This is a genomic window from Bacillus sp. UNC437CL72CviS29 (genome assembly GCF_000482345.1).
Lineage (GTDB): Bacteria > Bacillota > Bacilli > Bacillales > Bacillaceae_G > Bacillus_A > Bacillus_A arachidis.
In genome coordinates this window covers 546,793-604,463 of record NZ_KI535303.1, presented here as the reverse complement: position 1 = coordinate 604,463, position 57,671 = coordinate 546,793, and the positions used below count along the sequence as shown (strand labels likewise).

The following is a 57,671-nucleotide window of genomic DNA, read 5'->3' as shown; positions in this document are numbered from 1 at the left end:
GTTTTGAAGAGCCTGATATTGAAAAAAGAACAAATCCACAGTTATTATTATCAGGAGCAAAATCAATTATTGCAATTGCATTAGCATATCCATCAAAGTTGAAAAATGCACCGTTAAGTAAACGAGGAGAACGACGTGGTATTTTTTGCCGTGCTTCTTGGGGACAAGATTATCATCTTGTTTTACGAGATCGCCTGCAAAAATTAGAGGCGTATTTAATCGAGAGGCTCCCAGATATAGAAGTGAAATCAATGGTTGATACAGGAGAATTGAGCGATCGTGCGGTTTCAGAGCGTGCTGGTATTGGGTGGAGTGGTAAAAACTGTTCCATTATTACGCCAGAATTTGGCTCCTATGTGTATTTAGGTGAAATGATTACGAATGTACCGTTTCCACCGGATAAACCAATAGAAGATCAGTGCGGAAGCTGTACAAAGTGTATTGATATTTGTCCAACTGGTGCACTTGTACAAGGTGGACAATTAGATTCTAAAAAATGTATTGCCTTTTTAACGCAAACAAAAGGGTTTCTTCCAGAAGAATATCGGGATAAAATTGGAAATCGTATTTACGGTTGTGATACATGCCAAACGGTTTGCCCAAAGAACAAAGGGATGGATTTTCATAACCATCCAGAGATGGAGCCGGATCCAGAGCTTGTTAAACCACTGTTAATGCCATTATTAACGATAAGTAATCGAGATTTCAAAGAAAAATATGGCATTATGTCTGGATCATGGCGCGGAAAAAAACCATTGCAACGAAATGCGATTTTAGCTCTTGCTCATTTTAAAGAAACCACAGCAATTCCTGATTTAATTGGTGTTATGAAAGATGATCCAAGACCTGTAATTCGAGGGACAGCAGCATGGGCTTTAGGGAAAATTGGTGGTGAAGATACAAAAGAAGCAATTGAAAATGCGATGGGACGTGAGAAGGATGAAGAAGTTCTTCATGAGATGAATCGTGGTCTTGAAATGTTAGCTGAGAAAAAACAGTAGATAATACCTCTTTTTTTCATATTGTGTAATATGGGAGGGAGAGGCCTATGTTGGTAAAGAAACAGATTGAACAACAGATGCAACAATTTTTAGCGTATATTACAAATAAACGTGCAAGTGTTGATAAGATTCCGGCTGATTTACTACAGGTACTACAGCGAAAAAGAAATTTGTTTCAAAACCGTGATGCTGAAATTGTAAAAGCAACAGCAGATGTATCTTTTATAAGACAATTGAATAGTGAGCAATATCAAGAAGTAGATTATCAAGTTCATTTGAAATATTTAGTTCATCACCATGAATTATTTTATATGGAAGAAGAACAATTAGAACGGCGTATTTATCTGAAAGATGGGCGTATTGTAGAAGATAAAGATATAGAGGCAAAAGAAGTGAAAGTTCAAGGCGAAACATTAGAGCGTGAGATAACGAAAGGAAATTATGCTTCTAATCAATATAATCGATTAGAAGCTGTCAAATATGCAGAGCGTTGGTGGGATGATCGGAATCCATTGTATCGTAACTTTCCTGATAATTGTACGAATTTTATTTCACAGTGTTTACATGCTGGTGAAACACCAATGACTGGGTATCCTAACATTCGTAAAGGATGGTGGCAAAGGGAGAATCAATGGAGCTGGAGCTGGGCTGTTGCTCATTCATTTTATTGGTATTTATCGGGGGCTACAACAGGACTTCGGGCTAAAGCGGTAGAAAAACCAGAAGAACTTTTACTTGGTGATATAATTGTCTATGATTTTGAAGATGATGGCAGATGGAATCACACAACAATAGTTGTAGCCAAAGATGCAGACGGCATGCCGCTTGTAAATGCCCACTCTGCTAATAGTCGCAGGCGGTATTGGAATTATGAAGATTCCAGTAAATATACGCCACAAATGAAATATAAATTTTTTCATATTATTAATGGGTAGAGATTTTTCAGTCAAGTGGTATAATACGTAGTAGACAAAAGATTGAGGTGAATATCACGTGGGAGTACATGTTGTTTTATATCAACCAGAGATTCCAGCAAATACAGGGAATATTGCACGTACTTGTGCAGCTACTGGGACAGAATTACATTTAATTAGGCCATTAGGATTTTCAACGGATGATAAAATGTTAAAACGTGCGGGCCTAGATTATTGGCAGCACGTAAAAATTACGTATTATGATTCGATTGAAGAATTTTATGAAAAAAATAGTGACGGTGAATTCTTTTATTTAACAAAGTATGGCGAAAAAGCACATACAGCGTTTGATTATAGTAAGCCTGAGAAGGATTATTATTTTGTATTTGGAAGAGAAACAAACGGATTACCAGCAAACGTAATCGAAGAAAACTTTGATCATTGTTTACGCATTCCAATGACTGACAAAGTGCGTTCTTTAAATTTATCCAATACAGCAGCAATTTTAATTTATGAAGCATTTCGTCAACAAAATTTTCCAGGTTTAGATTTGGAAATTGTATATTAAAAGTTGTATGTGATAGAGAACAAAAAGTGATGAGCCTAGGCTCATCACTTTTTGTTTGTACCAGGTTTATCATTATAACCTGAAGTGAAAATTGCAGTAAGAAATGTAAGTGATACACCTAAAATTAATAATAATTTCATATGAATCCTCCTTCTTCGTATTTTAGCTAATTTGGTCAGGAGTTTATGTAGATTCTGTGGAAGTAAAGAAGAGATATTTGTGAAAATGAGGGAGAAGTTCCCTGATAAATTCATTATACCGAATTTTCTTTTAACTTTGGAATGAAATTTATAATGTTTGTAGAAGATTTCATTTTGATTTAAAGAATGTTTAAGGACATCCTCGCATACCTTTTATAATAATCCGATTGAACAAGGAGATGGGGGAGGAGCTATAATGGATATTCTAAAGAAAATTGAACAACATCGAGAAGCAGAAGAACGTTTACAATGGGAAGGTACGTTTGCGGAGTATTTGGAGCTTGTTAAAGAAAGACCATGGGTGGCTCAAACTGCACACTCTCGCATTTACAATATGATTAAAGATGCTGGTATTGAGGAAGTAGAAGGTAGAAGAAAATATAACTTTTTTAGCAATCAGCTATTTGGATTAGAAGATGCATTAGAGCGTCTTGTAGAAGAATATTTTCATCCGTCTGCGAAACGTTTAGATGTTAGAAAACGGATTTTATTATTAATGGGGCCAGTTAGTGGTGGTAAATCAACGTTAGTTACTATGTTAAAACGAGGATTAGAGACATACTCGCGTACAGATCGCGGAGCCGTTTTTGCGATAAAAGGTTGCCCGATGCATGAAGATCCTCTTCACCTAATACCACATCATTTACGTGACGATTTTTACGATGAGTATGGTGTAAGAATTGAAGGGAACTTGTCACCATTAAATGTAATGCGTTTAGAAAAAGAATATGGTGGAAGAATTGAAGATGTAGTTGTAGAAAGGATTTTCTTCTCTGAAGATCGCCGGACAGGAATTGGTACATTCAGTCCTTCAGACCCAAAATCACAGGATATTGCGGATTTAACAGGAAGTATTGACTTTTCAACAATTGCAGAATATGGTTCAGAGTCAGATCCGCGTGCATATCGCTTTGACGGAGAGCTGAATAAAGCAAACCGTGGCATGATGGAATTTCAAGAGATGTTAAAATGTGATGAGAAATTTTTATGGCATTTATTATCACTTACACAAGAGGGGAATTTCAAAGCGGGGAGATTTGCACTTATTTCAGCGGATGAATTAATTGTAGCCCATACGAATGAAACAGAGTATCGCTCTTTTATTGCCAATAAGAAAAATGAGGCCTTACATTCAAGAATTATTGTGATGCCGGTTCCGTATAATTTACGAGCTAGTGAAGAAGAACATATTTATGAAAAGATGATTTATGAAAGTGATGTTTCAAATGTGCACATTGCACCGCATACACTTCGCGTCGCAGCAATGTTTACGATTTTAACACGTTTGAAGGATCCGAAGCGCCCAGATATTGATTTAATTAAAAAGATGCGTTTATATGATGGAGAAATGGTCGAAGGTTATAATGCAATTGATGTAGAAGAGTTACAACGTGAATATCAGGATGAAGGTATGAGTGGTATTGATCCACGTTATGTTATTAACCGTATTTCCTCTACTATTATTAGAAAAGAAGTACCATCGATTAATGCACTGGATGTATTGCGCTCTTTAAAAGACGGGTTAGATCAGCATCCATCTATTAGCAACGAAGACCGTGAACGCTATATGAATTTTATTTCATTAGCACGGAAAGAGTACGATGAGATTGCTAAGAAAGAAGTCCAAAAGGCATTCGTGTATTCGTATGAAGAATCAGCTAAGACGCTTATGGATAATTACTTAGATAACGTTGAAGCATATTGCAATAAATCAAAATTACGGGATCCATTAACAGGCGAAGAAATGAGTCCAGATGAAAAGCTTATGCGTTCTATTGAAGAACAAATTGGCATTTCAGAAAATGCGAAGAAAGCATTCCGAGAAGAAATTTTAATCCGCATTTCTGCGTATGCACGTAAAGGGAAACGTTTTGATTACAACTCACATGAGCGTCTTCGCGAAGCAATCCAGAAAAAATTATTTGCTGATCTGAAAGATGTTGTGAAAATTACAACATCGACTAAAACACCAGACGAAAATCAGCTGAAGAAAATTAATGATGTTGTAGCACGCCTAATCGATGAACATGGCTATAATTCTTCATCAGCGAATGAATTGCTTCGCTATGTAGGTAGCTTGTTGAATCGATAGTTTGATAATAAAACGCTGTCTCTTATGAAACCAGAGGCAGCGTTTTTGTATCTATCTGATTGAAGTGATAAACCCCCACTATATAAATCCATTTTGATTTTCCAATATCTAAATTGCGGCTATGTAAACAAAAGAAAGTCAACACTCATTTCGTTCCTTTGTTTTTATATGGAATGGGGCAAATAAGGAACCGACCGCTACTACGCTCGGCAGGATGCTCTCTTCCTACTACAAATTAGGTTTTGGGTCGGTATTTCAATCTGTATTTATATCGTGAATGTTTCCTATAGGCTTGTCCAAACATAATAAATTAAGGCGCAATTTTATGAATTTATTGTCAATTATTTTTGCAATATGCATATGATAGAGTAACCAACCATTCATACAGAAAAAGCCAACACAATACAATATGTTGCAGAGTGAAGAAGTGTGCAACAATGAATTGTGTTTCTTTCTTATCAGCTAAAGAAATTTCAATTTAAAATGGATGTTAAAGTCTTGTTAAGGAAGTTCGGGGGAATATGTAAACAAACTATGGTGCCTTATGATTCTGGAAAAAGTAAATTCTAATGAACAGATCTTTTGTAACTACTTTTGTTGCTACATCATAACCTCAAATCCGTATATTACTGTTTATTAGAGAAAATAAGGGAAATTACAGTAAGGAGGGAAAAGGATGGGCGAAGAAAATCAACCAAATTATACAATTTCACAGGAAAACTGGTCCCTCCATCGCAAAGGACATGACGATCAACAACGCCATCAAGAAAAGGTGCAAGAGGCAATTAAGAATAACTTACCAGACCTTGTGACAGAAGAAAGTATCGTTATGTCTAATGGTAGGGACGTTGTTAAAATACCAATTCGGTCTTTAGATGAATATAAAATTAGATATAACTATGATAAGAATAAACATGTTGGGCAAGGAACTGGTGATAGTAAAGTTGGCGATGTGGTTGCAAAAGATGGATCAAGTGGCCAAAAGCAAAAGGGACCAGGAAAAGGGCAAGGTGCAGGAGATGCAGCTGGGGAAGATTATTATGAGGCAGAAGTATCTATTTTAGAATTAGAGCAAGCATTTTTTAAAGAGCTGGAGCTACCTAACTTAAAGCGGAAAGAAATGGATGAAAATCGTATTGAACATATTGAATTTAATGACATTAGAAAAACAGGATTATGGGGAAATATTGATAAAAAACGGACGATGATATCAGCTTATAAACGAAATGCCATGAATGGCAAGCCTGCTTTTCATCCGATTCGTCAAGAAGATTTGAAGTTTCGGACGTGGAATGAAGTGTTGAAGCCAGATTCAAAAGCGGTTGTATTAGCAATGATGGATACAAGTGGATCTATGGGGATTTGGGAGAAGTATATGGCACGTAGCTTTTTCTTTTGGATGACAAGATTTTTACGTACAAAGTATGAAACAGTAGATATAGAATTTATTGCTCACCATACAGAAGCGAAGGTCGTGACAGAAGAAGAGTTTTTTTCAAAAGGAGAAAGTGGTGGAACAATCTGTTCCTCTGTTTATAAAAAAGCACTTGAGCTTATAGATGGAAAGTATTCACCGGATCGCTATAATATTTATCCATTTCATTTTTCAGATGGAGATAACTTAACATCAGATAATGCTCGTTGTGTGAAGCTTGTGCAAGAATTGATGAAGGTATGTAATATGTTTGGGTATGGGGAAGTAAATCAGTATAATCGTCACAGTACACTTATGTCAGCTTATAAAAATATTAAAGATGAGAATTTCAGGTACTACATTTTAAAACAGAAAGCTGATGTATTCCATGCAATGAAGAGCTTTTTTAGAGAAGAATCAGGTGAGAAAATGGCGTAGCCCCTTTTTTAAGGGGTTTTTATTGTAAATAAGATTTGGGTTAAATAGAAATATATATATAACTTTACTTTTTATGTAAAATAGTATATTATATAGATATATAATATAACGGTTATTTTCTAGGAGGAGCCTGTCACCATAGGCTCCTCCTGTTCTTTTTTAAGCAGCCTGTCGTACAGGTTTTTCTTTTAAGAGGAAATAACTGAAAATTACGAAATATAATTTTTGAAAGAGGTGAGGCATACATATAAGAAAGAGAGAAGCAATGGTGAAAGGAGGATAAGGCATGACATTGTTTGGTTATCCACTTGAAATAATTTATTTATATGGATTTATTATTACTACTATACTTACTGTTATTTATATCTTTTTTGGAGATATATTTGAATCCATATTTAGCTTCGGAGGGGGATCTATATCCATTGTAACGTTGCTACTCAGTTTCCTTGCAATGCTTTGTGGGTTTAGTTATATAGGTGAGTACTTATTTTCTTTGAATAGTATTGTTATTTTTAGTCTCTCTTTTGGTATATCCTTTATTGGTGTTTTTCTAATGAAGATATTGATTTTAAAACCAATTGCAGAAGCTGAACAAAATACAGTGCAACGTATGGATGAATTTGTTGGTTGCAAGGGAGAAGTGATTATTACAATACCAAAGGAAGGATTTGGAGAAGTATTAGTCTCTTCGCAATTTGGAAGCAATGCGATACCAGCTAAGTCAATTGGAAAGAAAGATATTTTACAAGGAACAGAGGTCATGGTTGAGGAAGTTCAAGATGGTGTTTTGCTTGTAAAAAACATCGCTTATTCTTTAAAAAAACCAAAGCTATAAGGGGGAATATGAATGATTCCATTAATTATCGGTGGTGTACTACTCGCAATTTTACTTTTACTTATTTTGGTGTTTATTACAAAATACCGTACAGTTGGTCCAGATGAAGCATTGATTGTCACCGGGAACTGGCTTGGAGGCGGAAAGAACGTTGTTACAACAGATGATGGAAAGAAAATTAAAATTATTCGTGGTGGAGGTACTTTTGTCGTACCGATTATGCAACGAGCAGAACCTCTTAGTTTATTAAACTACAAATTAGAGGTTGGAACACGTGATACGTATACAAAACAAGGGGTACCAGTTACAGTAAATGGTGTTTCTATTATTAAAGTAGGCTCAACAATTGAAGAAGTATCGACAGCGGCTGAGCAGTATTTAGGAAAAGAAACAGAAGAGTTAAAGATTGAAGCGAAAGAAGTGTTAGAAGGTCATTTACGTGCTATTTTATCTTCAATGACAGTGGAGGATGCTTATAGCAATAGAGAGCAATTTGCACAAAAAGTACATGAAGTTGCTTCGACAGATTTAAAGAAAATGGGACTTCGTATTGTCTCCTTTACGATCAAAGAAATTATGGATAAAAATGGTTATTTAGATGCTTTAGGTCAACCGCAAATCGCAACAGTGAAACGTGATGCAACAATTGCGAATGCGGAGCGTGAAAAAGAAGCACGTATTGAAAAAGCTCGTGCAGAAAAAGAAGCCAAAGAAGCTGAATATCAACGTGATGCACAAATTGCTGAGGCTGAAAAGCATAAAGAATTAAAAGTACAATCGTATAAGAGAGAGCAAGAGCAAGCTCGTGCTGATGCGGACCTTTCGTATGAATTACAGCAGGCGAAAGCACAACAAGGCGTTACAGAAGAACAAATGCGAGTTAAAATTATTGAGCGTGAAAAACAAATTGAATTAGAAGAAAAAGAAATTGCGCGTCGTGAAAAACAATATGATGCGGAAGTAAAGAAAAAAGCAGATGCAGATCGTTATGCAGTTGAACAATCAGCGGAAGCCGAAAAAGTAAAACAAATGAAAAAAGCAGATGCAGATCAATATAAGATTGAGGCAGAAGCAAAGGCACGTGCGGAAGAAGTACGTGTAGAAGGTTTAGCAAAAGCCGAAATTGAAAAGGCACAAGGGCAAGCAAAGGCAGAAGTTCAAAAAGCGCAAGGTACAGCGGAAGCGGATGTTATTAGGTTAAAAGGTTTAGCAGAAGCAGAAGCAAAACAAAAAATTGCGGAAGCATTTGAATTATATGGGCAAGCAGCAATTATGGATATGGTTCTTAAAATGCTTCCAAGCTATGCGAAAGAAGTTGCAAGCCCACTTAGCAATATTGATAAAATTACTGTTGTTGATACAGGCGGCGGTGGAAAAAACAGCGGCGCTGGAAAAGTGGCAGGATACGCAACGGATCTAATGGCAACGATGCAAGAAACATTAAAAGCTTCTTCTGGTATTGACTTAAAAGAACTATTAGAAAGCTTTGCTGGAAAAGGTACTGTGCAGCAAGCGGTAAGTGAGAAGCCTGTTGTGCAAGTAGTGGAAGAAAACGAGAAAACTGAAAAATAAAAGCGGAAGGCCCCTAGCATTAGGGGCCTTTTTAGGATCTAATGCAAAGAGAATATACTACATATATTTCTAGCGGAATTATATTCGATGATATCAGTGAAAACAATTGATGAATGAATTCCTTCAATTAGTTAAATTTAATTTGAATAAAGTAAATACAGATTAATGGAGAAATGATTATGTGTTAAACTACATTAAAATATATTTAATTATAATTCGTTACATAACTTGCTACAAGAACATTAGGAGGATTAGAAAGATGAGGAAATTGAAAGCAGAGATATACAAGTATGGAAAGATTACTACCTTTTACTAAACAAGCTTATTTCAAGTGAGATTACAAATAGGATGAACTGTTGTGTATAGAGTAATTCAAACATTTTTATGGTCATATAAAAAATATTTTGTACCCATTTTTATTTTTAACATTCTTTAAAGTTGATAAGAAGCAAGAAATAACTTAGGAAGGCTAATTATATCAGCACTATTTTGTAAAAGTATAATTTTATTTAGTGTGTTGTTATCGCAGTTTTTATAAGGAACTAAGGAGATTTAATGTATGAAAAAGAGAATTGTAATCATAGAAGATGAAGATAATATCCGAGACATATGTAAACGGTACTTGGAAAGAGAAGGATACGAAGTATACACCGCTGTAAATGGAACGGAAGGTTGGGATGTATTTCAGCAATATCAACCAGATTTAATTATTTTAGATTTGATGATGCCGAAAAAAGATGGTTGGGAATTATGTGAGGAAATTCGTCAATACTCTAATATCCCTATTATTATGTTAACAGCTAGGGGAGAGGAAAGAGATCGAATTTTAGGATTAACAATGGGTGCGGATGATTATGTGACAAAGCCGTTTTCACCTCGTGAATTAGTATTAAGGGTACAAATTATATTAAGAAGAGGAAATTATGTAACACCACAAACACAAGAACCGGTATCGGAAATGATAGAGTTTTTAGATTTGAAGATTTGTCCAACAAAAAGGCGTGTATTTGTTTGTGAACATGAAATCGAGCTAACTGTGAAAGAATTTGAGGTACTTTATCTAATGGCAAAACATCCAAAACAAGTATTTTCCCGTTCTCAACTTCTTGAACAAATTTGGGGTTTTGAGTATGAAGGATGTACAAATGCAGTTACTGTGTTAATGAGTCGCTTACGTGAAAAATTAGAGAAGCATACAACAAAGAGCCGTTGGATTCATACAGTTTGGGGCATTGGTTATCGCTTTGAGCCAGAGGAAGGAAGTCAAGCATGAAATTACGTAATCAATTGTTATTGATGAATCTATTAAGTACAAGTATCATGTTAATTTTTATTTGGTACAGTGAAAGGCGAATGTTACTTAGACCGGAACAAACAAAATTATTAATAGGAATTGTGATTGTAGCAATGATTGTTTCAACGATTATTTACTGGTTAATGACACGTCCTATTATGAGATCTATTCAAAATTTGATTGCATTAACCCAACAGTTTAGTGATAGGCAATTTGGAACGATGTACATAATAGGAAAAGAACCAGAAGAATTTAAGGAATTAGCGACAGCTTTTCAACAAATGGCTAAAAAATTAGAAGAAAGCTTTACTAAGTTAGAAAAAGGGGAGAAAGCACGTACAGAGTTAATTGCGAATATTTCCCATGACTTACGAACTCCTATAGCTAGTATACAATTGATGATAGAAGCGTTACAGGATGGTTTAATTGAGGAACCTAACATGAAAATGCAGTACTTAACGACAATTCTAAACGAAATACAAAGATTAAGTGGATTAATTAATAATTTGTTCGATCTTTCTAAGTTAGAACTTGGACAAGAAGCATTTCAGCCAAATTTAACACATGTAGATAGCATTCTATTAAAAGTACTAGATTCACATTCAATTTTACTAGAGGAAAAAGATATTCAGTTGCAATTGCAAGTTGCGGATACATTGCCACGACTTTGGATTATGCCATGTAAAATAGCACGAGTTATAGGGAATTTGTTACAAAATGCGATTCGGCATTCTCCTACGTTTGGAACAATTGAGTTAATTGTAGAGGAAAATAAACAGAAACAACAAGTCAAATTCACTCTGCGTGATGAAGGAGAAGGGATTTCTTCCGATGACCAATTACGTATATTCGATCGTTTTTTCAGAACAGACCCATCAAGAAGTTCACAATCTGGAGGATCTGGACTTGGGCTCGCCATTGCAAAATCGCTAGTTGAAATGCACAATGGGGAAATTGGTGTTCAGGATCGTCCAGATGGAAGACAGGGATGTGAATTTTGGTTTACTCTCCCTGTTATATCAGAAAAGAAATAAGGCGGTTGAAAGACTTTTGTAACATTTATGAGAGAGAAATGAAAGCTTTGTTGGCTATGATGAAGTTAATCTTACTAGTAGATGTTCGAACTCATCTAGAAAACAAGGAGAAAAATGACGATGAAGAAATTAAAACCAACACTTGGGGTATTAAGTGGTGTAACGATGGCGCTGACTTTAGCATCCCCTACTTTAGCTGAAACAACACCTGAACAAGGCGGAAAAGTGGAAACTTTTAAAGAAGATAAAAATATGAAGGAAGGACAAAATATTATCTATGATGGTTCTGAAAAAAAAGGAATCATAATTATGGAAGAGCCTCAGGAAAATAATGACTGGGATAATGATGGCATTCCTAATGATGTAGAAGAAAAAGGATTTAAAATTGTATTTAATAAAAAAACAGGAAAAAATGAAGCCCAACTATGGGATCAACAGCAAGACTTTGGTGAAAAGAGATTTATAACAAATCCTAGGAGTGCAAACTCAGATGGAGACCCTTTTACAGATAGCTATGAAGTGGAGCATTATGGCAGTGATTCTGATGTAGATTTCAATCCTATGATTGCGAATGTACCAAATCTACAAATTGCTGTAAAACGCATCGATATTACTCCAGTTGCTAGTATTACAGATTCAAATGGTGAATCACGTACTAAGACTTGGGAAAAAAGTTTATCGGTACAACATTCTTTTAATATAGGTTTAGCTGGTGAAGCTGGTGCTGAGGGATCAGCAGCGGGTCCTGTACCTTCAGGAAAAGGATCGTTAAATGTGGGGTATGGTTATTCTAATACAAAAACGGAAACAGAAAGTATCTCTAATAGTTTTGATTGGTCAACAGCAACCACTGTTGATTCAGCTAAAGCAGCAAATGTGCGCTTTCATCTAGAATATAAAAATACGGGTACAGCATCTGCTGGAGATGTTTCACCTCACTTTAACATTCGATTAGGAAATAAAATTATCAATACTGTAAAGGCAACACAAGACCGTTATAAAGCAAACTTGTTAACTACAGAAAAAGGAGGGAACAATAAAACTGAAATTCTAATGGACAGTGTAGAAGGTCAAGCCGATGTGAAAATTTCCCTAACACTGGATGAATTAAAAGCAGTAGAACAAGGGGCACCTCTTTCTATTGAAGTATTGCCTACTAGTACGATGAATGTGTATACAATGAAAGATGGAAAATTTGAAAATTTAGGAGATTGGGCGCATTTTGCGTCTAATGTAAATGCTTCTACTACATTAGTAGAAACAAATTTGGGTTCTATACCAAAATTTAGAGTGTATACGCCAAAAAATGATAAAACAAAACCTGCTAGCGTTGATCATAATCTTTCACTGGACGAATTTTTTAAACATAGCGGGATAGATAGTTATGTTTGGTCAGTAAACGCTGTAGTGAATGGTCAGTTAAACAAAAATCTAGTTCGTTATGGTCCAAATCGGACTCTTTTAGAACGAGGTAAGAACCTTGGTTTCTTTGATAACCGCGCACTACGACCAACTCTATCATATAGCAGTTATGATTATAGCAAGAAAAAGATTTATGCATCGGTTATACCAGGTTTATTTAATATAAGTGAAGAAATCTTTGTTACGGTTAGAAATAAAGAAGGTGAGCAACAAAAGGTAAAGTTAGTTCGAAATAAGAATTCAAATGTGTATGAATCTAAAGAGAATGAACCTGTAGACTTAGCAGTAAACAAAAGAGCTCTTGGAGAAACAACAGTTAAGTTTGAACTCAATGATGTCCAAGATAATAAAACTGAAGTTTCTGTGCCCCTTGTTTCAAATAAAAGCTATCTAGAGGCTATCGATAAATTAGTAGTAGATAATTCCGGAGAACCTATTCTAGAAGGAAAACAGTACTATTTGAAGACGAATGTTAACATACGTGAAGGGGTACAGGAGAATTGGCACATTGGTTTAGACCAAACAATTAGTGGGCGATATGTACACTTTTCACCTCAGTCGAATTGGGATAGATTGAGACTCGGTCCTATACAAAAAGCAATACATGGGGCAGACATTCAAGCAACACCAGTAATGATAGAAAGAAAAGGACAGCCTAAACCAGGACAACCATTCAAAAAAGATGAAGAAGTGTTCCTTAAGTTTACTAGCAGTAGTTATAGTGGTTATCAGTATTTAAATATTGGAAATGGTTATGATTATAACTGGTTAGATACTGAAAACAATAGATCTTCTATTAAATTAGACAAGCTTCCTAATCAGAATAGCTTCTATCTAAAATCTGATTCTACTTATATCACATTTAGACAAAATAATTGGCTAAGTAGTGTTGCAGATAATGGTAGCGCCCCACTTGTAGCAGGTAGTGAGTTTATTTTAAAACCTGAGCATACAACTTCACCAGGTAATAACCATAAATGGGAATTAGAAAGTATTAAGTAAAGTAAGAGATTATAAGGCTGGAAGTCTGGTTTTAGAAGACTTAGCGACCTATGCATATTTGAAAGCTACGTGCGGTAACAATCAATAAAGGCTAAGTTTATCTTGTTATTTACGCGGGCAGTAATACTACTGCCTAAGAGCAAAGAGTAGAAGTACTACTGTCCGTAAAATTCTAATAAGTGAAATCTTACAAAACTGTCATCTTTATGTAAGGTTATTAGATGGTTCATTTATTATTTCAATGTGATAATAAAGGTATAAGAAATACCAGTAAATTTGTAGATATTATAGGAGAGTGTCAGTGATGATTATAACAACAACTTCAACGATTCAAGGAAAAGAAATTATTGAGTATATCGATATTGTAAACGGTGAAGCGATTATGGGTGCAAATATCGTACGTGATCTATTTGCTTCTGTTCGTGACGTTGTCGGTGGCCGTTCGGGTGCATATGAAAGTAAATTAAAAGAAGCTCGTGATATTGCAATGGAAGAGATGAAAACTCTTGCGAAGCAAAAAGGTGCAAATGCAATTGTTGGTATTGATGTAGACTATGAGGTCGTTCGTGATGGAATGTTAATGGTTGCTGTAAGTGGCACAGCTGTACGTGTATAAAATAAAAAGTATAATTGCTAAAGCACCTTGTTAAGAGTAAGGTGCTTTTCCTTTTTTGTAAAATGAGAAAGGTGAAACACTTAAAGGGAAATAATATCTTATTTTCTTTAAGTTACTGTAGTGTTTTTTGTACCATTAATATTTTCAATTATGATATATTTTTTAGCAGAAGAAGATGTTCAATTCATCATAAAAAGGAGAATGTGTTGTTGGGAAAAAGTGGGGTAACTACAATTATATCGATTTCAATACCAGTTTTATTGATCTTACTCATAGTTAACTTTATAAATGAAATTATTTTAACTGTATTTCATGGGATTTCCCTTGTTTTACCTTTATTTCTTTGTCCTATTGGATTTATTTTAGCTATATTTTCTTATACAGTAGATAAAAATAATGGAGCAAAGATTGGGATAGTATTAAATGTGTTAGTATTCTTAATTCCTTTTATTTTGCTGATACGGGGAACGATGTGATTTCTATTTTGATTATATTTAAATAGAGTTACTTTCTCTAAATGGGAAAAAACGTAGAAAAAATCCTTGATAATTTTGGGGGATTCTGGTGCTAGAAATATATGTGGTATATTCTCTTTTATTTTGCACCAGCCCACCTTTTTAGACACTATTTAGAAGTGTATTTTATTTCTTCTAGTCTATCCAGTATCCTTCTTTTCTTATAAAGCATTTTCCCTACTTCTGCAATTTCTTCAATTGTTTTTCGGTTTAAGTAGGCTCCAAAAATCATGCCAGCAACAGGAATCATCTGAAATAACTTTTTCCAACCATAATTGTCACGATACACAGTAAACACTTCTCGCCATGATTTAATTTGTGACACACTGTCGTCATGATTGGCGCGGCCATCAAAATGTTTTAATTCATGAAGGATTGTTTGTTTTCCTACAATATCAGATGAAGAGAATTGTAAGCATTTTACGATAAATAACCTCTCTTGAATATCTTCGGGATTATACCCGTAGCAAATTGCAATTTCTTGCAAAATATTTAGTGACATACTTAAAACTGCCGGAATATCAATTGCTAGAGTGAAAATACCGCCAAATCCAGTTGTGGCTCCTTGGGCTGTTGCGACAGATTTTCTATTTTCGATAATTTTATCAACGATTGTATCCATCTCATGTAAAGAGAATTTTTGAACATCTGTTAAAGAAGCTGCATTTTCAAATTTCTTTATTGTTGTTTGTGGATGAATTAAATATTTACTTCCAGAATTGAGATATTGAATGAGTTCATCTAGTAAAATATTAATTTTTTTATGAATGAATTTTGGAGTTAGTTTATCAAGAATAGCAAACGGAATTTTCCCCCACTTTTCAAAGAACCAAAGGTCTTCCTGGTTTCTCTCCCATTTTTCAATCATTGCGATTTCTTTTAATAAAAGTTCCTGTGACTCCATTTTTTACCCTACTTTCTTATAACCGTATCTTTTTATTTTACTGGATATTTTTTGAATAATAAATAAAATTAGGAGTTTGGATTAGGGTGGAATATGGTAAATAATTAGAGAAATAATGTTATTAAACGCATAATTGTCATTTTATTTATGAATTTAATTTTGAATTTTTAAAAACATAATGAGTTTATTACATGAGTGATAGAATAGATGAGAAAAATAGAGAAGCGTGAAGTAGGGAGTAGATTTTGAATGAAAGCGATGATTGAAGAAATTTATAGTTCATATAAAGGAAGAATAGAAGAGATTTTCGTTGATGAATCATCTTACGTATATGAATGGGAACAACTAATGACAATTCGAAAAAATGATGGAATACTGGAGAAAGTAGCAGTAGGAATTAGTGGTCATATACGATCTATAAATATAGAGATTGGTCAGGAAATTGATACGGATACATTGTTACTTAAGTTAGAAGATGATTTATTAATTACTGGCTGTGAATGAAAAAAGATGTGTAGAAATTGCTACACATCTTTTTCATTAGTAATAGTTCTTCATATATAATATAAACATCTGTATTATATACTTGTTCTCATTTTTGATAATATGGGCATAGGATATATTAGGAAAGAAGAGAGCTTTTAACTATATATTATTCTTGGAAAACAGTGAGGAGAGAATAAACATGGGGAAAGAACTGTTTGTGACGATGGAATGTGCGTATACACTTCAAGGAACATTAACACTCCCTACATATTATTCTGAATCGTATCCAGCTATTTTAATAATTGGTGGTAATGGAACCGGAGATCGTGATGGAAATACAGGTCGTTTGCAGTTAAACTTATATAAAGGGTTAGCGGATTATTTTACCTCTCTAGGATTTGCGGTGCTTCGTTATGATAAGCGTGGTACTCATAAAAGTAAGGGGGATTATTATAAATCCGGGGTAACAGACTTTATTGATGATGCTGTTTTATGGATTAGGTTTTTAAAGGATCACCCGCAAATAGATCCAAAACGTGTTATTATTGCAGGACATAGTGAGGGTGCTTTACTTGCACCAGCTGTCTACGCAAGAGAATCAGTTGCAGGATTAATATTACTTGCTGGTGCAGCAGAACCATCTAAATCTTTGTTTGAAAGACAAATAGAGAAAGTTGCTAACGAGTTAACAACTGCATCAGGGTCTATTGGATGGTTATCTAGAATGTTGAAGATTCCAGAGCGAATGAAGAAGAAAAATGAAGTGCTTATGAAAAAGGTGCAAGATTCAACAAAATCTGTAATATGGATAAAAGGTATAAAAGTGAATGCAAAATGGCTACGAGAACAGTTACAATATAATGTAGTTACATATTTAGAACAAGTATCATGTCCTGTTTTAGCAATTACGGGAGACAGTGATATACAAGTGCCACCTGAGCATGCTAAACTAATTGCTTCATATGTTAATGGGGAAGCAGAGTGGCATATCATTCCGCACATGAACCATATTTTAAGAAATTATGAACATAAGCATACAATGATTCGATTAATGAAGGAATATAAGGGGCTTATGGATAAATCTATTGAAGAAGAGTTGTTACATGTGATGAAGGGATGGTTAAAAAAACATTATCTTTCATAGGAGATGTAGTTGTGAGGAAACAAAAGTTTTTATTATTTATGTTGTTAGGGCTTTTCACCATGATAGTAGCTTGTGAGAAGCAAGAAGAGGCTGAATCTAAACCGGTTCAAGTAAAAAATGAAAAAAAACAAGAGAAGACGCATACAGAGGAAGAAGAGAACAAAGAGAAAAAGGGTATGAATTTAATGGATAGGCAATTGTTACTTTCTGCAACAATTGGTGATACAGAAACAGCTATGAAATTAATAAAAGATGGGGCTAATATAAATATATCAGGAGATAAAGGAGAAACACCTGTAATGGCAGCGACGTATCATAATCATGTTGAGACAGTGAAAGCATTGATTGATGCAGGTGCAAATATTGAATTGCCAGATAAAAATAAAGAAAATCCATTCCTTTATGCGAGCAAAGAGGGTTATGTTGATATTGTGAAACTAACAATTGATGCAGGAACGAATATTAGACAAACAAATCGTCATGGTGGAACAGCGCTCATTTCAGCGGCTGAAAGAGGGCATGTGGAAGTTGTAAAAGAGCTAGTAGATCGTACAGATATCGATGTGAATTATAAGAATGACTTTGGTTGGACGGCATTACTCAAAGCGATTGCTGTTGGGAATGGCAGTGAAAACCATAAACAAATTGTACAGTTACTTATTGATCGTGGTGCAGATGTAAATATGCCAGATCGAGAAGGAATTACTCCTTTGCAGCATGCGGAGAATCGAGGATTTAAAGAAATAGCAAATACGCTAAGAGTAGCAGGAGCAAATGAAATTATCAAACAATCTACTGAATAATGTAAGATATGGAAACAGAGATAAGATAGAATCTTATCTCTGTTTTGTTTAAAAACGATATTTTTTTGCCATCGGTTCCATACATGTATTTAATATCCAACTTAAGATTTTCCAGACCTTTTGTTGTTTATGTGGCAAATGTGCATTATATATATAGCTGTATTCAATCTGCTGTTTTGCACCGCGATTTCGTTTGAATTCCCCAGCTCCAGCACTGCAATGACAAATTAAATTTTTTTCGATAGAATCCATTGTAATAAGGAGCGAAAGAATACGATATAAGCCTTGCTGTTGGTCGGAGCTTGTATCATAGCCAAGTATAGGAGTTGTCATAACTCCATCTCTAATAAAATAAGCAATGACACCATCAATTGTATCTCCTTTTTTAATGACTTTTATTTCAAATAAATGATGCTGAAGTGCATTCCATAAATAAGCTGGTGTAAACATTGGATTATGGACGGAATACTTTTCAATATATAGTTGATTGTACAACTTGGAAATTTGTACAATGTCCTCTTTTGTTAATCCCTCATTCGTAATTATTTCATAATTGCTTTTTTTTAATAAATTTTTATCGTTTAATAAGTCTTTTCGTTCTTTTCGGTTCATTTTCTTATAGTGTTTCGGATCAAATAAGTATATGGAACGAGACATAATTTTATTGTAACCTACTGTAGATAATGCTTGTGTAATTGTAGGGTATAATTCGTTATTTAAAGAACGGAATAGAATTGTATGCTCTGGAAATTTCTCAACAAGCAAATTTGTAATCTGTTCGATTTGTTGTTTATTGACAGAATGATAAAGGTTTGTAGATAGCATCCAATTATTTACTACAATTACCTTATTAATATTCGTTCGCCTTAACCAGCTTCCGATAAAATGAATCGGATAGGTTAGTAACTTCTCTAACCACGGTTTTTTTAATTCCCATAACTCTTCTAGTGCATAGGATATGTAATGGGTATAAGGAGAACATACATAAGAGTTTTCAAATTCCTCGTTATTAACAGTAACTGGCAAGATAAGATCATCAATTTCTAATAGAAATAGCTGAGTGTTAACATTTTCAATAAATGCTGTAAGGTCATTTTGTAAGAGGGGCAGGAAGCTGTCTCTTACATATGCTCCATCTTTTTTTGTGGTCCATTCAATGCTGTGTAAGGAATGAACATCATGTAACTTAATCATACATGCTCACCATGCTTTATAAGGCTCTCTATTCTTTTTAATTTTTTATCACATAGTTCAATATCATAATGCGAAAAGAAAAAGTGTGGTACAATACAATTTTTTGTGCTCCATAGTGTGTTTAATTCTCGTATCACATTTGATTTACATGATTTGAAATGTTCAGGTGGTATTTTAAGTTGAATTTCAATTTCCTCTGTGCTGTGCTGAATCACTTTAAATTCTTGAATTTCATTGGATGCAAACATAATTGCTCTTCGAATGAAGTCAGGAAAAATAGATACTTCACTCTTATCCAATTCATTTATCCCAATAAATATATCATCACATCGACCATCAATTCGTTCTAAGGCTAAGAAGGGAGAACCACAGGTGCACGCTGTTTTTTTCTCAATTAATATGTCATTGAGACGATAGCGGATTATAGGCTGTGTTTTCCTCATGAAATCAGTAATAATGGGAACGAATATCCCTTTTTCCTGATCTAAGTATTCTTTTTCAATATGAACGAGATCTTCATTGATATGTAATGTACCATGTTTACATGTTGTAGCAAGAAATCCTTCTGTGCATTGGTAAATTTGGTGTACTGTCTGGTGAAAAATTGTACTGATAAACTCTCTATCAATATCTTCAAGTACTTCTGCAACAGAAATAATTTTCTTTGGACAAATCGTAATAAGCCCTTCTTCTTTCCAATGTGCGATTTTTCGCAACATTGAAGGGGGAGCAACTAAAATAGATGGATTTACTTCATTTAGTCGAGTGATATGTTGTTGAAAGGAATCTAGTAGATCGAAAAAATGAAATGAAATGCGTTTGTTCTTTGTCGTTTCATATAAATTGCTGTTCGCTCGTAAGAAAAAGGCAATTGTATGTTTATGTAGAATGCTAGAAGGAAGCACTTTGCTGATAATAGAACCAGCCCACATCATTTGTTCCTCTTCAGAAACGAGAAAGATTCCGCGATTTCCGCTAGTGCCAGATGATAGTCCAACAGTTATATTACGGATTGTTGGAGAGAAATTTCGGGTCTTTTCCGCTTCAAATGCTATATGAAAGGCCTCTTCCTTTGAAATATCAACTGTATTTAATGTGTCAAAGTGCGCCATCATTACTTTTTTGTCAATGATGGGAAGTACAGTTAAATTCCCCTTGTGGATTTCTTTTAAAAAAGGGGTATATAACTGGCGATAGAACGGAGACGTTTCTATCGTAAACAAAAGTTGTTTTGTTATTTTTTGCTGATGAAACTGTTCCAATTGCTGGCGATTTGAAAAACGTAAGTAATATTTTGTTTTCAAATATTGCTTTAGAATCTGTAATTTATTCATAGTGTACTCCTGTTTTAATTTTGTCCCATGTGTACTCACAGTGAGTTGGAAGAATTTCAATTTCTGGTGATATTCGCGATAAATGATGTAACTTTTCGATGTTTCGACGATAAGATTTCGTATCTCCAGTTAAAAAATTGGCAACCTTACTTGGAAATACAAGATTCTTATAAGTTTTACTTAGCCACACTGCATCTGCACAAAGAAAAACAATTTTATTACTATGTAAATGGACGAAGACACCAAATTGTCCAATTGCATGTCCTGTTAAATCAACAGCGAGTAATGAGCCATCACCAAATACATCATAGCCCTCTTCAAACTTTCCATATGTAGGGGGTAGGGTAAGTAATGTGGTTTGGTCAATGAATGTCATTCGTTGTTCTAAATCAATTGGTAGCGTATCTTTTAAGCAACCTTTTAATAGAGAACCAAATTTACTTCTTTTTTTTATATCCTCATAAGCTTTCGCGAAAGTTAGTATTTTTGCTTTCGGAAAGTCTGGTAGCCCTGCTGTATGATCACCATGAAAATGAGAAAGAATGATATATTTAATTTCTTCTGGCCGTATGCCATCAAGAATCAGTTGCTGTTTAATAGATTGCTCCTCTGTAAAATGAACAGGGGTAAGTTTAGCATATACAGAGTAAGGAAATTTTTTGGTTGCTTCTTTAAAGTGCTCGGCATATCCAGTATCAAACAAAATATATCCTAAGCTTGGATGTTGGAGTAATCCTACTGTAGCTGGAAAACGTATTTGTTTCCAACTCCCCTTGGAATATGCAATTTTTTCGGGATGTGTGCAATATCCTGTATCATATAGCTTTAAAAAATTGATTTTCATTGTATTTTCCACCATTCTACAAAGTTTGTGATTCCTTCTTCTATGCTGATGTTTGGAGCATAGCCTAGTTCTTTTTTAGCTTTATCAATACTTAAAGTCTGGCTTTTTGAAAGCACACTGACTGTATATTTTGTGAGAATAGGTTCTTTCCCGAATAAAATAGTTTTTGAAATGCCCTCTAGTATAGCAGCAATTGTAAAAGCAGCTTTGTAGGAAATTTTTTTATATTGTACCTCCTTTCCAAGGCGCTTCATTACATTCTCAATTACTTCATATAAATTTACACGTTCGCCATTTGTTATATTGTATTTTTGTCCTAATGTATGCTTAGGCGAATGCATACAAAGAAGTAAGGCATCTACGACATTATCGATATATGTAATATCGACAAGTACATCCTCTGTACCAATTCTCGGTAGGGCGCCTTTTTCACATACTTTAATAAGGCGTGGAAGAATGGCGTTATCTCCTGGGCCAAATAAAGCACGTGGGCGTATCGTGATGACCGGTAACCCATGTTCAAACGCTTGATCAACAGCTTGCTCGGCCATGTATTTTGTTTTCGCATAATGGTTTACAAGTGTATTAGGAAGTTTCGCATTCTCTGCTACATCTTGTCGTTCATCATAATAGAAATAAATACTCGGTGTTGATACATGAATGAGGCGCTTTACATCAGACTTTAGACTTCCTTCGATAATATGCTTTGTTCCTAATACATTTGCATTGTAAAAATCTTTATATTTGCCCCAAGGAGAAGAAAGGGCACCGCTATGAAAGATATAGTCTTTATTCTTACAAACTTGTAGAACACTATGCCTGTCTTCCAGGGGACAGTGTACAAACTCAATTCCATTTTGCTCTAATAATTTGCCAATTGTTTTATTTCTTCCGATTGCTGTTACTTCATAGCCCATACTGGCTAATCGAAAAGCGAGTTTTTGTCCTAGAAAACCAGTTCCTCCAGTTACCAGCATTTTCATAACTTTTCACCGTCCCATGATATGTCATATGTTGTTTGCTCCAAAATAGTTCGACCATGTTTATTGCTTTCAAGCCATAGTTTATACATGCTATAGAACTGATAAAAAAATGGTTTCCTATCAGAGCGACTATAAATGATATCTGGATAGGAACATAGGACTTTCCACCATCGTTTACGTGTTTGTTTGTTTTTTAAGTAAGGAGGTCCATATAAAAACATTGCTAATCGAATTGCACATTGGGAATCTGGCTTTGGAATTAGCATATTGTTCACTTTTTTATCAAAAAAGGCGGATAATATTTCTTCATCGAATAAATGTAATCCACTTGTGGTACGAGGATTACACTCAATCGGAATAGCATCTCCATCCTCTGTAATTATAAAATCAAAGGCAATTTGCCCAGAGAAATTTAGCTCTTTTACAATATGTTCAACAAATTGGTCAATTTTTGGATGATTAATATGCTTGAAAGCAATAGTAGCGCCTAAACCAGCCGTGAACTCCGTTTTGTAGACAGAGTGAACTAATACTTTTCCAGCATGTACAACACTATAGGAGCAATGTTGAACTCCTTTTATAAACTCTTGAATGATATGATTTTGCTTGCCCATCGTGATGCCTGCTGCAACATCTTCTTTTGTAATAAACAGTACTTTATCGGAAAAACGAGAAAAAATAGGTTTTAGTACAAAATAAGTGACAGGCAATGTTTGCTGAAGCATTAGCTGAACGGCTTGTTCATTATTTGTTTTATATGTTGCAGGAACTTGCCAACCTAATTTCGTGACTAACTGAATAAACTCCCATTTATTATGGAGTAAGGAAAGTTTGTGAAACTCGTCTACTAATACATGACAAAATTGGCTTAACTCCTGTTTATGTCTAGATATATAAAATACTTCTTCACAAGTAGGAATAAGTAAATCTACATTATGATTTTGAATAATTGATTGTAGTGCATAGATACTTTCATATGTGTTCCATTTTGGAGAAGGAATTTCATAAAAATAATCAGTACTCGTTGAAACTTTACTTAATGGATAAGGGATACTATCTGTCATAATGACGGTATGTCCACTTTTCTTGAACAGTCTGCCTAAATGTAATGCTGCTGGTGCGCGTGCCCCTGTGATTAGTACTGTTTTCTTAGTACTCAAGAAGAATGCCTCCGATAGAAAGTCCCGCAGAAGTACCTAATAACAATATTTTATTCCCGCGTTGCACTTTCTTTTGTTTAATGGCTTCGAAAAGAGCGACTGGAATAGATGCAGAAATCATATTCCCATAGTCTTCAAAAATAGTCATAAAGCGATCCTCATCGACACCCAATTTTTTACGAATCAGCTTCATAGCTGGCCCGCTTGCTTGGTGAGGGATAATTAAATCAATATCATCTAGGGAATAACCAGTATGCATAAGCAGTTTCTCGATAAAACCTAACATATATTTAGCGGACAATTTGAAAATTGCTCTGCCATTCATATCAAACAAGAAGTCTTCTTTTCGTTCTTCGCTATATTCTCTAGGGTGAATCATTGTTCCGCCACCGCGAATTTCTGATAGGTGCGCACCAGAGCTGTACGTTTCCATATGGGAAGCTATAATAGAAGAAGTTTGATCGCTTTTTGTTACAACAATAGCGGCTGCGCCATCCCCGAATAAAATGCTGCTTTCGTTTTGTCCCCAATTTAATCCTACAGAAGAAATTTCAGAAGAAATGATGACAGTATTTTTGTATCTCCCACATTCAATTGCATAAGAAATTGTATCAAGCGCTGTTACGAAACTTAAACATGTGGAGTTGATATCAAAACATGGAATACCAGAATGCTGTAGTCCAAGTTGTTCCTGAATTAGTGAAGCAGTAGAAGGAATTGCCTGCTGAATTGTTCCGCTTCCGCAGATGATACAATCGATATCTTCCCATGTTAGATTAGCATCTGCTACAGCTTTTTTGGCAGCTTCGGCTCCCATATAAGAAGATGTTTCATCGTCAACAAAGTATCGTGTTTTCACCCCGGCCTTTTTTAATGTCCAGCCTTCTGGGACACCTAACATACGATCTATTTCAAAAGAATTTACTTTTCTTTTTGGAAAATATGTACCAATTCCTTTTATTTTAATATATCTTTTCATTCTATATCGCCTCTTAATCTTTTTATAAATTTATAAAATTCTATCATATATATATATTATTATAGATAAAATATGGAAAAAAGTTTTTTTTGAAATTTAGTATTTTTATGTTAATTTGTGGCGTTGTAAGAAAAGGCAGTACGAAATGTATCCTGTTGCAAGTGATGTGATGAATATTGTAAAAAAACTATTAACATGTGATTAACATCTTATTAACAAATCATCAAAACTGACTTAATAAATAAGTAATATAGTAAAGATAACAACGTAACTAGGGTAGAAAACATTTGAGAACACCCGCTTACATATAACAATCCATTTATATTTCTTACATTTACTCTAGTTTATAGCGTTTTAAATGAGAAGAAGATTGTTCTATGTAGGTTGTTTTTGTTTATTCATCTATAAGTATATTTAAATTATATAAAAATCAATGTTTATGGAACCTTTTCCTTATGAATCTACTTGTAGAGAAGTTGTTTTTTAGATGTATTTAAGCCAAAAAAAGGGGTGGGGATTGCAGTTAAAGCGGATTTCACTAAGCTGCTGTGAAGTATGGTTATAAGAACAAAAAAGGAGTGCAAACTGATGATTGAATTAAGAGATGTATCAAAAGTTTATAAAGATTCAAAGGAAATAGCAGTTGAAAATGTTTCGGTGCAGATTCAAAAAGGTGAATTTTTTGTTCTAGTTGGCCCTTCTGGATGTGGAAAAAGTACATTACTGCGAATGATTGCAGGTTTAGAAGAAATTACTTCTGGGGCGTTACTTATTAATGAAAATGTTGCGAATGATTTAGAACCGAAAAATAGAAATTTATCAATGGTATTTCAAAATTATGCTTTATATCCACATTTGACGGTAGAAGAAAATATTTTATTCGGATTGAAAATACGGAAAATTCCGAAAGAGGAACGGCGAAAACGACTAGTAGAGGCAGTAGAAATGGTAGGGCTTACGGAGTATACAAAATCAAAACCAGGGCAATTATCAGGTGGACAAAGGCAACGTGTGGCGCTTGCGCGAGCAATTGTAAGTCAAGCACCAATTTGTTTAATGGATGAACCACTTTCTAACTTGGATGCAAAGTTGCGTGCACAAATGCGTATTGAAATTAGAGAGATTCAGCAGCGATTAGGTATTACGATGATTTATGTGACCCATGATCAAATTGAAGCGATGACGATGGGAGATCGTATTATGGTGTTAAACAAAGGGAGTATACAACAGGTAGGCACACCGCTTGATATATATAACTATCCTGCAAATGAATTTGTCGCTGGCTTTATCGGTTCACCATCCATGAATATTGGTGATGGAATCGTAGATAAAGGAATGGGGAGCTTACATATCGATGGGTTACAAATTCCACTGTCTTTTGGGCAATTCCAACAGTTTCCAGAACAGAAAGTACGCTTAGGGATTCGTCCCGAGCACATTGTACTAGCTGAAGATGGTCAAGAAGTCACACTACAATCTGTAGAAGTATTAGGAAATGAAACAATCTTAAATTTTGTAGTAAATGAAAAAACATGGAGTGCAAAAGTAATTGGACAACTTATTTTGAAAAAAGGTAATAAAGTCAAATTACAGTTTCCGGTAGAAAAACTATGTTTCTTTCATAACGATACAAACGAAAGGATTCGATTGGTTGCCGATGAAGAGTTGAAGGCGGTGGCAAAGTGATGATTGAGATAGAAAACTTACCTGTTCAAACAGAAGTTTCAAGAAAGAGGACGTTATGGAGCCGCACGAAAGATTTACGTACAGGATTGTTATTTTTAGCACCTTCCATAGTCTTATTTGCAATCTTTTTGTTTTATCCATTGTTTCGCACTATCTATTATAGTTTTTATTTAACAGATGTTCATGGTGAGGCAAACCTGTTCGTAGGACTTGAAAACTATCAATATTTATTGTCTGATCCAACTTTTTATAAAAGCCTAAAGTCTACTTTACTCTTTGTATTGTATACAGTCCCAACTAGTATTGTGTTGGCTTTGTTCCTTGCATTAATTGCAAACGAAAAAATAAAAGGAATAGGGTTGTTTCGAGTTTTATTCTCTTCAACAATGGGAATTTCAGTAGCAGCTAGCGCAGTAATTTGGTTATTTTTATTCCATCCAAGTGTCGGTTTATTCAATAATATACTCGGCTCGATGAATCTTCCTGCAATTGCATGGCTAACAAGTCCGGACTGGGCATTATTTTCTGTATCAGTTACAACTGTGTGGGTAAATACAGGTTTTACATTTTTAGTTATATTGGGTGGTTTGCAAAATATTGATCCGACTTTGTATGAGAGTGCATCTATTGACGGTGCTAGTTATTTACATAAACTTCGACGCGTTACATTACCAATGCTATCGCCTACATTGTTTTTTATTATAACTGTTACTTTAATTAGTGCATTTCAAAGCTTTGGACAGATCGATATTTTAACGCACGGTGGACCGAATGATGCAACAAACTTAATTGTGTACTCTATCTATAAGGAGGCTTTTGCAAATCATCAATTTGGCACAGCGAGTGCACAGGCAATGATATTGTTTATTTTTATTTTCATTGCTACATTACTTCAATTTAAGTTTGCGGAGAGAAAGGTGCATTATAAATGATTGCTAAAAGATGGAAACAATATATTCTGTTATATACTTTGCTTACTATTAGCGCAGTGATCGTCTTTTTTCCAGTTCTATACGCATTTTTGTTAGGGTTTATGACGCCGGAAGATATTCAAATGAGAAGGATGCTTCCGACACAATTTACATTCGATAATTTTATACATATCTTTCAGAAAGTGCCGCTGTTTTCTTATTTATACAATAGTTTTATAGTTTCAACAGGGGTAATGGTCGGACAGCTTGTTGTATCAAGCTTAGCCGCTTATGCATTTGTATTTTTAAACTTTAAAGGACGAAATCTTATTTTCTTTCTGTTTATTTCAACAATGCTTATTCCGTGGGAAGCAACGATGGTACCCAACTTTTTAACGGTACAACAATTTGGATGGATCAATACGTTTACTGGAATGACAATACCGTTCTTTGCAACTGCTTTTGGTATTTTTTTATTACGCCAGCATTTTATGACACTTCCAAATGAATTGAAAGAAGCTGCTTTTATCGAGGGGATTGGCCATGTGAAGTTTTTATTCCGAGTAGTCATTCCATATTGTAAAACAAGCTTTATTACGCTTGGTATATATAGCTTTTTAACAACATGGAATATGTACTTATGGCCGCTTCTAGTTACGAATGATGAGAAAATTCGAACCGTGCAAATTGGAGTGAAACAACTTCAATCTCAGGAAGTTGCGACAGATTGGGGGAGTGTGATGGCTGGAGTTACAGCCATTGTTATTCCAACTTTAATTTTATTGTTTTTAGGTCAGAAGCAGTTACAACAAGGTTTAACAAAAGGGGCAATTAAGTAATCATACATGTGAAAGGGTGGGAGTAAGATGAGATTTTGGAAAAAAGGTGCTGCTATTATAATGGCAGCGACAATGGCATTATCGACTGCAGCGTGTTCAAGTAGTAAAACAGAGGGGAAATCTGAAGCGAAGGAAAAGATAGCTCCCGTAGAGAAAAGTGGAGACAAAACAGTCATTCGCTTTTGGCATGCAATGGGTGGAAAAACGCAAGGTGTACTAGATGGAATTGTTGCAGACTATAATAAGTCACAAAATAAATATGAGGTGAAGGCTGAATTTCAAGGTTCCTATGAAGAATCTTTAACGAAGTTTAAAAATATAACAGCGTCAAAGGAATCACCAGCTCTCGTTCAATCTAGCGAAATTACAACGAAATATATGATTGATAGTAAAAAAATTACACCGATTGATAGTTGGATTAAAAAAGATAAATATGATACATCGAAGTTAGAAAAATCGATTACGAATTATTATTCAATTGATGGGAAAATGTATTCCATGCCATTTAATTCATCTACACCGGTATTAATTTATAATAAAGATGCCTTTACGAAAGCGGGACTCGATCCAGAAAAAGCACCGAAAACATACACTGAATTAAAAGAAGCAGCAAAAAAATTAACTGTTAAGGAAGGCGAAAGCGTAAGACAGTACGGTTTTTCAATGTTAAATTACGGATGGTTCTTTGAAGAGCTCTTGGCAACACAAGGTGGGCTATATGTTGATAAGGAAAATGGACGTAAAGATGCGGCAACAAAAGCTGTATTTAATGGAAAAGAAGGACAGAAAGTATTTGATTTATTAGATGAACTGAATAAAGCTGGTACATTAGGAAAGTATGGGGCAAGTTGGGATGATGTTCGTGCCGCATTCCAATCCGGGCAGGTTGCGATGTATTTAGATTCTTCAGCAGGTGTTCGTAATGTAATTGATGCATCTAAATTTAATGTGGGAGTGGCAGATATCCCATATCCAGAAGATGTGAAACAAAATGGAGTTGTGATTGGTGGTGCATCACTATGGATGACAAATATGGTTGCAGAAGAAACACAAAAAGGTGCTTGGGACTTTATGAAATACTTAACAAAAGCAGATGTGCAGGCAAAGTGGCATACAGAAACAGGCTATTTCTCTATTAATCCAGACGCATATAATGAACCTTTAGTAAAACAACAATATGAAAAATATCCACAGTTAAAAGTAACAGTAGAACAGTTACAAGCAACAAAACCATCTGTTGCAACACAAGGTGCACTTATTAGTGTATTCCCTGAATCTCGCGATGCGGTTGTAAAAGCGCTAGAAGCAATGTATGACGGGAAAAATAGTAAAGAAGCGTTGGATGAAGCAGCAAAAACAACGGATCGTGCAATTAGTATTTCGAATCGTACAAGTCAAAAATAAAAGAAAGCCATATCTGTAAAAAAGGATACGACTTTCCTATTAGGGAGATAAGGGACCAAAAGAATGATGAAACCTTATCTCTCTTTAGGTCATTATATATGGCATAGTAGTTTTCCTCGTTTCTTTATTTGTTTAACTCTATCGCAACTTGTTTTCCGTTTATGAAAACCTCTACCACCGCTACTACAACTTCAATCACTTTTTTCATCTCTCATCTCTCCTTGTTTGTATCGTATTTCTTACTTTAATTATAGTGAAGTATGAGCTTTATAACTATCGAATTGAGTGACAAGAGACTTACAATCTTGTAAGAGAAATTTGGTAGGTTTGTAAGGAGAGCGCTATTTGAGGACTAATAATCAGTGGATAATAAAGCCCCCCCATTGATTTATTTTTTGAATGAGGTTTCGGAATATAAGTCAGAAGATTCAGATATGATAAGTTATAATATGGAGTAAGTTACTCTAGAAAGAAGGGGAATATATGCAGAGGTTTCTTGTAATAAGTGATATTCATGGAGAAATAGAGAAATTTGAAAAATTGTTAGTAGAAGCACAATATAATGCAAAACAAGATCAGTTAATTTTACTAGGAGATTACGTTGATCGAGGACCGAATGCAAAGGCTGTAATTGAAAAAGTGATGGAATTGAAAGAAGAAGGAGCTTTTGTTTTAAAAGGAAATCACGAAGATATGATGATTAAAGCATTAACAACCGATGAAGAGCAATTATGGGATCATTGGGTGAAGAGAAATGGTGGGAATAAAACGTTATATAGCTATAACTTTTCAGAGAATGATATTGCTACAGATGAAGAAGAGTTTAAGAAACCTAATTTGAAATCTGAGATACTAGAGAAACATTTGCAATTTATCCAAAAACTAGAACATTATATCGAAACAGAACAGTATATATTTGTTCATGCTGGTGTAGAACCAACAAAACCAGTTTCTGAATCCGAGCCATACACGTTAATGTGGATACGGAATGAGTTTCATAGTGGATATAATGGTGAAAAGACCGTTGTATTTGGACATACAGAAACCAAGACACTTCATGGTGATGATAATTGTGATGTATATTTTGGGAATAACCGAATTATCGGAATTGATGGCGGGGCAGTATATGGAGGCCAGCTAAATTGTTTAGAGTTACCAAGCCAAATTGTATATGCAGTAAAAGAATAATATAAAAAGAGATAAGGGATCAAAGTAAAGACCAAACCTTATCTCTTTTTACGTGCTTATATAATTTATAAAACCATCACGGAGATTCATTATCGATTTAACTCTATTATAACTTGTTTCCCATTTACAAAAACCTCTACTACTGCCACTACAACTTCAATCATTTTTTTCATCTCTTATCTCTCCTTTGTTTGTTTTCTTATTTCTTATTTCTTACTTTAAGTATAATAGGCAGTAAGTTTCGTAACTATCGAATTAGGTGACGAGAGGATTACATTGTTGTAAGATACAAATCTTCTGTTTTTAAAACTCCTTTTTTAAGGGAAAGTTAAGGAAGGGATTTCATAATAACCTTCATATACAGAAAAACGGATGATAAAGTGAGAGAAAGAATGCTTTATATTATGACAAGCTTGCAGAGACAATGATATATAATTATTTTAATTACATATGATTTAGCGGTAACGGAGTGAGCGAGTTTTTTATGCTGTTCATAAAAGTCTGATTGGTGATGGCAGTTTCATTCTGTAAGTGAATAGAAAGAGATCTTATGTTAGATGAAAGGTGAGAAAGTGATATGCGCTTGTTAGTTGTAGAAGATAATGCACCTTTATTAGAATCAATTACACAAATTTTACGTGATGAGTTTGAAGTTGATACAGCAATGAATGGGGAAGATGGCTTATTTTTGGCATTGCAAAATATTTATGATGTAATACTTCTTGATGTGATGTTACCAGCGATCGATGGTTTTGAGGTAATTCAAAGAATACGAAATGAAAAAATTGAAACACCTGTCTTATTTTTGACTGCTAAAGATTCTTTAGAAGACCGTGTGAAAGGGTTAGATTTTGGTGGAGATGATTATTTAATAAAGCCATTTCAAGCTCCAGAATTGAAAGCAAGAATTCGAGCTTTATTACGAAGAAGTGGTAATTTAACAACAAAGCAAACCATTACCTACCGTGGAATCGAGTTGTTTGGAAAGGACAAAGATATTCACGTAGATGGAGAAGTAATGAAATTAACATTAAAGCAATATGAACTTTTAGAGTACCTGATTCAAAATAGTGGAAAGATTTTAATGCGTGAACAAATCTTTGATCGCGTTTGGGGATTTGATTCAGATACTACGGTAGCGATTGTTGAAGTGTATGTTCATCATTTACGAAAAAAATTGGAGCCATTTGGTTATCAAAAAGATATTCAAACCGTTCGCGGGATTGGATATATGTTAAAAGAACAATGAAGAGGAGAAGTATGTTTCAAAAAACACGCATTCGCCTTACAATTTTAAATTCATTAGTGTTTATTATATTAATTGGGATATTGGGAAGCGTTATTTATTCGTATACACACGACCGAATTTATAAAGGAATAGATGACTCTATAAGGAATTTTATTGTTAAGCAGACAAAAAATAATCGGGCACTGCAAAAACAGTTTGGCTTAAATAAAGATTTACGTATTGGAGATTCGAGGATTCTTGTATTGAAATGGGACGAAAAGAATCAGTTGATAGATATGGAGCCGAAATTTCGAGGGCCTAATTTTTGGGAAGATAATCAATCTAAGTTATTTCCAAAAAAACTTGGAGATTTTCATGATATAGAAGTAGAAAGAAAAAGTTTTCGAACATGGGCGTTTCAAATGAATTTGTTATCTGGAGAAAAAGTGACATTTCAAATATTACGTGAAACAACTGCTGAAAAAGAAATGCTCCACACACTATTACTAATTATCATCATTGGATGTAGCATTGGAAGTGTATGTGCAATTGGGATGGGATTTTTCTTAGCTGGAAGAGCTCTTATACCAATTCGTAATTCTTGGGAAAAGCAGCAACAATTTGTTTCCGATGCCTCTCATGAATTAAGAACACCGCTAGCGGTCATTCAATCAAAAACAGATGTACTATTTCAGTCTCCTTCCGCCACGATAGAGGAAAAGGCAATTGATATTTCTACAATTTCAAAGGAGTGTAGAAGGTTATCAAAGCTAGTTGCTAATTTATTATTGTTAGCTCGTTCAGATTCGAATCAAATTGAAATGGATAAAAAGGAATTTGCACTAGATGCATTATTAATAGAAGTAGTAGATCCTTATACAGAGATTGCTGCGTATCAAGAGAAAAAGATGACATTGGAAATCGAATCTAAAGTATCTTTTACTGGTGATAGAGAAAGAATTCATCAAATGGTTGTAATTTTATTAGACAATGCGATGAAATATACTGATGTTGGTGGGACGATTCAAGTAGCATGTATGCAAACAAGTAGTTCAATTATGATTCAGGTAAAAGACAATGGAATTGGAATAAAAGAAGAAGATATTCCAAAGTTATTTGATCGTTTTTATCAAGGAGATAAAGCGAGAACGAAATCAGAAGGAGCTGGCTTAGGTCTTTCAATTGCTAGTTGGATTGTAGAAAAACATTATGGAAAAATAAAAGTAGAGAGCAAAATGAATGAAGGTACTTGTTTTGAAGTGATTTTACCTAAAAATCAACGAATATAAAGAAATTAGAGACGATCTTGTTTTACAAGGTCGTCTTTTTTTTAAGGGAAAGTTAAGAAATGTTTTTCATAATAGAGTTTACAGAGAATAAGAAGGAAAAAAGAGAAAAAGTAATGACTTTGTATTCTTTTTGCGGATAGATAGTTATATTCATGGGTGATTTTAATACGAGCCGAACTGAACGTATCTTTTTCGATAATATGGAAAAATGGAAGGCGGATTGTATGAGAAACATAAAGGAGGAGAAGCAATTTGAAAAAGAAAAAGGTAGCATCATTATTTGTTATTGGAATAATGAGTTTAAGCGTAATGGGAGGGGCGTCTGCTTCTACAATGTCAAAAGGCAAAACTAACTTTTCGCAGTGTAGTAATGAACAACTGAATAACGGAGAAATGCATGTGGCCTATACAGAGGAGAAGGCGCAAAAACTAGGAATTGAAACGGATGGAAAAGAGCAACTTATGTTAGAAAAGGAGATTCATGAAACAGAAGTTGATCGAGAAGCGGCACAATTAGGAATCTCTACTGAGGGAAAAGATGTAGGGGTTCTTTCAGAAGAAATCTATGAAACAAAAATAAAACAGGAAGCAAAAAAATTAGGAATACCGATCGAAAATACATCCATTGTCGATTTAATCAATCAAATTAATACAATCAAAATAAGTGATGAAGCAGATAAATTCGGTATTTCAAAAGAAGGAAAAAAAATAGATGAAGTTGCTGAAGAGGTTTATGGAACAAAGGTAAAAGAAGAAGCGGAAAATCTTGGGATTTCTCAAAAAGGGAAAGGTATAGAGGAGTTAGCGCAAGAAGTATATGAGGGGAAAATTCAAGCCGAAGCAAAAATACTTCATATTGATTTATATGGTAAAGATATTTACCAAGTGCTAAAAGAAATCAATGAGCAGAAAGTAATACAAATTGCAGACGAGCTTGGTATAGATCGTACAAATACAAATATCGAGCAGTTAAAAGAGAAAATAAAAGAAGAACAGCCTGAAAAGGGAAAGGAACTTGTCTTTTTACCTATGGTTCAAACAGATGCGGATGCATTTTATTCGTATTTAACGAATTAAAAAGGGCGTGAAGATAGAAGGATGATACGAAAGTGGAAGATGTATATATGTGTAATTGTATTAGGAATATTTATCTGTAGTGTATATATGAAAAGAAGTGACATAATTCCTGTTACTAAACATGTAGAGAGTGTAAAGAGAATCGTCTCAAACCAATTTAATCAAAAGAAAAGGGAACTAGTGAATATGGATGAAGAAAAAGTAGTACTACAAAATGTACCCTTTATTCAGCAGTTACCAGAGCTAGACAGAGGTTGCGAAGTAACAAGCTTAGCTATGATGTTACAGTACGCAGGTATTTCTGTAGATAAGCTAACACTAGCAGATGAAATACAGAAAGTTTCCTTTTCAAATGATGGTGTACGCGGTAATCCACATGAGGGGTTTGTAGGGAATATTTATACTTTTTCTGAATCAGGATATGGCGTGTATCATGAACCATTGTTTCAGTTAGCAAACAAATATTTACCGAATCGCGCTGTTGATTTGACAGGTGAGAACATAGATGAAATTTATAAAACTGTAAAAGAAGGCGCACCAGTTGTGATGATTACAAATGCAACGTATGCACCTTTAGATGAAGATGAATTTGATATATGGAAAACGGATGCAGGTAATGTTTCTATTACATATAATGAACATTGCGTTCTTCTTGTTGGCTACGATGAAGAATCGGTGTATATACATGACCCGCTTAGTGACACGAAAAGTGTAAGTGTTCCGCGTGAAGACTTTGAACAGGCATGGGTACAAATGGGGAGTCAGGCAATTAGCTATATGGAACAACATGAATAGATTCAAGAAAAAATAAGAGGAGTTCAGCATATTTATTATACTGAACTCCTCTTTATTATTTATCTTTCATTTCTTTTTGTTTGGTATTTCATTTTATACGTTCAGTATAAGGGAAAGATGGAGATGCAACGATCGAAGGAGAAGACATGAGAATTCCGTTGTTGTAAGAATAAAAAGTGGATAGAAACTATTGTGAGAGAATGAATTAAGGTAGATGTCCTTATTTAATGAAAATGAAATGGTTGTATTTATAAAAAAGAATAAGTAAGATAGATTTCACGTGTAATAAAGAAGGAATAAGGGAGACAATAAAGGGATGAGGAAAAGAAAAAAGTTGTTAAGTTTATGGAAGACAATTACATTACTAGTGTGTATTGTTATTTTACTTTCTTTACTTGTGACAGATATATTAATTAGTCATAATGTCGAGCGTACGACGGAAGAAAGTCAGGCTGAAAAAGCAAAAACAATCGCGCGTATTGTAGCGAATTCGCCACTTGTCATTGATGCTTTAGTAGGAAGAAAAGATATATCTGAAGTTCAAACGTATACAAATCGTTTATTAAAAAATACAGATGTTCAATTTATTGTAGTCATGGATATGAATGGAATAAGAAAATCTCATCCAAATCCTCAGAAAATCGGTCATCATTTTGTTGGAGGAGATGAGGGGATAGCTTTGAAAGGGAAAGAACATGTATCGATGGCAGAAGGAACGTTAGGAATTTCTATGCGAGTTTTTGTACCGATCTTTTCTGAAGCAAAAGAACAACTTGGGGTTGTCGCTGTCGGAATTTCAGCTGATAATGTGCATGAGAGGGTAAAAGAGAGTAGGCACATTATTTATATTGGTATCAGTGTTGGAATCTTAGTTGGAATTATAGGTGCTATTTTATTAGCTAGACATATTAAGAAAATTTTATTTGATCTTGAACCTAGCGAAATCGCAAAAATTTTAGAAGAACGAAATACGATGTTACAATCTGTTAAAGAAGGAATTATTGCTGTCGATAAAGAGGCGAGAGTTACTTTAATTAATAACGAAGCGAAACGGTTATTTAAGAAGAGTGGTCTCGAAGAAGATTTTATTGGTAAAGATATTGAGAAGTATATGCCTAACTCATGTATAAAAGAAGTGTTACAAACGGGGAAAGCACAATTGTATGAGGAACAAAATCTTTATGGAATTACTATTGTTACAAACAGAGTTCCTTTATATGTTAAAGGAGAAATTGTTGGTGCCATTGCAACATTTCGTGATAAAACAGAGATTAGGCAATTAGCAGAACAATTAACAGATATTCGACTTTATGCAGAAGCGCTCAGGGCACAATCTCATGAGTTTATGAATAAGATGCACGTTGTATTAGGGCTTACACATATGAAGCATTATGGACAATTAGAGACCTATATTAGTAACATGGTCTCGGAGCATCAATATGAAATTGGTGGTGTGATGCAAAAAATAAAAAATCCTGTATTTGCAGGGTTTATGCTTGGTAAACTTAGTTACGCAAGGGAAAAGAATGTCCAACTTATTGTAAGTGAAAATTCTTACTTACCAGAGCCATATGCCGAAAGCATTATTCATGAACTCATTACAATTGTAGGAAATTTAATCGACAATGCATTAGATGCGGTGATGAATTGTGAATATAAGCGAGTAGATATTTCTATTCAATATCAGGATAAATTGATTATTACAGTGAAAGATACAGGATTTGGAATCCCGAAAGAAGAAATTGAAAAAGTATTTGCCAAAGGGTATTCCACAAAAGGAACAAATCGAGGATATGGCTTATATCTTGTAAATGATAGTTTAAAGCGGATAAATGGAAGCATACATGTCAATTCATTGTTAGGAAAAGGAACGACAATAACCATTGAAATACCATACAAAAGTAGGGATGAGATAGGAACATGATCAAAGTTTTGATTGTAGAAGATGATCCAATGGTAGCGATGTTAAATAAGCATTATTTAGAGCAAGTAGGAGGATTTGAACTTGTTCATATAGCTAATTCTGTGAAAGAAGCAGTAGAGATATTAAAAAAGTCGGCTATAGATTTCGTATTGCTCGATATTTTTATGCCTGGTGATACAGGGTTTGACTTGTTAATGCATATTAGGAATCAAGAAAAAGAAATTGATGTAATTATGATTTCAGCTGTGCATGATATGGGAAGTATAAAAAAAGCGCTTCAATATGGAGTTGTTGATTATTTAATTAAACCATTTACATTTGAAAGGTTTAAGGAAGCATTAACCGCATATCGAGAAAAATTTATATTTATGAAAGAACAGCAAAAAATTAGCCAATCTGAATTAGATACGTTGATTTTACAAAAAGAAAAAGTAGAAATTCATGCAGATAAAGAACTGCCAAAAGGGCTAACAAAGCAAACATTACAGTTGATATGGAAGCAAATAGAAGCGCTTCATGGACAAGCATTTACAACAGATGAAATGGCTCAATTAGTTGGGATTTCAAGGGTGTCTATTCGAAAGTATGTAATGTTTTTAACTGAAATTGGAGTTTTAGAAAATGAAATGGTTTATCAACATGTAGGGAGACCGGTAAGTAAATTACGATGCATCGATGAAAACAAAATACGTTTGTATGTATAAGCGACTTATGTAAGTCGCTTATACTTTTTTTAATTACAAAACTAGTTACAAAACTTACAAATACTATTTTTACTGTTGAAAGCGTTTTAATATTATAAACAAGAATATAAGGAGGTGCCTATATGGGGATTCAAAAAAATGTGGAAGCGATATCATCGGTGGAAACAACAGAAGTGGAACAAAAAACTTTTGTTTCGAAAGTTATGAATATTAAAATTGGCGTTATACCTTTACCGTTATATATCGTATTAGCAGCTATTATTTATGGAGCATCTGTATATAACAAATTACCTGCTGATATGATTGGTGGATTTGCAGTCATTATGATTATGGGAATTTTCTTAGGTGATATTGGGATGAGGATCCCGATTTTAAAAAATATTGGTGGACCAGCAATTCTTTCATTATTTATTCCATCTTTACTAGTGTTTTTCAATTGGATGAATCCAGCTTCAATGGAAGCAGCGACGATGCTAATGAAAAAATCGAACTTTTTATATTTATATATTTCTTGTTTAGTAGTCGGAAGTGTTTTAGGAATGAATCGAAAAGTGTTAGTACAAGGGTTTATTCGTATGTTTATTCCGTTAGTTGTAGGAACACTAGCTTCTATTGCAGTGGGATTATTAGTTGGATCATTATTTGGATTTGAAATGAAGCGAACATTCTTCTTTATCATTGTACCAATTGTGAGCGGTGGTATCGGAGAAGGGATTTTACCACTTTCCTTAGCTTACAGCGAGATTTTAAATCAATCATCAGCAACATTTGTATCTCAGCTTATTCCAGCAGCGGTTATCGGGAATATGTTTGCGATTGTAGGCGCTGGATATATGAAGCGATTAGGTGAGAAAAAACCAGAACTTAGCGGTAATGGTGTGTTGGTAAAAACAGGTGATCAAGACGAATTATTAAAAGAACAAAATACAGAAAAACCAATTGACTTCTCATTAATGGGAGCAGGTTTATTAATCGCATGTACGTTCTTTATTTTCGGTGGATTTGCTTCTAAATTTATTGGTATTCCAGGAGCAATCATTATGATCTTTTCAGCAGCACTTGTGAAATACTTCAAATTAATGCCAGCAAAAATGGAACAAGGTGCATATCACTTATATAAATTTATTTCGAAAACCTTAACGTGGCCATTAATGGTCGGTTTAGGATTGTTATACATTCCGTTAAAAGATGTGGCAGCTGTTCTTTCAGTTGGATATGTTGCGGTGTGTGCATCAGTGGTAATCACAATGATCACGACTGGTTTCCTTATTGGAAAAGTCATGAAAATGTTCCCGGTTGAATCTGCGATTGTAACAGGATGCCATAGCGGATTAGGCGGAACTGGAGACGTTGCGATTTTATCAGCTTCAAATCGTATGGAATTAATGCCATTTGCGCAAATTTCAACGCGTTTAGGTGGCGCTGCTATGGTTGTAACAGCGACAATTTTATTAAAAATGTTTTCATAATTTATCATCATACAAGCTAGCTATGTAAAAACGTAGCTAGCTTGTCAAATTAGGAGGAGTTTATTTATATGTTAGAAAGTCAAATTAATGAACGTTCATTATTACTTCATAAAGAATTGGTAGGAAAAATTGAAATTACAAGTAAAGTAGAAGTAAATTCAGCAGATGATTTAAGTTTGACATATACACCAGGAGTGGCTGAGTCTTGTAAAGCGATCGCTGCAGATGAAGAAACAGCTTATGACTATACAGCGCGCGGTAATATGGTGGCAGTTGTTTCGGATGGAACAGCAGTACTCGGATTAGGTGATATTGGACCGAAGGCAGCTATGCCTGTTATGGAAGGGAAAAGTATTTTATTTAAAAAATTTGCGAATGTAGATGCATTTCCGCTTTGTCTTGGAACGACTGATGTAGATGAAATCGTAACCATTGTTAAAAATTTAGAACCTACATTTGCAGGTATTAATTTAGAAGATATTGCAGCGCCGCGCTGTTTTGAAATTGAAAAGCGCTTAAAAGAAGAAACAAATATTCCAGTGTTCCATGATGATCAACACGGAACAGCAATTGTTGTTTTAGCTGCAGTTATTAATGCTTTAAAAGTTGTAAACAAACAGATGGATGAAGTGAAGATTGTCATTAATGGTGCCGGTTCTGCAGGGATTGCAATTGGTAAATTGTTATTAAATGCAGGCGCGCAGCATATGACGTTAGTAAGTTTAGAAGGTATCGTTTGTGAAGGAGAATCATGGATGAACCCTGCACAAATCGAGATTGCGAAAGAAACAAATCGTGAATTTGTACGTGGAACATTAAAAGAAGCGATTGACGGAGCAGATATTTTTATCGGTGTATCTGCCCCTAACGTATTAACAAAAGAACTTGTGAAGACAATGAATGAGAAACCAATTGTGTTTGCAATGGCGAATCCAGTACCAGAAATATTCCCAGAAGATGCACTAGAGGCTGGAGCAGCGGTTGTTGGAACAGGACGTTCTGATTTTCCAAACCAAGTAAACAATGTCTTAGCATTCCCTGGTATATTCCGTGGTGCATTAGATGTACGTGCAACAGATGTCACAGAAGAAATGAAGTTAGCTGCAGCATATGGAATCGCTAACATCATTACTGATGAAGAACGAAATGAGAACTATGTAATTCCAAATCCCTTAGATAAAAGAGTTGTTCCAAGTGTTGCTGCTGCAGTAGCAAAAGCGGCAATCGAGTCAGGAGTCGCACAGATTACAAAAATGCCAAGTTATAAATAATAAAACGCAGTGCCCTTTTAAGGAGGCACTGCGTTTTTAGTGAGATAAGAGATCAGAGCAATAAAGAAATCGTACCTCCGCTTATGGTTTTATATTATTAGTAATAAATATTTCGCTCTGCATTATTTATTCAACTCCATTGCAACTTGCTTTCCATTTACGAAAACCTCTACCAAAGCCACTACAACTTCCATTACTTTTTTCATCTCTCATCTCTCCTTGTTTGTTGTTTCATTTCTTACTTTTAGTATAAGGGAGAGAAGGGGATGCAACTATCGAAGTAGATGACATAACAATTACATTGTTGTAAGAAAGACATTAAGTTTTGTCACTTTTTTCTACTTGAATAACAATTTGCTCATAATATTTCTCATCAATATAGACATTTAAGACCCATAATCCAGGAGAAGGTAGTGACATAAGGAAAGGGAGTTCTTTTATATTTGAATGAATGGGAGTAGGAGCAGTCCAAGTTTGTTCGAAAGTTTCATCTTGAAAGAGTATGGGAGTCGGTTTTGTAGATCCTTGTTTTAAGGCGATAATAGATAGTTTTCCAGATGGCATTTGTGGATCGAGGAAGAACCACATCTGTTTATTTTTCTCACCAGCAATGAATGTACTATCTGCAATTGCAACTTTTCCTTCAATGCCTTTTAATGGTGTCTTTCCAGCTACAAAGGAAGGACTTTCTTCCCAGCTAACATCTTTTAAGACGCTTAAGTGAAAAAATGAAGGTACATTATTTTGAGGTTGAGAGGTTTTTGTTATTTCTTTTATAGGTGCTTTGGAATCTTGCTCGATTGAGGTACATCCAGTGATGAGAAAGGAGAAAAGTAGCACAGTGCCAATTTTTTTCATTTTGCCACACTCCTATTTTTCATTGTTAGTGTAATTGTATTTGCTAGAAGAGCGGACAATTCCTTTTCATTCATAAAAAGAGGTCAGAAGTTTAGTATGACCTCTTTCGATATTTTGCACTATATTTGTTCAGGTGTGAATGTAGGTTCTGCTTCTTTTTCTGGCATTGTTAAGAAAATAACGGCGATGACGATACATACACCGCCTAGTAATTGGTATGCGCCGAAAGATTCTTTTAGCCAAGTGATGGAAACGATAGCTGCTACAAGCGGTTCAATACTAGATAAAATACTGGTCTCTGTTGCGGATAAATATTTTAAACTGCCAATGTAGAGAAGAAAAGAAAGCGTTCCACTTATAATAATTAAAATCAGCATAGAGAATGTTGGAAGTGTAAAGATTTGTGAAAGTTGTTTCCATTCAAAAGAGTGATTATAAATAAATAGTGAAATGCCCCCGATTAACATACCCCAGCCAATAATAAGAGTTGTGCCCCATTGTTTAATAAGAGAAGCAGGGTGAAGTGTATAAAAAGCAAAACCAATAGCTGTTAATAGACCAAATAAAATAGCTTCCTTCGATAAAACAATATTTTCAATTGATCCATTTGTAATAATAAAGTATGTGCCTGTTAGGGCAGCGACAATGGCTAACACTTGCATAATTGAAGGAAGTTTTTTATACCGTATTGCAACATAAACGGTAATGAGAACTGGCCCTAAAAACTGGAATAAAGTAGCGGTAACTGCGTTGCTAATATGCACTGTTTCAATAAAAGCATACTGGGCGCCAAGCATTCCAAGAATAGAGAAAATGATAAGTTGTAAAAGATGGCGTGGGTGTTGCCAAATACGAAATATATTTTGTTTTTTTATAAGTAGAAAACATAAAATAAAGATCCCAGCAAGCAATAGGCGAATTACTAAAAAATCAATAGATGATACTTTCGTATGTTGAAAGAGCCACTGAATCATTGGACCTGATAATCCCCATAGAGTAGCTCCTGTAATAATCATAATGAGGCCGAGACGTCTGTTATTGTTCATCATGATGCTCCTTTCTAGGATTGATTTTTTAAAATTTACATGATAAAAGGAATTATATATAACTTCTGGTACTGTAAGAAGTATCAATAATGCATTTTATAAAGGGGTCAGATTTTATGTTAGAGTTAACACCAAATTTGAATATGGAGAAAAAAATCCCGCTGTATGTACAGTTATACGAGTATATAAAAACAGAAATAAGAAGTGGAAAAATCCCTCCCTTGACGAGGCTTCCAGCAAAAAGAAAGTTAGCAATGCATTTAGAAGTAAGTAAAAATACAGTGGAATCGGCATATGAACAACTTCTTGCAGAAGGATATATTGAATCGGTTTCACGTAAGGGGTATTTTGTATGTGAAATTGAACAAATGATACATACAATGAAAAAAAGAGAAGTCGTTAAGGAAGTATTGCATGAGGAACAGAAATATAAATATGATTTTACACAAACGGGTGTAGATGCAAATACATTTCCATTCTCTGTATATCGGAAAATTTCAAATGAGGTATGGCAACTAGAAAATAAGGACCTTCTATTTCTTGGGCATCCTCAAGGTGAATCCAGTTTACGTGAAGAGATTGCGAAATATTTATATGAATCAAGGGGTGTGAGATGTTCAGCGAGTCAAATTGTAATAGGAGCCGGAACACAATTTTTAATAAGAATGTTGTTTCAGTTACTAAAGGGAAGTCATTTTGCAGTTGAAAATCCAGGGTATCACCGAAAGTTGGTTGTCTTTGAGAAGGGGGAAGAAAATGTTCAAATGCTCCCGCTTGATGAGGATGGGATTTGTATTTCAGATTTAGAAGGTAGCAATGCGAATGTTGTGTTCGTTACTCCATCCCATCAATTTCCGTGTGGAATGATTATGCCAATTAAAAGAAGGATGCAACTATTACAATGGGCACAAGGGAGGAGTGGGCGTTATATTATTGAAGATGATTACGATAGTGAGTTCCGTTACTCTGGAAAGCCGATCCCAGCGTTGCAAGGGCTTGATACAGAAGGGAATGTAATTTACATGGGAACACTTTCAAAAGCTCTGCTTCCATCATTACGGATGAGCTATATGGTGCTACCAAAACAGCTAATTGAGTTGTATCAAACACAATATTTATTTTATGCACAAAGTGTTTCAAGAATTGATCAAGAAATTATTAGAAGGTTTTTAAATGAAGGACATTGGGAAAAGCATATTTATAAGATGCGAGTCGTTTATCGGAAAAAGAGAGATGCTCTTGTCTCAGCAATAGAAAAGTACTTTTCTAATAAGGCGGAAGTAATTGGGGAAGACTCTGGCTTACATATTTTATTAAAGGTTCACAACGAAATGTTAGAAGAAGAATTAATAAAGAGGGCAGCTGAAAACGGTATAAAAGTATATCCTGTTTCTACGTATTATAAAGAAGGGAGTACTCCTAAAAATACGGTTTTACTTGGGTTCGCTATTTTATCAGAGGCAGGGATTGAAGAGGCAATTCAATTATTATATAATGCGTGGTTTGCACTGTAAAACGCTAATAAAAAAATCCTCATATATTTGAGGATTTTTTTATTACTTTTCTGTATCTAAGAATAAAACCATATGCTCTTCATCCCAATATTGACCGTTATATTTTAAAGAACGCTCTTGTACACCAAAAGTTTTAAATCCTAATGATTCGTAAAGTTTTTTTGCACCGTCATTTCCGACCACAACATCAAGCATAATTTGTTCTACTTCTAATGTTTTTGCAAGTTCAATACACTCTTTAATGAGGGATTTTCCTGCGCCAAGTCCACGTGCTTTTGGCGATACATATACCGAACCAATCTTTGCTTTATGTTCTTGTTTTACGTATGGTTTCGTTTCCAAGGTTGCAACACCGATCAATGCACCGTCTTTAAATGCACCTAATGTATAGTTTTCATCTTGGGCTAATTTTTGTGCCTTATACTCAATCGGGCATTCTTTATTAATAATATCTTCATAAGAAGAGCTGAAAGCCTCAGGGTTTTGTTTTAATCCTTCTACACGAAGTTCTAAATAAATTTCTGCTTCATCCTTTGTTAATACATGGATATCCAATTATATCACCCTCCAAATCTTTGACAAATGTAGTTATATTTTATATTGAAATAAGAATAATTTCAAAAAGATAGCTTTTTCTAGTGATGTTTTACTGTTTTTTTTCTTAAAAAGTTAATAAATAATGGCTATTAACATAATATCACCAGCAGTTTGAAAGGAAAGATACTACTGGTGATTTACCGTACATACTATTCAATTGGTAATTCAATAATAAATTCTGTTCCAATTCCTAACTGACTTTTTACTTGTATGGAGCCGCTATGTAACTCAACAATTTCTTTTGCAACAGCTAAACCAATTCCTTTACCGCCCGTAGCTCGAGTTCTTGATTTATCAACTCGATAAAAACGATCAAAAATATGCGGGATATCTTCTTGTGGAATCCCTTCACCTTCATCTTGCACACTTATAGAAAAAGTATTCTCATTTTGATAGGCGTGTACAGTAATAACTGATTGTTCATAAGAATGCTGATAGGCGTTGTGTAATAAATTTAGCATTACTTGTTCCATTCGACGTTCATCCATATAGACATTAGGATCATCTTTACAGTGAAATTTAATTGTTATTTGCTTTTTAGCAAGTGTTGGTTTGGTTTTTTCAATCATGCGTTCTAGAAAAGGCTGTAAAGGAATCTCTTGTTTTTTAATAATAAATTGATGCTGTTCAAGTTGCGCTAAATCAAATAAGTCTTGAACAAGTTCGGTTACACTATCTGTTTCGTCTTCAATAATTTGTAAATATTCTTCACGCTCTTCTTTAGAGAGAGAATCTCGTTTAGCCACTTTTGCATAACCCTTCATATAGGTAAGTGGTGTGAGTAGTTCGTGAGCTACACTTGCAAGAAACTCATTTCGTTCTTTTTTCATGTAGGTCAATTCACTAGATAATTCTTCAATGGTTTTGGCCAAACTACCAAGTTCATCATTGCGTTTAATTCCTAATTTAATTGGTTTATTTAACTTTGACATTTTTTCTGTTGCACGTTTCATTTTAATAAGAGGATCAGTAATGACACGAGAAAAGATAAAGACAGAAATTGTTGTTAAAACAAGAGTTAATATACCGATAATAATAAATTGATGTGCTAAACGAAGAATCATTTTTTCTAAAAATGCTGTATCTAAAAACATATGTACATACCCAGTAATTTGTTTATGAATGATAATTGGCGTTGCTGTTGAAATATATTTCGATGTTTTCCAATTTTTTTCAATCATAGTTCCATCTATTGAAGTACAACGTATTTTGTTAGCAAGTTGCTTTTTCATTTCTGGGGTTATCGGATCAGAAGAAGAAAGTATTTGCCCATTGGTGTCTGTTATGACTAACTTTGTGTCTGAATTAGAATGTGATTCCATTGCTGCAGCATGTTCAAAAGCTCGTGGACCATAACGTCTTGAAATAAAGTTACTATAGCGCTTTCCTTTTTCTAAAAGAGCGGCTTTTTCTTCTTCAATACGCATGTTCGACAAACTTGTATAAAAAGATACAAAAGCGATGGCTTCAAGACATAGAGCTAATATTAAAAAGCATGTACCAATTTTAAGGGAAAGCTTGTTCATTTTTTCACCATACCTTTATGTCACATTAATGGTCAGTGGGAAGAATCTAACCACTGACCAGAGTTGTATCACGAGTTGCTTAAATAATTCTAAGTGTGGGGCGAGTCATTTCCTACCTAGAAAAGTTTCACTTTATTATTTTTATTCACTTTTCCACTTATATCCCACCTTATAGATGGTCTCTAAGTATTTTTCAACAGGAAAGTCTTTTTTTCGTAATTTATCACGGATATTGCGGATATGTGAGTCGACAGTACGATATTCAATATCCGTTTGATATCCCCATATTTTTTCAATTAAATCATCACGGCTATATGCTCGATTGGTATTTTGTAAAAACAGTCCTAGTAATGAAAACTCGATAGGTGTAAGTGAAATTTTTTCGTCGTAAACAGTAACAGTATGCTTTGTTTTATCCCATTCAATGCCATTGAAGCTGATAAAACCGTCCTTTTTTGTTCGGCGTAGCACAGCTTCAATTCGGGCAACTAGTACTTGTTCGTCAAAAGGTTTTGTAATATAGTCATCCGCTCCCAGTGTGAGTCCCTTTATCATATCGTAGTTTTGATTACGAGCTGTTAACATTATAATTGGAACATTGCAGATTTGACGGATTTGATAACAGGTATCCCATCCATCCATCTTGGGCATCATGACATCTAACAAAATGATATCGAAGTTTTTTTGTTGAACTAATTCAAGAGCTTCAATACCAGATGTGGCTTTCATACAAAAATAACCACGTGGACTTAAGAATAAATCTAATAATCGCAACATACGCTCTTCATCATCTACTAATAAAATTTTTATCATAGTTCTTGTGCACCTCAAAACATTCAGTCTACCTTGTATAGTTTACATGAAAACGATAAAAAACTCTGTTTATGTGATTGAATTGTAGTGCATTTTTTGTACTATGGCAATTGACATAAAAAATGCACTACTTTTGCACAACTCTTTTTTATAATAAAGGGCGTAGCGACACAAAATACCCTATGTTGCGACATAACGTCATGTCATTTTATTTATAAAATGACAATTCCATTCTATTGTGTATGTGAGATAGTGAGAAATTTCGTATTCACCTCGCATCGGATAAGGAAAATTTCCTATCTCACACTTTTTTTATTGCTATAAAGGGGATTATACACATGAGTAAAAAAGAAGAACGTTTTCAAAAAGATAAACAAGAGCGCAATGCTGTTGTGATGTGCATTGCTGTATCTATGCTAATCATTGTGACGTGTGCTAATAAATTTTTTGGAATTCTATAATAGATGTATGAGCTCGTTGCTGCATTTAGAGAAGTAACGAGCTTTTTTATTTGTAGGAAAAAATCCCCTGTATGCTATATACAGGGGATTTTTGTATAGGAAGGAATCAACAAATGATAGAAGTTTTATACAATAAACCAAGGAAGAATTGCTAATCCTGAAGTGACGATTATTGTGCCGCAAATTAAAAAAATAAGATGTTTGTGCTGTTTCATATCTATTCCTCCTCTAATTCTTGATTTAATTCTATCGCTACGAATTTTTTGTTTACCATTACTTCTATCATTTTTTCATCTTTTAGCTCTTTTGGTTGTGGTTCTGTACTTTTAGTATAGCGAAGAGAGGGGAATAGAACCATTGAATAAGATGACATGAATATTACATTGTTGTAAGAAAAAAGTACATTTATCTGAAAAGGTACTTTTGGAGAAATCTATATAAATACATTTTGATTTTTAGATATATAAGTTTTTGTTTAAAACAACAAAAGATAATTCGCTCTCGTTGTTTTAAACTGGAACTGACCACTTCTATGCATGGAAGAATACTCTTTCCGAGCTAGAAAGAAAGGTTTTTTTGTTGTTTTTTCACTTTGCATTTGATTCGTTAGTTAAAAATAAAACCATATGTTCTTCATCCCAATATTGTCCATTGTGTTTTAAGGAACGTTCTTGTACGCCATATGTTTGAAAGTCAAGTGACTCGTATAATTTTTTTGCAGCTGCATTTCCGGCAACAACATCGAGCATGAGTTGTTCTACATGTAATTTATGAGCGTTTTCAATAATGGCTTTTATTAACGCACGGCCAGCGCCAAGACCACGCGCTTTCGGAGAGACGTAAACAGAGCCGATTTTTGCCTTATGTTCTTGTTTTATAAATGGCTTAGTTTCTAAAGTGGCAATTCCGATTAATTCGTTATCTTTAAAGGCACCAATTGTATATTTATCCGGATTGGCTAAACGTTTCGCCATTGCAGCAACAGGATCCTCATGTTTTAGAACGTCTTCATAAGAAGAACTAAAAGCTTCTGGATTTTGCGTTAATCCTTCCATACAAACTTTTAAATAAATTTTTGCATCCTCTTTTGTTAATAGACGAATTTCCATGTATATAACCTCCTAAGTGTAACCAGCTCTACAGGATAAGCACGCTACAAGAGCACGGTTGTTGATGCTTTTTCAATTGATAACAGTTCCGCTTTATAGTAAAAAATGTTATATGCTGCACTCATTCCATCTTAATTTGTTAAAGAATAAGGAGATATATGCGGAGAAGAGCAGGGACCTTCATCTGTTTTTCCAATCATTCAATTTATCCCGCTGTTTGTGGGCAATAACACCCCATGGATTTAAGTTGTACTTTATGTAATGAAATTATATATTAACTTTATTAACTATTCAACAATTAAATATATTACATTTTTATAACTAAAAAATGATTCCTTTGCTAGGAATCATTTTTTTCTGTTATATATCCTTCAATTCGTTCTGGGTGAGTATAGATATTACAAGAATCATTGCGAATAAAACCGACCACTGTTATGCCTAAATCATGAGCAAGTTGCAAAGCTAATTTTGTTGGAGCTGATTTAGAAAGAACGATTTCGCAACCGATTTTAGAAACCTTTAGTAAAATTTCAGATGAGATTCGGCCACTAAATGCAATAATTTTTCCTTCGATTGGGATATCATTACGTAAACAATGACCATATATTTTATCTAATGCATTATGTCTACCGATATCCATTCTTGATATGAGAATGGTATTTCGATCGCAAAGGGCGGTATTATGAACTCCGCCTGTTTGATGAAACGTAGTGGAAGATTGCTGTAAGGTATTCATTAAATGAAAGCACTCTTCTGGAGTCATTGTTACATGGATATCATGTAAAGTTTTTGCTTTTGCTGCATCATTTACAAATACAAAACCTTGCCTACTTTTTCCGCAACAAGAAGTGACATATCGTTTGTTATATAGTGTTTGATAGAGCGGATTGATCTGTGATGTTTTTACATGGACAACACCTTTGTCTTTCTGTATCCACAGCTCATCAATGCCTTCGTAAGAAGCAATAATTCCTTCAGAAATTAAAAAACCTATTACCATATCTTCAATATAATTTGGAGTACATACAACTGTTACGTATTCTTCCCCGTTCAATTTAATTGTTACAGGATATTCTGTGACAATTTCATCTTCTTGTTCGAGGAATGTTCCAGTTTGATAACGTACCATTTTACATGTTTCTTGAACAGGCCCCATAGTATTTTCCCCTTCATATGTATTTTTCTTACTATTTATCATAAAACATAAAAAAAATAAAAGCATCTGTTATCTATTTCTATGCATGGGTGGATGCTCTCTCTCAGCTAAAAAGAAAGATTTTATGTTTGTTTTCAGTTTCTCTATATTATTTGGTTATTATTGTATGTGTGAGATATAATAGAATAGTAGAATAGTGGCATTTTTATACCTTATAGCATCAAGAATCGACTTCTAAGATAGAGTTTCAACAGGGCGTTTCAAAAAAATGTATAGCGATATATTTTTGAAAACGGATTCAAAAATATATTGTACAGTTAGTTGTAAGGAGAGGGGAACTATGGCAGAACAAACAGTTCGTGTAACTGTAGATGGAAAAGAATTTCTTTCATCTGGTGAAAAAACGATACTGCAACTATTTAACGAGAGTAATTTAGAGCATCCACAAATTTGTCATGTACCAGAGGTGGATCCAATTCAAACTTGTGATACGTGTATTGTGGAAGTAGATGGGAAATTGCTGCGTGCTTGTTCAACGCAATTGGAAGATGGCATGCAGATTGAAAGAAAATCAGTGCGTGCAAAATCGGCGCAAACGGAAGCGATGGATAGAATATTAGAGAACCATTTATTGTATTGTACAGTATGTGATAATAATAACGGTAACTGTAAAGTTCATAATACGGTACATATGATGGAGATAGAAGAGCAGAAATATCCATATGAACCGAAAGTTAGTGCAAAAGAAGTGGACATGACTCATCCATTTTACCGTTATGATCCAAACCAATGTATTGCTTGTGGACAATGTGTAGAAGTATGTCAAAATTTACAAGTTAACGAAACGTTATCAATTGATTGGAGCTTAGATCGTCCTCGTGTAATTTGGGATAACGGCGTAAGTATTAACGATTCATCTTGCGTTAGTTGCGGACAATGTGTCACAGTTTGTCCTTGTAATGCATTAATGGAAAAATCTATGCTTGGAGAAGCTGGGTTTATGACTGGATTGAAACCGGATGTGTTAGATCCAATGATTGATTTTGTAAAGGATGTAGAACCTGGATACAGTAGTATTTTAGCAGTTTCAGAGGTTGAATCTGCAATGCGTAAAACGAAGGTTAACAAGACAAAAACAGTTTGTACATTCTGCGGTGTGGGTTGCTCGTTTGAAGTATGGACGAAAGACCGTCAAATTTTAAAAGTTCAACCTGTATCAGACGCACCAGTAAACGGGATTTCTACATGTGTAAAAGGAAAATTTGGTTGGGACTTTGTAAATAGTGAAGACCGTATTACGAAACCATTGATTCGTCAAGGAGATATGTTCGTTGAAGCATCGTGGGAAGAAGCTTTAGAGGTTGTTGCATCCAATATGCAACATATTAAATCTGAATATGGTAACGATGCATTTGGCTTTATTTCTTCTTCAAAAGTAACAAATGAAGAAAACTATTTGCTGCAAAAGTTAGCTCGTCAAATATATGGAACAAATAATGTAGATAACTGTTCCCGTTATTGCCAATCTCCAGCAAGCGATGGTTTAACAAAAACTGTTGGTATAGGTGGAGACGCAGGGACAGTGAAAGATATTGCGGAAGCTGGTCTTGTTATCATTGTGGGGGCGAATCCAACGGAAGGGCATCCTGTACTTGCTACTCGTGTGAAACGTGCCCACAAATTACATGAGCAAAAACTGATTGTATCTGACCTACGTAAGCATGAAATGGCAGAGCGTGCGGACCTATTTGTTCATCCGCGCCAAGGAACTGATTATGTATGGCTTGCGGGAATAACAAAATATATTATTGATCAAGGTTGGCACGATAAGAAATTCTTAGATGAAAATGTGAAGAACTTTGATGAATACAGCAAAATGTTAGAGAAATATACACTTGATTATACGGAGAATATTACAGGTATTTCAAAAGATACATTAAAAGAAATGGCTCGCATGGTATACGAAGCAGATGGTACTTGTGTACTTTGGGGTATGGGCGTTACGCAAAATACAGGTGGAAGTACAACGTCTGCGGCAATTTCAAACTTACTTCTTGTAACTGGTAACTACCGTCGCCCAGGTGCTGGTGCATATCCACTCCGTGGTCATAATAACGTACAAGGTGCTTGTGATATGGCAACATTACCAAATTGGCTTCCAGGCTACCAAGCAGTGTCAGATGATACACTTCGTGCGAAATTTGAAAAAGCATATGGTACTAAAATTCCAAAAGAGCCAGGGCTGAATAACATTGCAATGCTTGCGGCTGCAGAGGAAGGAAAACTACGTGGTATGTATGTAATGGGAGAAGAAATGGCATTAGTCGATTCCAATGCAAATCATGTGCAACACATTTTAAGTAATCTCGATTTCCTTGTAGTTCAAGACATATTCTTATCAAAAACAGCTCGTTTTGCTGATGTTATTTTACCAGCAGCACCAAGTCTAGAAAAAGAAGGAACATTTACGAATACAGAGCGTCGTATTCAGCGTTTATATGAAGTTATGAAACCGCTCGGTGATTCGAAACCAGATTGGTGGATCCTGCAAAAAGTAGCCCGTGCCCTCGGTGGTGATTGGAATTATGAAAGCCCAAGTGAAATTATGGATGAAATCGCATCACTCGCGCCGTATTATTCACAAGCAACATATGATCGTTTAGAAGGATGGAATAGTTTATGTTGGGGTAGCCATGATGGTAGTGACACACCATTATTATATGTTGATGGCTTTAATTTCCCTGACAAAAAAGCGCGTCTATCACTAGATGAATGGATACCACCAGTTGTGGCACCGGAAGAATACGATTTATTATTAAATAATGGTCGTATGTTAGAACATTTCCATGAAGGAAACATGACAAATAAATCAGTAGGGATTTTATCTAAAATTTCTGAGGTGTTTGTTGAGGTTTCACCAGAGCTTGCTGCAGAGCGGAATGTGAAAGATGGTGGCCTTGTAGAACTAGCATCACCGTTTGGGAAAATCAAAGTACAGGCACTTATCACAGACCGTGTAACTGGAAACGAGTTATATTTACCGATGCATGCGACAGTAAATGAAGAAGCGATTAATATTTTAACAGGAACAGCGACGGACCTATATACTTGTACACCAGCTTATAAACAAACGATGGTGAAAATGCGCGTATTACGTGAAAAAGGTAATCGTCCACTTCCTGATTCAAACCCAAGAGGTAAAAAACGTCATCCGCAAAATGGTGTTGAAATTCAGCAGAAATGGCAACGAAAACAATACGTATCACTTGTGGATCACAACTAGGGGGCGAAGGACGTGGCAAAAGAGATTACATTGATTCAGAAAAAGGTCATTACAGAAGAAGAAAAGAAACAACAGTTATCAGATGAACTGTTAACACAATTAGCGGAGAACCGTGAGGCGGTAGAAGAAACAATGCAGTTGTTATCACAGCTGCAGCAAGCAGGTATATTAGATGCAGCAATCAGTCTGCTGGCCGCGAAAGAAGACGTTTCTAAAATTGCAGTTGAGCAATTAAATCGTGAACCAGTAAAAAATGCATTAAATAATATGATGGGAGCAGGAGAAGCATTATCTTCTGTCGATCCAGAAATAACAAAACAGATTACATCTAGTTTAGTTACAGGGTTACAGTTTGCAACAGAAGAGTTACAAAAAGGTAAGAAAACAAAAGTTATGGACTTCTTTAAAGTGCTAAAAGATCCCGATATTAATAGAGCCATTACTTTTGGGTTTAGTTTTTTAAAAGCGTTTGGACAAGGATTAGAGAAAAAATAAAAGAGGGAAAGAGTGATGGAAAGGTAGCCATCACTCTTTTTTGTGGATGTATAACAGTGTTCATGTTAAGCGGAATATATTATTATAAGAAGATGGATTTTAAATGGAAATATGGAATCCATCTCAAATATAATTTTAGAATGTGGAGGAATTTATGCTACATCGTAAAAGACTATCTATACCAGGGGTCATGAAACATTCCTTTCAAACGGTACAATTTGCTTTTTGGAATGTATTGACGTTTCAACTTGTTTATAAATTATTAGCAGCTATTGTATTTATACCTCTATTCGGTATGATTATTAATAAGTTGTTGTATTGGGGCGGCTATGCAAATGCGACAAATGATGAATTGCTTGCTTTTTTGAAAACTCCATATGGTATCGCAGCTATATTAATTGTATCGTTATTGGCACTTTTTCTCATTTTTACGGAGTTTGCAGTGCTTATTATTATTTCGTATTTTGCACATAAAAGGCAAAAGGTGAAACTGCGTCCAATTTTGTATAAAACGGTAACGTATTTACCATCTCTTTTCACATATTGTTTGCCAGGGTTTATCTTGTATGCCGTTGTATTGTTACCTCTGTTAAATTTGGGATTTAAATCTGCACTAATTCCAGAAATTCAAATTCCAAATTTTATTACAGGTGAATTGTTTAAAACGACAATGGGACAAGTAGGTTACTACACTTTCTTTGCTGTAGTTACATACTTGAATCTTCGGTGGATCTTCGTTTTACCTATCATTGTTTTAGAAGAAAAGCCATTTCGCACAGCCGCACGTAAAAGTGCAAATTTAGTAAAAGAAAGTTTCTTTAAAGTGTTGTTCTTTTTAGTTGTCTTTTTGGTTTCAATCGGAATCGTATTTGTTTTATTTACGGGTATATACTTGCTATTTTTATGGGGTGTATATGAATTTACAAACCCAAAAGGAACATTTGCCTTATTAGCAGAATCAACGCTATCGGTATTTTTAACGAGTACATTGTATTTACTTGGTTTTATTGTCACACCGTTTTATATTATGGCATTGACAAGGTTATATTTACAAAAGGTTTCAATTGAAGATGTTTTATTAGAAGAGGGCTTAGATTATTCCAAAACAAAAGCAGATAAATGCTTTTTTAAAAAGCATCGTTTGAAGTTTATCGGTGTATATATTGTTGGGGTTTTCACAGTTGGTATGGTAGTTGCATTCATTGCAACGTTTATTTCGAATTCTTATAAAGATCCAGTGATTATGGCTCATCGTGGATATGGTTCAAAAGGAGTAGAGAATACGAAAGAGGCAGTGCAAGGTGCGATTGATGCAAAGGCAGATTATGCTGAAATTGATGTATTGCAGACAAAAGATGGTGAATTGGCAGTGATACATGATTTGAAATTAAAGCGTCTTGCCAATGCGAATGTACAAGTGTCAGACTTAACGATGGATGAACTACGGAAACTTACTCTTAGTCAAGATGGGTTCACGGGGAAAATTAGTACACTTGATGAGATGATTAAGCTTGCGAAAAACAAAATAAAACTTAATATAGAAGTGAAGCTGCATGGGAATGAGAATGAAAAAGATTTTGTAAAGAAGGTATTAAAAACAATTAAGGATAATGACTTTGAAAAACAATGTGTCATTCAAACATTGCACTATCCGCTCATTAAAGAATTTAAACGTGCAAATCCAGACATAAAAGTAGGATATGTATTATATGCAAGTAGAGCGAATTTAAAATACGTTCAAGCAGACTTTTACGTAGCAGAAGAATATATGCTAAACAAGAGTCTAGTAAAATCAGCCCGCAAATTAAATAAACCGATCTATGTATGGACTGTGAACGATATGGAGAATTTAAGCGAATATTATAAGCTCAATGTAGATGGAATTATTACAGATTACCCTAAAGATGCCCAAGAAACGATTAAGATGATGAAAGAGCAAGAAGAGAATGAAACGGATATGATTGATAAGATTATAGAAACAACAGAAGATTTATTTTCAAAGTTATTTATGAGTTATCCAGCTGCTGGTTAAATACCAGTAGCTTTTTTTGTAAAAGGATACATCTTTAAAATATTACAGGGACTATAAAGTGTAAATGTATGCGGGAGTGTTGATTTTACATTGTTATATTATTATAAATAAACGTGAGAACAGCATTTTTCTTTGAGGTATATAGTGAAAAACAGCAATACGAAAAGCGAAGAGGATAGATGGGAAGAAATTGCCTGTAAAAACCCGATTGGTGAGGGTTTTCTATTAGTGGAGGATGAAAAAAACCTCCACTGATGGAAGTTTCACTTTCCATAAAAAGAATATACTTCTAAAATGTTACAGGGAACTCGAAGTGCATATGTATGCGATTTGTGTTGGATTTTTGCATTGTTATATTATTGTCAAATAATAAAAGGTTAACGCTGAATTACAAAGGTTATAATAAAAAGAGAGTAATAGATAAACGGAATAGGAGAAAACCCCTTAAAAATAAAGTTCTTTATATTTACACTATTCGAAATATAAAAACTTTTAAAATCTGATATGTTAGCGTTTTCATAACTTTGAAGTTATGCTAGAATAAGGACATAAGTTATTAATTATTAAAAAAAGAAAAAAGAATTCCTTTTTTCTGTTAATTATAAGGGGGCATTTCATTATGCGTATTGGGGTACCAACAGAAATTAAAAACAACGAAAACCGTGTGGCAATGACACCAGCTGGTGTTGTGCATTTAGTTCGAAACAACCACGAAGTATTCATTCAAAAGGGTGCAGGTTTAGGATCTGGTTTCACAGATGCTGAGTACATTGAAGCAGGTGCAAAGATCGTTGACACAGCTGAAGAAGCTTGGAACATGGATATGGTAATGAAAGTTAAGGAACCAATTGAAAGCGAATACAAACACTTCAGCGAAGGTTTAATCTTATTCACATATTTACATCTAGCTCCAGAACCAGAATTAACAAAAGCTTTAATTGAAAAGAAAGTTGTAGCTATCGCTTACGAAACAGTACAATTAGACAACCGTTCTTTACCATTACTTGCACCTATGAGTGAAGTAGCTGGTCGTATGTCTGCACAAATTGGTGCACAATTCCTTGAGAAAAATAAAGGCGGTAAAGGTATCTTACTAGCAGGCGTTCCAGGGGTAAAACGTGGTAAAGTAACAATTATCGGTGGTGGACAAGCTGGTACAAATGCTGCTAAAATTGCAGTTGGACTAGGTGCGGATGTAACAATCATCGACTTAAGTGCAGAACGTCTTCGTCAATTAGATGACATTTTCGGTAACCAAGTGAAAACTTTAATGTCTAACCCATACAATATTGCAGAAGCTGTAAAAGAATCTGATCTTGTAATCGGTGCGGTATTAATTCCAGGTGCAAAAGCGCCAAAACTTGTAACAGAAGAAATGATTAAATCAATGGAACCAGGTTCTGTTGTAGTAGATATCGCAATTGACCAAGGTGGTATTTTCGAAACAACTGACCGCATTACAACTCATGATAACCCAACTTATGAAAAACATGGCGTTGTTCATTATGCAGTTGCAAACATGCCGGGTGCGGTTCCACGTACATCAACTCTTGCATTAACAAACGTAACAGTACCATACGCAGTACAAATTGCAAACAAAGGTTACAAAGAAGCTTGCTTAAGTAATTCTGCACTATTAAAAGGTATTAACACTTTAAATGGCTACGTAACATTCGAAGCAGTTGCAGAAGCTCACGGTGTAGAATACAAAGGTGCGAAAGAATTATTAGAAGTAGAAACTGTATCTTGCTAATTGAAGCATAATACAAAAAAACAATCGAACAATATTTAATACAACATGATAAGAGCTAAGAGAGAAACCTCTTAGCTCTTCTTAGTAAAAGGGGGCATACATCGTGGCCAACCTATTTAAAAAGAAATCCGTTACGCAATTGTTAGGGGAAAGTAAAAGTAAGACTTTGTCTAAAACTTTAGGGGCATTCGACCTAACAATGCTAGGGATTGGTGCGATAATCGGTACAGGAGTTCTTGTATTAACTGGATTAGTAGCAGCGAGAGATGCTGGTCCAGCAGTTATTTTTTCATTTATGATTGCAGCAATTGTTTGTGGGTTTGCAGCATTATGTTATGCAGAAGTTGCATCTACGCTTCCGGTATCAGGTAGTGTGTATACCTATTCATATGCAACAATCGGTGAGTTTGTAGCTCATTTAATGGGATGGACATTATTGTCAGTATATGTTCTAACAACAGCGGCCGTAGCTGGTGGATGGACAGGTTACTTCAA

49 protein-coding genes (2 of these 49 only partly in view) are annotated in these 57,671 nt (G+C 34.7%); 35 read left to right on the top strand and 14 right to left on the bottom strand.

Translation table 11 applies throughout. The features are described 5' to 3' along the window. From queG to M014_RS0124050, 12 genes are all read left to right on the top strand, one after another. Positions 1–1,001, top strand: the 3' portion of a protein-coding gene (gene queG, locus M014_RS0124110) for a tRNA epoxyqueuosine(34) reductase QueG (protein ID WP_026593986.1). Its footprint begins 142 nt before the window's first position; only the last 1,001 of its 1,143 coding nucleotides appear in the window; its start codon lies beyond the left edge, outside the window; the stop codon is at positions 999–1,001. A 47-nt stretch (positions 1,002–1,048) separates the two neighbouring features. Beyond that, positions 1,049–1,936, top strand: coding sequence for an amidase domain-containing protein (locus M014_RS0124105; RefSeq protein WP_026593985.1), 888 nt, complete (start codon positions 1,049–1,051; stop codon positions 1,934–1,936). Positions 1,937–1,994: 58 nt separating this feature from the next. Continuing rightward, positions 1,995–2,483: a tRNA (uridine(34)/cytosine(34)/5-carboxymethylaminomethyluridine(34)-2'-O)-methyltransferase TrmL gene (gene trmL / locus M014_RS0124100; protein ID WP_026593984.1), complete on the top strand. Its 489-nt coding sequence runs from the start codon at positions 1,995–1,997 to the stop codon at positions 2,481–2,483. A gap of 396 nt (positions 2,484–2,879) precedes the next feature. Beyond that, positions 2,880–4,775: a PrkA family serine protein kinase gene (locus tag M014_RS0124090; protein WP_026593983.1), complete on the top strand. Its 1,896-nt coding sequence runs from the start codon at positions 2,880–2,882 to the stop codon at positions 4,773–4,775. 676 nt (positions 4,776–5,451) lie between these two features. Further along, positions 5,452–6,627, top strand: coding sequence for a sporulation protein YhbH (yhbH, locus tag M014_RS0124085; protein ID WP_026593982.1), 1,176 nt, complete (start codon positions 5,452–5,454; stop codon positions 6,625–6,627). Positions 6,628–6,913: 286 nt separating this feature from the next. After that, the gene (locus tag M014_RS0124080; protein ID WP_026593981.1) at positions 6,914–7,462 is read left to right on the top strand and encodes an NfeD family protein; all 549 of its coding nucleotides are present in this window, start codon (positions 6,914–6,916) and stop codon (positions 7,460–7,462) included. A gap of 12 nt (positions 7,463–7,474) precedes the next feature. Continuing rightward, positions 7,475–9,034, top strand: a complete 1,560-nt coding sequence (locus M014_RS0124075; RefSeq protein ID WP_026593980.1) for a flotillin family protein — start codon at positions 7,475–7,477, stop codon at positions 9,032–9,034. Between the two features lie 559 nt (positions 9,035–9,593). Further along, a complete protein-coding gene (locus M014_RS0124070) occupies positions 9,594–10,307 on the top strand; it encodes a response regulator transcription factor (protein ID WP_026593979.1) in 714 nt (237 codons plus the stop codon). After that, positions 10,304–11,362 (top strand): sensor histidine kinase, encoded by a 1,059-nt coding sequence (locus M014_RS0124065; RefSeq protein WP_026593978.1) that lies wholly within the window; start codon positions 10,304–10,306, stop codon positions 11,360–11,362. The genes M014_RS0124070 and M014_RS0124065 overlap by 4 nt, the downstream gene beginning before the upstream one ends. Before the next feature lie 120 nt (positions 11,363–11,482). Continuing rightward, the gene (locus M014_RS0124060; RefSeq protein ID WP_026593977.1) at positions 11,483–13,786 is read left to right on the top strand and encodes a binary toxin-like calcium binding domain-containing protein; all 2,304 of its coding nucleotides are present in this window, start codon (positions 11,483–11,485) and stop codon (positions 13,784–13,786) included. 304 nt (positions 13,787–14,090) lie between these two features. Beyond that, entirely contained in the window at positions 14,091–14,402 is a 312-nt protein-coding gene (locus tag M014_RS0124055) for a heavy metal-binding domain-containing protein (RefSeq protein WP_000587631.1), read from the top strand. A gap of 206 nt (positions 14,403–14,608) precedes the next feature. After that, the gene (locus tag M014_RS0124050; RefSeq protein WP_026593976.1) at positions 14,609–14,878 is read left to right on the top strand and encodes a hypothetical protein; all 270 of its coding nucleotides are present in this window, start codon (positions 14,609–14,611) and stop codon (positions 14,876–14,878) included. Positions 14,879–15,026: 148 nt separating this feature from the next. On the opposite strand, the gene M014_RS0124045 is transcribed toward M014_RS0124050, so the two are convergent. Further along, positions 15,027–15,821: an EcsC family protein gene (locus M014_RS0124045; RefSeq protein WP_026593975.1), complete on the bottom strand. Its 795-nt coding sequence runs from the start codon at positions 15,819–15,821 to the stop codon at positions 15,027–15,029. Positions 15,822–16,070: 249 nt separating this feature from the next. Here M014_RS0124045 and M014_RS0124040 point away from each other — a divergent pair, with 249 nt between their 5' ends. From M014_RS0124040 to M014_RS27455, 3 genes are all read left to right on the top strand, one after another. After that, a complete protein-coding gene (locus M014_RS0124040) occupies positions 16,071–16,325 on the top strand; it encodes a hypothetical protein (RefSeq protein ID WP_026593974.1) in 255 nt (84 codons plus the stop codon). A gap of 181 nt (positions 16,326–16,506) precedes the next feature. Then, on the top strand, positions 16,507–17,451 hold the full coding sequence (locus M014_RS0124035) for an alpha/beta hydrolase family protein (protein WP_026593973.1): 945 nt from the start codon (positions 16,507–16,509) through the stop codon (positions 17,449–17,451). Then, entirely contained in the window at positions 17,424–18,254 is an 831-nt protein-coding gene (locus tag M014_RS27455; RefSeq protein ID WP_081811115.1) for an ankyrin repeat domain-containing protein, read from the top strand. The genes M014_RS0124035 and M014_RS27455 overlap by 28 nt, the downstream gene beginning before the upstream one ends. Positions 18,255–18,302: 48 nt before the next feature. On the opposite strand, the gene M014_RS0124025 is transcribed toward M014_RS27455, so the two are convergent. Genes M014_RS0124025 through M014_RS0124000 form a run of 6 tightly spaced genes read right to left on the bottom strand, consistent with a single transcriptional unit; the run spans position 18,303 to position 24,748 of the window. Continuing rightward, the gene (locus M014_RS0124025; protein ID WP_026593972.1) at positions 18,303–19,448 is read right to left on the bottom strand and encodes a hypothetical protein; all 1,146 of its coding nucleotides are present in this window, start codon (positions 19,446–19,448) and stop codon (positions 18,303–18,305) included. Next, positions 19,445–20,782 (bottom strand): F390 synthetase-related protein, encoded by a 1,338-nt coding sequence (locus M014_RS0124020; RefSeq protein WP_026593971.1) that lies wholly within the window; start codon positions 20,780–20,782, stop codon positions 19,445–19,447. Before M014_RS0124020 ends, M014_RS0124025 begins: the two co-directional genes overlap by 4 nt. Further along, positions 20,775–21,626 carry an MBL fold metallo-hydrolase gene (locus tag M014_RS0124015; RefSeq protein WP_026593970.1) on the bottom strand — a complete coding sequence of 284 codons (852 nt, stop codon included), beginning with the start codon at positions 21,624–21,626 and terminating at the stop codon, positions 20,775–20,777. The genes M014_RS0124020 and M014_RS0124015 overlap by 8 nt, the downstream gene beginning before the upstream one ends. After that, complete coding sequence (locus M014_RS0124010; RefSeq protein WP_026593969.1) at positions 21,623–22,609, bottom strand: NAD-dependent epimerase/dehydratase family protein; 987 nt, start codon at positions 22,607–22,609, stop codon at positions 21,623–21,625. The genes M014_RS0124015 and M014_RS0124010 overlap by 4 nt, the downstream gene beginning before the upstream one ends. Beyond that, entirely contained in the window at positions 22,606–23,769 is a 1,164-nt protein-coding gene (locus tag M014_RS0124005; RefSeq protein WP_026593968.1) for an ATP-grasp domain-containing protein, read from the bottom strand. Before M014_RS0124005 ends, M014_RS0124010 begins: the two co-directional genes overlap by 4 nt. Continuing rightward, positions 23,759–24,748 (bottom strand): beta-ketoacyl-ACP synthase III, encoded by a 990-nt coding sequence (locus M014_RS0124000; protein WP_026593967.1) that lies wholly within the window; start codon positions 24,746–24,748, stop codon positions 23,759–23,761. Before M014_RS0124000 ends, M014_RS0124005 begins: the two co-directional genes overlap by 11 nt. 588 nt (positions 24,749–25,336) lie before the next feature. On the opposite strand from M014_RS0124000, the gene M014_RS0123995 reads away from it, so the two are divergent. From M014_RS0123995 to M014_RS0123925, 13 genes are all read left to right on the top strand, one after another. Next, complete coding sequence (locus M014_RS0123995; protein ID WP_026593966.1) at positions 25,337–26,434, top strand: ABC transporter ATP-binding protein; 1,098 nt, start codon at positions 25,337–25,339, stop codon at positions 26,432–26,434. Continuing rightward, a complete protein-coding gene (locus M014_RS0123990) occupies positions 26,434–27,366 on the top strand; it encodes a carbohydrate ABC transporter permease (protein ID WP_026593965.1) in 933 nt (310 codons plus the stop codon). Before M014_RS0123995 ends, M014_RS0123990 begins: the two co-directional genes overlap by 1 nt. After that, positions 27,363–28,184, top strand: a complete 822-nt coding sequence (locus M014_RS0123985) for a carbohydrate ABC transporter permease (protein ID WP_026593964.1) — start codon at positions 27,363–27,365, stop codon at positions 28,182–28,184. The genes M014_RS0123990 and M014_RS0123985 overlap by 4 nt, the downstream gene beginning before the upstream one ends. A gap of 27 nt (positions 28,185–28,211) precedes the next feature. After that, positions 28,212–29,588 (top strand): ABC transporter substrate-binding protein, encoded by a 1,377-nt coding sequence (locus M014_RS0123980; RefSeq protein ID WP_026593963.1) that lies wholly within the window; start codon positions 28,212–28,214, stop codon positions 29,586–29,588. Between the two features lie 483 nt (positions 29,589–30,071). After that, complete coding sequence (locus M014_RS0123970; protein WP_026593962.1) at positions 30,072–30,776, top strand: metallophosphoesterase family protein; 705 nt, start codon at positions 30,072–30,074, stop codon at positions 30,774–30,776. A 577-nt stretch (positions 30,777–31,353) separates the two neighbouring features. Beyond that, positions 31,354–32,025 carry a response regulator transcription factor gene (locus tag M014_RS0123960; protein WP_026593961.1) on the top strand — a complete coding sequence of 224 codons (672 nt, stop codon included), beginning with the start codon at positions 31,354–31,356 and terminating at the stop codon, positions 32,023–32,025. Beyond that, positions 32,022–33,293, top strand: a complete 1,272-nt coding sequence (locus M014_RS0123955) for a sensor histidine kinase (RefSeq protein WP_035415681.1) — start codon at positions 32,022–32,024, stop codon at positions 33,291–33,293. The genes M014_RS0123960 and M014_RS0123955 overlap by 4 nt, the downstream gene beginning before the upstream one ends. A 294-nt stretch (positions 33,294–33,587) precedes the next feature. After that, entirely contained in the window at positions 33,588–34,370 is a 783-nt protein-coding gene (locus M014_RS0123950) for a hypothetical protein (RefSeq protein ID WP_051588621.1), read from the top strand. Positions 34,371–34,391: 21 nt separating this feature from the next. Continuing rightward, on the top strand, positions 34,392–35,165 hold the full coding sequence (locus tag M014_RS0123945; protein WP_026593958.1) for a C39 family peptidase: 774 nt from the start codon (positions 34,392–34,394) through the stop codon (positions 35,163–35,165). Between the two features lie 316 nt (positions 35,166–35,481). Further along, complete coding sequence (locus tag M014_RS0123940) at positions 35,482–37,089, top strand: sensor histidine kinase (RefSeq protein WP_026593957.1); 1,608 nt, start codon at positions 35,482–35,484, stop codon at positions 37,087–37,089. Then, on the top strand, positions 37,086–37,793 hold the full coding sequence (locus M014_RS0123935) for a response regulator (RefSeq protein WP_026593956.1): 708 nt from the start codon (positions 37,086–37,088) through the stop codon (positions 37,791–37,793). The genes M014_RS0123940 and M014_RS0123935 overlap by 4 nt, the downstream gene beginning before the upstream one ends. A gap of 122 nt (positions 37,794–37,915) precedes the next feature. Next, complete coding sequence (locus M014_RS0123930; protein WP_026593955.1) at positions 37,916–39,262, top strand: 2-hydroxycarboxylate transporter family protein; 1,347 nt, start codon at positions 37,916–37,918, stop codon at positions 39,260–39,262. A gap of 68 nt (positions 39,263–39,330) precedes the next feature. Then, positions 39,331–40,533, top strand: a complete 1,203-nt coding sequence (locus M014_RS0123925; RefSeq protein WP_026593954.1) for an NAD(P)-dependent malic enzyme — start codon at positions 39,331–39,333, stop codon at positions 40,531–40,533. A 318-nt stretch (positions 40,534–40,851) separates the two neighbouring features. Here the strand turns inward: M014_RS0123925 and M014_RS0123915 are convergent, their stop codons facing one another. After that, entirely contained in the window at positions 40,852–41,391 is a 540-nt protein-coding gene (locus M014_RS0123915) for a DUF4871 domain-containing protein (protein WP_026593953.1), read from the bottom strand. A 119-nt stretch (positions 41,392–41,510) separates the two neighbouring features. Beyond that, entirely contained in the window at positions 41,511–42,437 is a 927-nt protein-coding gene (locus M014_RS0123910) for a DMT family transporter (protein ID WP_026593952.1), read from the bottom strand. Positions 42,438–42,553: 116 nt separating this feature from the next. Between M014_RS0123910 and pdxR the strand changes: the two genes are divergently transcribed. After that, on the top strand, positions 42,554–43,951 hold the full coding sequence (pdxR, locus tag M014_RS0123905; protein WP_026593951.1) for a MocR-like pyridoxine biosynthesis transcription factor PdxR: 1,398 nt from the start codon (positions 42,554–42,556) through the stop codon (positions 43,949–43,951). 42 nt (positions 43,952–43,993) lie between these two features. Here pdxR and M014_RS0123900 read toward each other — a convergent pair whose 3' ends face one another. From M014_RS0123900 to M014_RS0123890, 3 genes are all read right to left on the bottom strand, one after another. Next, positions 43,994–44,506, bottom strand: a complete 513-nt coding sequence (locus M014_RS0123900) for a GNAT family N-acetyltransferase (protein WP_026593950.1) — start codon at positions 44,504–44,506, stop codon at positions 43,994–43,996. Positions 44,507–44,697: 191 nt separating this feature from the next. Next, complete coding sequence (locus tag M014_RS0123895) at positions 44,698–46,074, bottom strand: sensor histidine kinase (RefSeq protein WP_026593949.1); 1,377 nt, start codon at positions 46,072–46,074, stop codon at positions 44,698–44,700. A 141-nt stretch (positions 46,075–46,215) separates the two neighbouring features. Beyond that, entirely contained in the window at positions 46,216–46,887 is a 672-nt protein-coding gene (locus tag M014_RS0123890) for a response regulator transcription factor (protein WP_026593948.1), read from the bottom strand. A gap of 338 nt (positions 46,888–47,225) precedes the next feature. On the opposite strand from M014_RS0123890, the gene M014_RS30400 reads away from it, so the two are divergent. Next, entirely contained in the window at positions 47,226–47,348 is a 123-nt protein-coding gene (locus M014_RS30400; protein ID WP_090692978.1) for a hypothetical protein, read from the top strand. Positions 47,349–47,935: 587 nt separating this feature from the next. On the opposite strand, the gene M014_RS0123870 is transcribed toward M014_RS30400, so the two are convergent. Together M014_RS0123870 and fdhD are read right to left on the bottom strand one after the other, a co-directional pair. After that, positions 47,936–48,457, bottom strand: a complete 522-nt coding sequence (locus M014_RS0123870) for a GNAT family N-acetyltransferase (protein WP_026593947.1) — start codon at positions 48,455–48,457, stop codon at positions 47,936–47,938. Positions 48,458–48,797: 340 nt separating this feature from the next. Next, positions 48,798–49,613, bottom strand: a complete 816-nt coding sequence (gene fdhD / locus M014_RS0123865) for a formate dehydrogenase accessory sulfurtransferase FdhD (RefSeq protein ID WP_026593946.1) — start codon at positions 49,611–49,613, stop codon at positions 48,798–48,800. A 340-nt stretch (positions 49,614–49,953) separates the two neighbouring features. On the opposite strand from fdhD, the gene fdhF reads away from it, so the two are divergent. The 5 genes from fdhF to M014_RS0123840 all read left to right on the top strand — a co-directional run. Further along, entirely contained in the window at positions 49,954–52,896 is a 2,943-nt protein-coding gene (gene fdhF / locus M014_RS0123860) for a formate dehydrogenase subunit alpha (protein ID WP_026593945.1), read from the top strand. 12 nt (positions 52,897–52,908) lie between these two features. Next, positions 52,909–53,391, top strand: coding sequence for a DUF1641 domain-containing protein (locus M014_RS0123855; RefSeq protein WP_026593944.1), 483 nt, complete (start codon positions 52,909–52,911; stop codon positions 53,389–53,391). Between the two features lie 154 nt (positions 53,392–53,545). Further along, positions 53,546–55,423: a glycerophosphoryl diester phosphodiesterase membrane domain-containing protein gene (locus M014_RS0123850; protein ID WP_026593943.1), complete on the top strand. Its 1,878-nt coding sequence runs from the start codon at positions 53,546–53,548 to the stop codon at positions 55,421–55,423. Positions 55,424–56,042: 619 nt separating this feature from the next. Further along, positions 56,043–57,176: an alanine dehydrogenase gene (gene ald / locus M014_RS0123845; protein ID WP_026593942.1), complete on the top strand. Its 1,134-nt coding sequence runs from the start codon at positions 56,043–56,045 to the stop codon at positions 57,174–57,176. Positions 57,177–57,279: 103 nt separating this feature from the next. Beyond that, on the top strand, positions 57,280–57,671 hold the 5' end (the start) of the coding sequence (locus M014_RS0123840) for an amino acid permease (RefSeq protein WP_026593941.1). 1,024 nt of this gene lie beyond the right edge of the window; only the first 392 of its 1,416 coding nucleotides appear in the window; it begins with the start codon at positions 57,280–57,282; its stop codon lies beyond the right edge, outside the window.

Coding starts and splice junctions, on each gene's coding strand:
- M014_RS0124105 (WP_026593985.1), top strand. CDS start 1,049: ATGTTGGTAAAGAAACAGATTGAACAACAGATGCAACAATTTTTAGCG.
- M014_RS0124090 (WP_026593983.1), top strand. CDS start 2,880: ATGGATATTCTAAAGAAAATTGAACAACATCGAGAAGCAGAAGAACGT.
- yhbH (WP_026593982.1), top strand. CDS start 5,452: ATGGGCGAAGAAAATCAACCAAATTATACAATTTCACAGGAAAACTGG.
- M014_RS0124080 (WP_026593981.1), top strand. CDS start 6,914: ATGACATTGTTTGGTTATCCACTTGAAATAATTTATTTATATGGATTT.
- M014_RS0124075 (WP_026593980.1), top strand. CDS start 7,475: ATGATTCCATTAATTATCGGTGGTGTACTACTCGCAATTTTACTTTTA.
- M014_RS0124070 (WP_026593979.1), top strand. CDS start 9,594: ATGAAAAAGAGAATTGTAATCATAGAAGATGAAGATAATATCCGAGAC.
- M014_RS0124065 (WP_026593978.1), top strand. CDS start 10,304: ATGAAATTACGTAATCAATTGTTATTGATGAATCTATTAAGTACAAGT.
- M014_RS0124060 (WP_026593977.1), top strand. CDS start 11,483: ATGAAGAAATTAAAACCAACACTTGGGGTATTAAGTGGTGTAACGATG.
- M014_RS0124055 (WP_000587631.1), top strand. CDS start 14,091: ATGATTATAACAACAACTTCAACGATTCAAGGAAAAGAAATTATTGAG.
- M014_RS0124045 (WP_026593975.1), bottom strand. CDS start 15,821: ATGGAGTCACAGGAACTTTTATTAAAAGAAATCGCAATGATTGAAAAA.
- M014_RS0124040 (WP_026593974.1), top strand. CDS start 16,071: ATGAAAGCGATGATTGAAGAAATTTATAGTTCATATAAAGGAAGAATA.
- M014_RS0124035 (WP_026593973.1), top strand. CDS start 16,507: ATGGGGAAAGAACTGTTTGTGACGATGGAATGTGCGTATACACTTCAA.
- M014_RS27455 (WP_081811115.1), top strand. CDS start 17,424: ATGGTTAAAAAAACATTATCTTTCATAGGAGATGTAGTTGTGAGGAAA.
- M014_RS0124025 (WP_026593972.1), bottom strand. CDS start 19,448: ATGATTAAGTTACATGATGTTCATTCCTTACACAGCATTGAATGGACC.
- M014_RS0124020 (WP_026593971.1), bottom strand. CDS start 20,782: ATGAATAAATTACAGATTCTAAAGCAATATTTGAAAACAAAATATTAC.
- M014_RS0124015 (WP_026593970.1), bottom strand. CDS start 21,626: ATGAAAATCAATTTTTTAAAGCTATATGATACAGGATATTGCACACAT.
- M014_RS0124010 (WP_026593969.1), bottom strand. CDS start 22,609: ATGAAAATGCTGGTAACTGGAGGAACTGGTTTTCTAGGACAAAAACTC.
- M014_RS0124000 (WP_026593967.1), bottom strand. CDS start 24,748: ATGAAAAGATATATTAAAATAAAAGGAATTGGTACATATTTTCCAAAA.
- M014_RS0123995 (WP_026593966.1), top strand. CDS start 25,337: ATGATTGAATTAAGAGATGTATCAAAAGTTTATAAAGATTCAAAGGAA.
- M014_RS0123990 (WP_026593965.1), top strand. CDS start 26,434: ATGATTGAGATAGAAAACTTACCTGTTCAAACAGAAGTTTCAAGAAAG.
- M014_RS0123985 (WP_026593964.1), top strand. CDS start 27,363: ATGATTGCTAAAAGATGGAAACAATATATTCTGTTATATACTTTGCTT.
- M014_RS0123980 (WP_026593963.1), top strand. CDS start 28,212: ATGAGATTTTGGAAAAAAGGTGCTGCTATTATAATGGCAGCGACAATG.
- M014_RS0123970 (WP_026593962.1), top strand. CDS start 30,072: ATGCAGAGGTTTCTTGTAATAAGTGATATTCATGGAGAAATAGAGAAA.
- M014_RS0123960 (WP_026593961.1), top strand. CDS start 31,354: ATGCGCTTGTTAGTTGTAGAAGATAATGCACCTTTATTAGAATCAATT.
- M014_RS0123955 (WP_035415681.1), top strand. CDS start 32,022: ATGAAGAGGAGAAGTATGTTTCAAAAAACACGCATTCGCCTTACAATT.
- M014_RS0123950 (WP_051588621.1), top strand. CDS start 33,588: ATGAGTTTAAGCGTAATGGGAGGGGCGTCTGCTTCTACAATGTCAAAA.
- M014_RS0123945 (WP_026593958.1), top strand. CDS start 34,392: ATGATACGAAAGTGGAAGATGTATATATGTGTAATTGTATTAGGAATA.
- M014_RS0123940 (WP_026593957.1), top strand. CDS start 35,482: ATGAGGAAAAGAAAAAAGTTGTTAAGTTTATGGAAGACAATTACATTA.
- M014_RS0123935 (WP_026593956.1), top strand. CDS start 37,086: ATGATCAAAGTTTTGATTGTAGAAGATGATCCAATGGTAGCGATGTTA.
- M014_RS0123930 (WP_026593955.1), top strand. CDS start 37,916: ATGGGGATTCAAAAAAATGTGGAAGCGATATCATCGGTGGAAACAACA.
- M014_RS0123925 (WP_026593954.1), top strand. CDS start 39,331: ATGTTAGAAAGTCAAATTAATGAACGTTCATTATTACTTCATAAAGAA.
- M014_RS0123915 (WP_026593953.1), bottom strand. CDS start 41,391: ATGAAAAAAATTGGCACTGTGCTACTTTTCTCCTTTCTCATCACTGGA.
- M014_RS0123910 (WP_026593952.1), bottom strand. CDS start 42,437: ATGAACAATAACAGACGTCTCGGCCTCATTATGATTATTACAGGAGCT.
- pdxR (WP_026593951.1), top strand. CDS start 42,554: ATGTTAGAGTTAACACCAAATTTGAATATGGAGAAAAAAATCCCGCTG.
- M014_RS0123895 (WP_026593949.1), bottom strand. CDS start 46,074: ATGAACAAGCTTTCCCTTAAAATTGGTACATGCTTTTTAATATTAGCT.
- M014_RS0123890 (WP_026593948.1), bottom strand. CDS start 46,887: ATGATAAAAATTTTATTAGTAGATGATGAAGAGCGTATGTTGCGATTA.
- M014_RS30400 (WP_090692978.1), top strand. CDS start 47,226: ATGAGTAAAAAAGAAGAACGTTTTCAAAAAGATAAACAAGAGCGCAAT.
- M014_RS0123870 (WP_026593947.1), bottom strand. CDS start 48,457: ATGGAAATTCGTCTATTAACAAAAGAGGATGCAAAAATTTATTTAAAA.
- fdhD (WP_026593946.1), bottom strand. CDS start 49,613: ATGGGGCCTGTTCAAGAAACATGTAAAATGGTACGTTATCAAACTGGA.
- fdhF (WP_026593945.1), top strand. CDS start 49,954: ATGGCAGAACAAACAGTTCGTGTAACTGTAGATGGAAAAGAATTTCTT.
- M014_RS0123850 (WP_026593943.1), top strand. CDS start 53,546: ATGCTACATCGTAAAAGACTATCTATACCAGGGGTCATGAAACATTCC.
- ald (WP_026593942.1), top strand. CDS start 56,043: ATGCGTATTGGGGTACCAACAGAAATTAAAAACAACGAAAACCGTGTG.